Raw genomic sequence first — 56,313 nt, 5'->3', positions numbered from 1 at the left:
GAAGCTTGCGACCATGAGCGTCGCCATCGGCATTCGGCCAGTCGACGAGATCGAAGCTGCCCTGGTTGAGCAGGTCGCGCAGACGTACCTTGGCGGCAAATCCCTTCTGCCGCTCCAGATCGCAGCGGGCGTTTTCCGTCTTCGGCGCCACCACATCGGCGAGACGGATTTCCTGCTTGTGGAACCAGAAGACACCGCCGCTTGCCACGCAGTTGTCGAGACCGGATGTGCCGCAGAAGTAGAAGGTATTGCGATAGCCCTGCCCCACGAGCCCGTCATCTGCGGGTTTAACGGCGGCTACTTTTTCCGGCGGCAGATTCGCCTGCCTCGCCAGCACCTCTTCCACGGTTGTGGCTTCCTGCCCCTGGCCAATGCCACGCGGCGGCACCGGCGTCTTTACCTGAGGACGTACCGGCGATGCCTCCGGAGCAGCATGCGTGGCGGATGCCTGCCTGGATGCCGGTTGCGTGCTGGTCCCGCCTGAAAAATTGCGCGCCACAAACCGGCTTACCGTGGCGAAATTGTCGTGAACGACAATCCCGCCCAGAACCACGACGAGCGCTGCGCTCCAGAACGACAGGCGCGCGCCTGTCTTCTTGCTTGTCCTGCGCCGGCCCCGTCGCCCACTGGATGCTGCTTTTGCCATATCTGTCCCATCCTGATGCGGCCATCATCATCATGGGTGGTTTCCAAAGAGTTTTCATGACGGCGTTAAGATGAAATTTACGGCACGGTCGCCTGCCGCGCGCATCGTCGGGCAAGAGGCCGCGCCTGCCCATGGAACCGCAGCCGGTGCTGCATGGTTGGAGAGGCATGTGAACGAGCCCCCATGGGAGGAAGACATGGAACGCACACATTGGCAGCAGCCCGTCACTATCGGCCGCGACGTGATCGCCGGGCCGCATGAGGCGATCCGGTTCATGGATCGGCACTGGCCGCCGATCAAGGGCATGTGCTTTGCACGCGCCCATCTCTCCTGCCTTGCGGCCCTCGACGGCCGTGAGACGGCCGAGGACGCGCGGCTGCGCTTTGAAGCCGCCGTGAGCGAGGCAAAGCTGCACTGAAGAATGCCTCGCCGATACATGCCGCACTCCAGTTGCGGCATGTATCGCTGTGGAACAAGCCCGCCATGCCTGCGTTAGGCCCTGCGAAACCTTACGTCAGGCGGCCCCATGTCATCGGTTCCATCCTCCCTCACCAAGCCCATCCCTGTCAAAAATGCGCCCCGCATCTATTATGTGCATCCCCTTGAACTGAAGGGTTTCGAGGCCTGGCAGGCACTCTTCGCCCACGCCCGCAGCCTCGGCTTCGACACGGTGCTGAGTGCGCCGCTGTTTCGCCGGGCAGAGGCTGCAAGCCTCTTCGTCTCGGCCGATTTTGAGCACCTCGACCCGGATCTCGGGTTGGGCGATGATGTGGCGGAAGGCCTTGCACGCCTGGTGGAAAGCGCGCGCGGCGAAGACCTTTCCCTGATGTTCGATCTCGTGATCGATCGCGAGGTGATCCCAAAGGACGCAGAGCGGTCGGCCCTTGCCGATCCGCGCATCCACCCCCTGGTCGCCCATAGCCGGCCGCTGCACCTCAACGCCCCGCAGGCGCTGGACGCGCATCTTTCCCTCTGGAATGAGCGCCTCGCCCTTATGCTGAAAGCCGGCGTCTCCGGCTTCCGATGCCTTGGCATCGACCGGCTGCCGGCTGACCTCTGGTCGCGCCTGATTGCGACGACCCGAACGGAAAACCCGGAGGCGCTTTTCCTCGCCTGGACGCCCGGCACCGGTTTCGACGTGCGCCGACAGCTGGCGGATCTGGATGCAGACAACGGATTCGATGGCTGTTTTTCGTCGCTTGCCTGGTGGGATCTTGAAGAACGCTGGTTCCTTGAGGAATACGATATCCAGCGGCGCTTTGCCTACCAGATCACCTTTCCGGAAGCCCCGTTTGCAAAGCGCCTCGCCCATGGCATGGACAGTGCCGAGATCCGCAGCCGGCGCGCGCGCCAGGCTCTGCAACTGGCCGGTGCGCTCGGCCAGGGGCTGATGATGCCGATGGGTTTCGAGTATGGCGCAACGGCACCGCTCGATCCGACCTATGGCACAGGCGGCGGACTTCGCGCTTTGGCCGATGGCGGTCTATACGATCTTTCGCCCGACATCCGGGCCGTCAACGCGCAGAAGAGCACGGCCCGCGGATCGACCGGCAGCCGGCCGCTGCGGCTCATCGCGGCCTCGCAGACGCCGGCGATCGGTCTCATCATGCCGGATGCGGAAGATCTGCGCAGTGCCCGGGACCTGCGTCTCGTGGTGGTCAATCGCGACCTTCGACGCGCAGCCCCTGCTCCGCTCAATGCGGTGCGCGAAGCGGCGTCCGGCTTCCTGCCGATTCGGGATGCAGACAGCCAGTCGCCGGTCACGCTCACCGGCCCCTTGCGACTGCAGCCCGGCGAGTTGCGCCTGTTCCAGGGCACGGCGTCTCCGGCCATTGTGAATGCCGTCGCGGTGCCGGACGTGGCCGAGGCCGCCGCCTCGCCCCGCCTTGCCATCGAAAAGGTCAGCCCCAGCGTCGATGACGGCCGGTTCCCGGTCAAGCGCGTGGTGGGCTCGACCGTCGAGGTGGAAGCCGACGTGTTCGGCGACGGGCATGATCCGATTTCGGCAAGCCTGTTTTATCGCGCAGCCGACGAAGCGGACTGGACGGAAGTGCCGATGCGCATGGTCGTCAACGATCGCTGGCGGGGGGAATTTCCGCTGCGGCGGCTCGGGCGCTACGAATTTGCCGTGGAGGCCTGGCGCAACCCGTTTGCCATCTTCCGCTACGAGCTTTCCAAGAAGCACGAGGCGCGCCTCGATCTGACGCTTGAAACCATCGAAGGCATTACCCTGGTCGAAGGGGCGAAGGCCAGCGCTTCGGGCGATGTGGCAACGCGGCTGTCAGCGCTTCACGACCGGCTGCAGGCGCTGGGCGCTGCGGAGAAGGTCGAGGTGCTCCTTTCCGCCGACACCTTCCGGCTGATGGCCGAGGCAGACCAGCGACCGCATCGCGTCCGCTCCGCTGCCATGCCCCTCGATGCGGAGCGCCGCGAGGCAGCCTTCGCCAGCTGGTTCCAGATCTTTCCACGCTCGCAGAGCGGCGATGCGAACCGTCACGGAACCTTCGATGACGTGATTGCCCGCCTGCCCGCCATTCGCGACATGGGCTTCGACGTCCTCTATTTCCCGCCGATCCACCCGATCGGTTCGACAAACCGCAAGGGCCGCAACAACAGCCTGACCGCCGGGCCGAACGATCCCGGCAGCCCCTATGGCATCGGTTCGCCGGATGGCGGTCATGATGCCATCCATCCGCAGCTTGGCACATTCGAGGATTTTCGCAGGCTGGTTACCGCCGCCGCAGAACATGGGCTGGAAATCGCCCTTGATCTTGCCATCCAGGCCTCGCCGGATCATCCCTGGCTGAAGGACCATCCGGGCTGGTTCGACTGGCGTCCGGATGGCACCGTGCGCTACGCCGAAAATCCGCCGAAGAAATACGAAGACATCGTCAACGTCGATTTTTACGCCAAGGATGCCGTGCCGTCGCTGTGGACCGAGCTTCGCGACGTCGTGCAGCTCTGGGTCGACAATGGCGTCAAACTGTTTCGGGTCGACAATCCGCACACCAAGCCGTTTCCGTTCTGGGAGTGGCTGATTGCCGATATCCGCGGGCGCCATCCCGACGTGGTCTTCCTGTCGGAAGCCTTTACCCGCCCGAAGGTGATGTATCGCCTCGCCAAGGTCGGCTTCTCGCAGTCCTACACCTACTTCACGTGGCGGAACACCAAGGCGGAGCTCGAAACCTATATGCGGGAGCTGACGACGGAAGAGCCGCGCGAATTCTTCCGCCCGCACTTCTTCGTCAACACGCATGACATCAACCCGGACTTCCTGCAGAACGCATCGCGCCCGGCCTATCTCATCCGCGCGGCACTCGCGGCCACGCTGTCCGGCCTCTGGGGCGTCTACAACGGCTTCGAGCTCTGCGAAGGCCGCCCGGACGCCAAGCGCAAGGAATATGCGGATTCGGAGAAATACGAGATCCGCGTGTGGGATCATGACCGGCCGGGGCATATCAAGAACGAGATTGCCATGCTGAACCGCATTCGGCGCGATAATCCCGCACTGCACTCGCATCTCGGCCTGCGCCAGCTCATCGCCTTCAACGACAATGTGATGTTTTACGAGAAGGCGAGCCCCGGCCGCGAAAACGTGCTCCTGATCGGCGTCAGCCTCGATCCGCACCAGCCGCAGGAGGCAGATGTAGAGATACCTCTCTGGTCATGGAACCTCCCGGACCATGGCGCACTTAACATGGAAGACCTGATCAGTGGTCAAAAATTCACGCTGACGGGGAAATGGCAGCGGTTGCGGCTCGAGCCCGGCCTGCCGTTTTCCGTCTGGCGCGTCCGTTAAGGGAGGATATTCATGGATATGATGCAGAACCAGCAGGCCGAGCAGGACCTGCTGTGGTACAAGGACTCCATCATCTACCAGCTGCACGTAAAATCCTTCTTCGATTCAAACGGAGACGGGATCGGCGATTTCGCGGGGCTGACCGAAAAGATCGACCATATCGCCTCGCTCGGGGCGACTGCCATCTGGCTTCTTCCCTTCTTCCCATCGCCCCGTCGCGATGACGGCTATGACATTGCCGATTACGGTGCGGTCAGTCCCGATTACGGCACGATGGATGATTTCCGTGCCTTCGTGGATGCCGCCCATCAGCGCGGCATCCGCGTCATCATCGAGCTTGTCATCAACCACACCTCCGACCAGCACCCCTGGTTCCAGCGGGCTCGCAATGCACCGGCCGGCTCGCCGGAGCGGGATTTTTATGTGTGGTCCGACACCGACCAAAAATTTCCGGAAACCCGCATCATCTTCCTCGACACGGAAAAATCCAACTGGACCTGGGATCCGGTGGCCGGCGCCTATTACTGGCACCGTTTCTATTCCCACCAGCCGGATCTGAATTTCGACAATCCGCAGGTGATGGACGAGCTCTTGAACGTCATGCGCTTCTGGCTGGAAACCGGCATCGACGGCTTCCGCCTTGACGCAATCCCCTACCTCATCGAACGCGAGGGCACCAACAACGAGAACCTGCCGGAAACCCATGAAATCCTGAAGAAGATCCGCGCGGCCCTTGACGCCACCCATCCCGGCAAGGTGCTTTTGGCCGAAGCCAACCAGTGGCCTGAGGACACGTCCGAATATTTTGGCAATGGCGACGAATGCAACATGGCATTCCACTTCCCGCTGATGCCGCGCATGTACATGGCCATCGCCAAGGAAGACCGCTTTCCCATCACCGACATCATGCGCCAGACGCCGGAAATCCCGGAAAACTGCCAGTGGGCGATCTTCCTGCGCAACCATGACGAATTGACGCTCGAAATGGTGACGGACGAGGAGCGCGACTATCTCTGGAGCATCTATGCCTCGGATCGTCGCGCGCGCATCAACCTCGGCATCCGCCGCCGCCTGGCGCCGCTGATGGAACGCGACCGCCGCCGCGTCGAGCTGATGAACGGCCTGCTCCTCTCCATGCCCGGCACGCCCGTTCTCTACTACGGCGATGAAATCGGCATGGGCGACAATATCTATCTCGGCGACCGCGACGGGGTGCGAACCCCGATGCAGTGGTCGAATGACCGCAATGGCGGCTTTTCGCGCGCCGATCCTGCCCGGCTTGTGCTGCCGCCGGTGATGGACCCGCTCTATGGCTATGAGGCACTGAATGTCGAGGCACAGAGCGTCGACAACCATTCGCTTCTCAACTGGACGCGCCGGATGCTGGCGCTGCGCGGCAAGCACCCGGCCTTCGGGCGCGGATCGCTGCGCTTCCTCACCCCCGGCAACCGCAAGATCTTGGCTTACCTGCGTGAATATCAGGGCGAGACGGTGCTCTGCGTGGCAAATCTCTCGCGCCTGCCGCAGGCGGTGGAACTTGATCTTTCCGAGTTCAAGGGACGCGTGCCGATCGAGCTCACCGGCATGTCGCCCTTCCCGCCGATTGGCGAACTGACCTATCTGCTGACGCTGCCGCCGTTTTCCTTCTACTGGTTCCAGCTGGTGGCAGAGGCCGATGGCCCTGCCTGGCGCACCGAGCCGCCGTCGCAACTGGCCGACCTCAACACGCTGGTGGTGCGGCGCGATCTGACCGAACTCATCGATCAGCCGAAGCTTGCAGAAACCCTTTCGCGCGACATCCTGCCGGCCTATCTCGACAAGCGCCGCTGGTTCGGCTCCAAGGGCGAAGCGATGAAGAAGGCAACGCTGGTTGCCGCAACCCCGATGGGGATTACGCACAACATCCTGCTCGGCGAGCTTGCCGTAGAGCTTGAAGACCATACCGAAACCTATCTCCTGCCGCTGACGGCGGCCTGGGACGATACGCAGCCACCGGCGCTTGCCCAGCAGCTGGCGCTGGCACGCATCCGGCAGGGACGCCGCGTCGGCTTCCTCACGGACGGTTTTGCGCTGGAAGCGATGGCGCGTGGGGTGATCCGTGGTCTCTGCGAACGCTCCGTCCTTTCCGGCCGCGGCGGCACGCTGGAATTTTTAGGCTCCGACCAGCTCGACTGCATGAGCATTGCCGATGACATGCCGGTGCGCTGGCTGTCGGCCGAGCAGTCCAACAGCTCGCTGATCATTGCCGACATGGCTATGGTCAAGCTCATCCGCCACATCTTCCCGGGCATCCATCCGGAAGTGGAAATGACTCGCTACCTGACGGAGGTGGGCTACCAGAACACCGCACCGCTTCTCGGCGAAGTGGTGCGCACGGCGCCGGAGGGCGAGCGCTACACGCTGATGATCGTGCAGGGGGCCGTCCGCAACCAGGGAGACGCCTGGAACTGGATGCTCTCCAACCTGCGCCGCGTTCTCGACGATGTCGGGCTATCCGACGCCGACCCGGCCACCATCAGCGACCTGATGCGGCCATTGGTCAACTTTGCCGGCACGATCGGCACGCGGCTGGGCGAACTGCATGTGGCGCTTGCGGCAGAGACCGACAACGATGACTTCAGGCCGCTTCCGGCCCTGCCGGAAAACGTCGAACTGTGGCGCAAGGCAGCGGTGGACCAGATCGAAAAGACGCTGTCCATCCTGTCGGAGGCAAACAGTGATCTCGACACCGAGACGGCCGCCATGGTGGAACCGCTTCTGTCACGCCGGGAGGATCTGCTTTCCATTGCCGCGGATCTCGCCCGATCCGCAGAAGGCGCCCTGATGATCCGCAACCACGGCGACTTTCACCTCGGCCAAATCCTGGTGGCCGAAACCGATGCCTACATCATCGACTTCGAGGGCGAGCCGGCAAAGACGCTGGCCGAACGCCGGGCAAAAACCATTCCGCTGCGGGATGTGGCCGGTCTTCTGCGCTCGTTGAGCTATCTCGCCGCCACGGCGGAACTGGATACGGAAGCGGTGGCGGAAACGGAAAATCCGCAGCGCACCGCGATGATCCGCACCTTTGCCGAGCAGGCGGAGACGGCCTTCCTCGACGCCTATTTCGCCATCACCGATCAATCCGATGCATTGCGCGTCAATCCTGACGATCGCCAGCGCATGCTCGACCTCTACCTCCTGCAGAAAGCAGCCTACGAGATCGGCTACGAGGCCCGCAACAGGCCGAAGTGGCTGCCGATCCCGCTCTCAGGCTTTTCTGCCATTGTTCAAAGGCTCTCGGAGAAAAAGACATGAACATCGAACGCTCCGAACTCATGACCGGCATCTCCGATGAGGCGCTTGCCGCACTCGTGGATGGCCGTCACGGCGACCCGTTCTCCATCCTCGGGCCGCATCCCTCGCACGGCGTCAGCATCATCCGCGCCTTCCTGCCCGGCGCCGAAGGTGTCGAGATCATCGAGGCTGGCAGCAGCGCGGTGATCGCAAAGATGCACCGGGTGCATGCGAGCGGCGTCTTTGCCGCCGCCGTCGAAAGTGGCGGACGCTACCGTTACCGGATCGCCTGGCCGGAAGCCGTGCAGGAAACCGAAGACCCCTATTCCTTCGGCCTGCTGCTCGGCGAGCTTGACCTGCACCTCATTGGCCAAGGCACCCATTACGACCTTGGCCGTACGCTCGGCGCGCGCGCCATGGAGGTGGAGGGCGTATCAGGCGTGCGTTTTGCCGTCTGGGCACCCAACGCACGGCGCGTCTCCGTCGTGGGTGATTTCAACGCCTGGGACGGACGCCGCCATCCGATGCGGCTTCGGGCGCAGGCCGGAATCTGGGAAATTTTCGTACCCCGTCTCGGCCCCGGCGATCGTTACAAGTTCGAAATCGTCGATCGCAACGGCACGGTGCTGGCCCAGAAGGCCGATCCCGTCGCGCGCGCCAGCGAAGCAGCGCCCGCCACTGCCTCCATCGTTGCCTCCAGCACGCCCTTTCGCTGGACCGACGATGCCTGGATGCGCAAAGGGGCGGACATCCGCTCCGGCGAAACCGCGCTCTCGGTCTACGAGGTGCATCTCGGTTCGTGGCTGCGCATCGCCGAGGAAAACAACCGGTCGCTCGACTGGGTGGAACTCAGCCAGCGCCTTGTGCCCTATGCGGCAAAGCTCGGGTTTACCCATATCGAGCTGATGCCGATCATGGAGCATCCGTTTGGCGGGTCGTGGGGCTACCAGCCGCTCGGGCTGTTTGCGCCGACAGGCCGCTATGGCACGCCGGAAGATTTTGCCTATTTCATCGACCGCTGCCATGCCGCCGGCATCGGCGTCATTCTCGACTGGGTGCCGGCGCATTTTCCTACCGATGTCTGGGGTCTGGCGCGCTTCGATGGCACGGCCCTCTACGAACATGAAGATCCGCGTGAAGGCTTCCACAAGGACTGGAACACGCTGATCTACAATCTCGGCCGCAACGAGGTGAAGGGTTTCCTCCTTGCGTCAGCGCTGGAGTGGCTCGAGCATTTCCATATCGATGCGCTGCGCGTCGATGCGGTCGCCTCCATGCTCTACCGCGACTACTCGCGCAATGCCGGCGAGTGGATCCCCAACAAGTATGGCGGGCGGGAAAATCTCGAATCGGTTGAATTCTTCAAGCACCTGAACAGCATCGTCCACCAGCGCTGCCCGCACGCCTTCACGGTGGCAGAAGAATCGACCGCCTGGCCGGGGGTGACGCAGGACGTCAACGAGGGCGGCCTCGGGTTCGACTTCAAGTGGAACATGGGCTGGATGAACGACACGCTCCACTACATGGAAGAGGAGCCGATCTACCGGAAATATCATCACGGCATGATGACCTTCGGCATGGTCTACGCCTATACCGAGCGCTTCATGCTGCCGCTCAGCCATGACGAAGTGGTGCACGGCAAGGGCTCGCTGCTTGGCAAGATGCCGGGCGACCATTGGCAGAAAATGGCGAACCTGCGCGCCTATTTCGGCTTCATGTGGGCGCATCCCGGCAAGAAGCTGCTGTTCATGGGAGCCGAACTTGCGCAAGCCACCGAATGGAACCACGACGCGTCGCTGATGTGGGACCTGCTCGACCGGCCGGATCATGCGGGCGTACAGCGGCTGATCGGCGATCTCAACCGGATCTATGCGGTCGAACCTGCCCTGCAATACGGCGATGTTCACCCGGAAGGATTTGAGTGGGTAATCGGTGACGACGCGGAAAATTCCGTCTTCGGCATGCTGCGCAAGTCTCAAGATGGCCGTGGGGCCGTGTTGTCGATCTCCAACATGACGCCGGTGCCGCGGGAAGGATATCGTGTGGGCGTGCCGCTGGCCGGACGGTGGCGCGAGATCCTGAACACCGACGCGGCCGTCTATGGCGGCTCCAACCTCGGCAATGTCGAAGTGTGGAGCGAAGAGCAGCCGGCCCATGGCCATGCACAGTCACTCATGCTCACGCTCCCGCCGCTTGCCACCATCTACCTGCGCTTCGAGCACTGAAACGCAGCTGACCCCTATGGTCAATGGGAGGAGGCGGAAACGCCTCCTCCCATTGAGCCGTGGTCATGATCTCAGCCGTCCTTTTCCAGCCATTCGGCCATGAAAGACAGACTGCTCACGAAGACCGGCCGCCCGGTCTCATCCCGCACATTGAGAAAGATGGACATCTGCCGGCTGCCGCGCATTTCGTCCCGCGCCATGTCGGCCAGGATCCGTCCGGCTTCGCGCACCACATCCTCCCGCGAGGAGAGCTCCATCGGAACCGGCTCATGATCGAGACCGTCATTGTGGATGTCAAAGAGATAGCGGGTCATCGTCATCACCATGCCTTACCGGGACACAATCAGCCATCGCAAAGAATGTTCCCCCCAAAAGGGCACAAACAGCGCCCGAGCCCGTTGAACATCTACCCGGACTGACCTGACTTCGGAGACAGACCTTGATAGAGCCCTTGCTGCTGAACCTTGAGCACAGAGATACGCTTGATGAGCGCGAGAAAGCGCGGCTGCGCGCGATTCTGACCCGCGAGCGGCGGGTTGCGACCCATGAGGATATCGTCAAGGAAGGCGAGCAGCCGACGACCAGCTGCCTGCTGCTCGACGGTTTTGCCGCACGCTACACCATCACCGGGGATGGCCAGAGGCAATTGACCTCGCTGCATGTGCCCGGCGAATTCGTCGACCTGCACGCCTTCCTGGTCAAGACCATGGATCACGGCCTCGTGGCTCTGTCCCCCTGCCGCATAGCCGTGGCCGAGCATTCGGCACTGCGCGAGCTTTCCGAAACCGAACCGCACCTGACGCGCCTCCTGTGGCTCGATACGCTGATCCAGAGTGCCATCAGCCGCCAATGGCTGGTGGCGATGGGACGACGGGCGCGGGCCGCACATTTGGCCCACATCATCTGCGAGCTTTACCTGCGCCTGCGCATCGTCAACCGGGTGGAGGACAACAGCTTTCACTTTCCCCTTTCCCAGATGCAGATGGCCGACGTGATGGGCCTCTCGCTTGTCCATATGAACCGGGTAATCCAGGAACTGCGCAGCGAGCAGTGCATGACCTGGTCGAAGGAGCGCATCACTGTCACCGACTGGAACCGCCTGCAGCGGTTTGCCGGTTTCGATCCGGTCTATCTCAGCTTGCAGCGTCAACCGCGCTGATTCAGCATCCGACTGATTCGGCAAGCTTTTTAACGATGATGACGGTTAAAAAAATACTAAGCATTCGTCAGGTATCCACCTTGCCCGACGAGAGGAGCGAGACTAGTTACGCCTGCTGAAACAGGTGAAGACATGAATATTGAGTCTCTTCTCGAATGGCAGGAGCGCGGGTCCAAGGCCCGCATGCTGGGTGCGACCGCGCAGGAAAACCCGTTCCTGCGCCCGATGGTCCATGATGGGCTTGGCCGCGAAGATGTGCAGCTGATGTGCGATGCCTGGGCCTTCGGCTGGGCCATCGAGCATGCCATGCGCCGCATCGATACCGGATTTTACAGCGCCTTCCTGGAAGAGCGCTCCTTGGACCATAGCCGCGTCGCCTGAATGCGGTAAAGACACCCCGCCGGCAGCAACGGCCGGCGGTCACTCGCCGCTCTTTCAAGCGGACCAGAGTGGCAGAATTTCGCCTTGCGCAGCGCCGGTAATCCTTCACGCTCGCCCCTTCTGCCAAGCCCTCCTAAAACATAAGTCCAGCTCTGGAAGCACGGTCAAGCGGGCCGGTGACGCCTGATCGTCGAAGCCCGATTCGGGGCTGCTGTATCACTGCACCGACAGCGGTTGCGACCGCAATCCGATCCTGACCCGTCGCAGGTCGGCGACACGCCCCTGACTGCCGCCTTGCCAGCCAGCCACGCTCCTCACCGCCAGTCGCCTCTCTGACCTTAGCCACGCACGAAAAGACCCCCGGCGGTGACGCCGGAGGTCTTTCTGCAAGCAAATGGCCTATTGAGCCGGGAGACGCTTATTCAGCGTCGCCTTCGGCAGCCTTCTTCTTCGAAGCGGCCTTCTTCTTCGGAGCCGGAGCTTCTTCGCCCTCGGCAGCCTCGGCTTCAGCCTTGGCAGCCTTCTTCTTCGGAGCGGCCTTCTTGGCTTCGGTCTTTTCTTCGCCTTCGTTTTCGTCTTCGGCGAGAAGCTCTTCCTTCGTCACGGTCTTGTCCGTCACGTCGATTTCCGAGAGCAGCTTGTCGACGACCTTTTCTTCAAAGATCGGAGCGCGCAGCGATGCGGAGGCGCCGGGCGTGTTGCGGAAGAAATCGAGGATTTCCTTCTGCTGGCCGGGGAACTGCTGCAGCTGGGCATAGAGCGCGCGCTGCATTTCTTCCTCGGTTACTTCGACGCCGGCCTTTTCGCCGATTTCGGAGAGAACCAGGCCGAGACGGACGCGGCGTTCAGCCAGCTTGCGATACTCGGCGCGGGCTTCTTCTTCCGTGGTGTCCTCATCGGCAAAGGTCTTGCCGGACTGGGCGAGATCGGTGTTGATCTGGCGCCAGATGTTGTCGAATTCGGCGTTGACGAGGCTTTCCGGCGTGTCGAACTTATACATCTCGTCCAGCTGGTCGAGAATCTGACGCTTGACCTTCTGGCGGGTGACGTTGCCGTACTGGCCTTCGATCTGGCCACGCACGATTTCCTTCAGCTTGTCGAGCGATTCGACGCCGAGCGTGGTGGCCAGTTCGTCGTTCAGTTCGAGGTTGGCCGGTGCTGCCACTTCCTTGACGGTGATGTCGAAGGTGGCTTCCTTGCCGGCAAGGTTTGCGGCCGGATATTCCGACGGGAAAGTGACGGTGATGACCTTGTCTTCGCCGGCCTTGACGCCGACCAGCTGGTCTTCAAAGCCCGGGATGAAGCGGTTGGAGCCGATGACGAGTTCGGCATCTTCGGCGGCGCCGCCATCGAAGGCCACGCCGTCAACCTTGCCGAGATAGTTCATCGTCACGCGGTCGCCGGTTTCTGCAGCAGCATCCTTGGCTTCGAAGGTGCGCGCGCTTTCGGCGATCTTGAGGATCTGCTCGGTGACTTCTTCTTCCGGAACATCAACCACTTCGCGCACGACCTTGATGCCGGCGGTCGGCTTCAGTTCGATGGCCGGGATGACTTCGTAGGAGAGCGTGAATTCGAAATCGACTTCGGCGTTCAGGATCTTGTCCGCTTCGGCTTCGTCCTCGGTCATCGCAACGGTCGGCTGGGTCGCCGACTTTTCACCGCGCTCGGACAGGATGGCGCTCGGGCGATCGCGGACGATCTCGTTGACGAGTTCGGCCATGATCGACTTGCCGTACATCTTCTTCAGATGGCCGACCGGAACCTTGCCGGGACGGAAACCATTGATGCGCACCTTGTCCTTGGCTTCCGCCAGGCGCTCGTTCATGCGCTGTTCCATGTCCTTGGCCGGGATAACGACCTTGATTTCGCGCTTCAGCCCTTCAGCGAGCGTTTCGATAACCTGCATTGTCATACCTTCATATCATGCGGCGGTGCTCAGACAGCCGTGGTTTCGGTGAGCACGACGCCGGAACCTGTCGCCGGTCGTGGCTTCGATGCAATCTCGTGCGCGCTGGGGCTCTGGGCCACCAGCTGGATCAGGCCTGCGGCAGAAGCTGCCGCGGAACTGGTGCGGGTAGAGAGACTTGAACTCCCACGCCTTGCGGCACCAGAACCTAAATCTGGCGTGTCTACCAATTTCACCATACCCGCGCCCCAAAACCGCGTGGAAATTCCTCGCGCAGAGGCCTTCCGGAGCGCGCGTCTCTATAACAACCGTTTTTTCCGCACGCAAAGGAAAAATGACAGTTGCCGCGGCAGCAGACAGGAAACTCTTTATGCTCGGGTTTGGGGGCGAAGCGCTCCGTTGTTTACCAAGCTCTAATATTTGCACACTACATTAAAAAAGCGCGTGTCAAGGCATGCGCCAGACGAATGGCTCACCCTCAGATATTGCAGTGCACAATGAAGCCTGCTCGGATATAGTCATTTCATCAGCAGGGTCGGCCCTGCAGCGACATGGCTGTCGGCGGTCAATCCGCAAAACGCCTCGGGATGATCCCGGAACGAGATTCGGCGGTTCGCACTCCTCCTCCCAGCGAACCTCGATAGACTGGCGACCCTCCTCCTCCCATTCGCCGGTCACTTTGCACGGCGCCCACCGGTCCTCCCCCGGTGGGCGTTTTTGCTTCAGGGCCTCCTTCACCGCCACGATGAAACTGCCCGGTTCGGGAGTGCCGCTCATGTTTTCGCCACAGACTTTAACAGATCTTCACCAGCAATGCAGCCGGTGCATAGGTGGCATACGGCATCGGCGCTTTTGCTTATACGCAGTGCAGCATATAACCCCATTCAATCGATTTGAGAGGCGCCCGACCCAAGCGGGGCCTCGGCAGGAACCAAAGAAGGACATGACCATGAACATCGCTCGCTCGCTCACCAACTGGCGCAAGTATCGTCAGACCGTTTCGGAACTCGGCCGCATGTCGGACCGCGAACTGAACGACCTCGGCATCGGCCGCGCCGAAATCCGTCGCGTTGCGCGCACGGCTGTTGGCATCTAACGAATAGCATCTGCTGCAGCAGGCCTCGTCCTGCTTCTCAAAACGCCTCCCGCCTGCGGGGGGCGTTTTTTTATGCGCATTTTTCCTTCGTTAGGCCGCCGACTGTGGCGCTCATTTTTTACCCAAAGACGCAAATTTGTTCAGCACATTGCACAAACGCATGGCAGTCGCCTGGTTTTTGCACTGCACATTCTAATTATGCGGATGTATAAGACCGTCATCGCCGCTGACGAACCCGTCGACGGACCAACACATTCGAGGAAGATCCCCATGAACCCGATTCGTCTCGCCAAGAGCTGGATCAGCTACCGCCGTACCATGAACGAACTGGGCAACCTGTCCACCCAGGCGCTCAGCGACATCGGCCTGACCCGCTACGACATCCGTTCGATCGCATCGCGCTCTTTCCGTTAATCGGAAACAGCATGCTCCATTCCAGGCAGGCCGCATGAGGCGGCCGCGGAGCGAGCATAGGAAGATCGGCAGAATGATGGCCCCCAGCCCACGGCTTCGGGGGCTTTTTGCTGTCCTGCGGACCGATGCGGGTAAGGCTACAACCCGGAGCACGGACACGAAAAACCCGCCAGGACGGCGGGCGCTTGCACTCTTTCCTCTCAGAAGGAGCGTGCAAGGGCAGCAGACTGCCCTTGCCAAAATATCAGCCGTCCGACAGGACGGTGCGCGACACAAGCGTCAGCGTGTGGTCCGGCTTCACACGGTACAGTTCGCTGTATCGCTCGCCGTTCTCCACAGACACCTGCTGCACGGTGCTTCCGATCGCACCAATGCTGAGGCGACCTTCGCTGGCGTGATGCAGGTCCTCTGCAAAGGCAAGCGTGCCAGCGCCCAGAAGGGCAATGGTGCAGGTAACGAGAATGCGCTTCATGGCTCAAATCCTTTTACGGCGCGTCCAGCACCGGAGTGCCGGACGCCTGTCCACGTCCATATTCGGTGACGCAGGAACAACATGGGCGCGGATTGCTAAGGCTTCAACCGCCCGATCGGTTGCAGCTCCGTCATCAATTCGTGAACGGCGAGGCCGGCAAGGCGCGATGCATTAAAAGATCATATGTACCAAAGACTTGGCATGTTCTGGATTGCTCGATCTGGCCGAAGCCGGCGCTTTCACAAGCGATTGATCGCCCCTTGAGCCCGGGCGAGGAACGGATCGGCCCGCGCATCCAGCATGGCGCAGGCGTATTCGCGCGCCAGCCGATCGCAGAGGTCGGCCGTCGCCGGCACGTCATCGATGCCCGAAACACCCTGCCCGGCCGACCAGACCGTTTTCCAGGCCTTTGCTTCGCTGCCCAGATCCATCGGTCCGTGGGAGACCAGATTGGCCGGGTCGAGGCCGGCGGCCACGATGCTCTTCTTGAGGAAATTGGCGTTTACGCCGGAAATGGCATCGGTGTAGACGATATCACCCGCCCGCGCTTCAAGCGTCATGCGCTTCTGGGCCTCGCTCACCATGGATTCGCGGGTCACCAGGAAGCGGGTGCCGAGATAGGCAAGGTCTGCGCCCATCAGCCGGGCGGCCGCAATCTGCGCGCCGTTGCTGATTGCGCCCGACAGCACAAGCGTTCCACCGAAAAAGGAGCGGATTTCAGGCAGAAGCGCAAAGGGGCTGAGCGTTCCCGCATGGCCGCCAGCGCCGGCACAGACGGCAATGATACCGTCGACGCCCGCTTCTGCCGCCTTTTCCGCATGACGCCGGCTGATCACATCATGAAACACCAGGCCGCCATAGGACTGTACTGCTTTCACGACCTCCGGGACGGCGCCGAGCGACGTGATGACGAGCGGCACACGGTGCGCAACGACCGCCGCCAGATCCGCCTCCAGCCGCGGGTTCGAGCGATGGACGATGAGGTTAACCCCGAAGGGGGCCGCCTCCGGATGCGGTTGCAGCCGCGCGCGGATCTCATCCATCCAGTCGACAAAGCCCTGCGTGCTGCGCTGGTTGAGCGCCGGAAACGTGCCCAGAATGCCGCCTCTGCAAGTCTCGACCACCAGATCCGGCCCCGAGGCCAGAAACATCGGGGCAGCAATGGCCGGCAGACGCAAGGTTTTAAGAGTTTTCGGCAATGGCATGATGTCCTCCCCAGGATGCTGTTGGCGAATGAGCGCGCGGTGCAGTTGCGGCCGCCGATGCGCGACATCGGACGGCTCACGATCTCCCACGCTATTTTTACTACGTTCCAATGCGGCGCCTTTGTCGATATAAAATGCAGTTTACGTAAACGTCAAGCGCAAGCGGGCGGCAACAAGTGCCAAGGGAACTCTGCTGCCTGCTACGCACCTCGACCGAGTTTCAGGCAAAGCTCGTCACGGGCCGGAAGCGTCTGGCTGTCGGGGCGACCTCTGCGCATGAAAAAGGCGCGGCCTTGCGGTCCGCGCCTTGTCTGTGGTGGTAGCCGTCTTCCCCAATCTTCAGGAGGACAGCGGCGGTGTCTCAATGATGTCCGCGTGCGGCTGCCACCATGTCGCGCAGCAGGTCTTCCCGGCGCACGCCCTGACGATAGAGTTCCATGGTGATGGCTGCGAGCCGGTTTGTCTCTTCCTGATCATCATCCGGGCAGAGTTCGCTGCGCAACCGTTCGAACACCTGCTGGCATCGCGCCAGATCCTCGGAGTTCAACGGGTCGTCGCTTGGCCTCTTCTCACTTCTGATCATGGGTACTCCTCATCATCGGCATGTTGCGAATCATCGCTGGCGCCCAGGGGCGAGCAGCCTTACGCCTCAACAACACGGCGATAGTCTGTCTGCTTGCGTGGAAAGATGAACAAGGGCTGTCGTGCCGAGCCGCTTGTTCCTGACGGTCGCACGGAGGCTAAAGCGCCGTGCCGCGGAAAAGGGTTCTACGGGATCGGCCCTGAAGCGCAGGACAACAGCTGCCGCTTTCCCGTCGGTTTAAAACACTCTTGATGGCTGGCACGCGCATGACCCTACTCCCGTCGGCCCTCATAACGCCGGGGCCGGCTTCCGGTTCCCAACGTCGGTGCGAATATCTGAGCGCCGGTCACATCCGGTCAGAGATGGAAAACTCCCGATGCCACCTTCACAGCCTGCCCGCCAATGCGCGCGCGCGCAATTGAACTTTCCTTCACATCGATGTGCAGATGAATGAAGGAGGGTCGCCCCATCTCGACGCCCTGCTCGATCAGCACCGGATGGTGGCCGTCCGGAAGTGCATCGAAGTGGTGGATTGCGCCCGAGAGCGCTGCCGCCGCAGCCCCGGTTGCCGGATCCTCGGAAATTCCCATATCGGGGGAAAACATGCGGGTGTGAAAGCGCGCCGCATGGTGCACGCCGCCGCGGCAATAGGCATAGACGGAGGCAAGCCGGCCCTCCACCAGCGGCGCCGCGCGCTCCCACAGCATGCCATCGAACTCGATGCCTTCGACGGCGGCCAGATTATGCAGCGGCACCATCAGGAACGGCACGCCGGCGCTCCACACCGATGGCACATGGTTTTCAAAGCCGAGATCGCCGGGTTTCACTCCCAGCGCATCGGCAAGCCCCTGCCGGTCGAGACCCAGCTGGATGCGCTGCGGCATGCGCGGCAGATCGAATTCGGCAAAGCTTGCCTCGCCGGAGGCCAGCCGCACGGCGCAGCGCACCGGCCCGACATTTTCCTCCAGAACACAGACGAGATCGAGGTCCGGGCGCTCATCCGCATGCGTCCGCTCGGCAATCGCGATCGCTGCTCCGACCGTCGGATGGCCGGCAAACGGCAATTCCCGTGTCGGCGTGAAGATGCGCAGCTTTGCCGCATGGGCCGGATTGGCCGAGGTCTGGACGAAGACGGTTTCCGACAGGTTGGTCTCGCGCGCCAGCGCCTGCATGGCCTCATCCGTCATCGCATCGGCGCCGAAGACAACCGCCAGAGGGTTTCCGGCAAGCCGGGTATCGGTGAAGACGTCATAGACGGCATAAGTGAGAGCCATGAAAACCTCCTGTCCTTCGCAAGCCGATGCGGCACACCGGGACGATGGACGACAAACTGCCCGAGACGGTAAGCACCATCAACCGTTGAATTTTACCGTCCAGAGAAAATCGGGAAAAACCTCAAACAGAGATTTAAGCACCGTCACAGCCGCCAGCCGCTGCGCAGCACCACCCGCAGGGCGTCCCCTACCCTGACGGAACGACGGCTGAAGGCGCGCAGCGCCCGTCCGTCACTCAGCAGAAGCTGAAGCGCATGCCGCTCGCCTTCGAACACGCAGGCGCTGACCACCGCGTCCAGCCCCTCATCGGAGATCACCACATCCTGCGGACGCACCAGAATATCGGCCTGCGGGCTTCCGGGCTGCGGATGGAAGCAGGCCTGGAGGGCCGGCCAGTCCAGCCGGCGCGGCATCGGCTCGCGCCACGGCAAGGAGAGGATCGCGCCCTGCCCGATCAGTCGGCCGACCAGCCGCCCCTGAGGGCGCGCATAGATTTCGTCGGGGGCAGCCATCTGGAGCAGCCTGCCTTCCGACATCACGGCAACCTCAGTCGCCAGCGCCATGGCTTCCGCCTGGTCATGCGTGACATAGATCATCGTGGCGCGCGAACGGGCGTGAAACTCGCGAAACGTCTCTTCCATCTCCTGGCGCAGGTGCCGGTCGAGATTGGCAAGCGGCTCGTCCAGCAACACCACATCCGGTTCCGTCACCAGGCAACGGGCAAGCGCCACGCGCTGGCGCTGGCCGCCGGACAGATCGGCCGGACGCCGGTCCGTATAGGCTTCGAGACGCACCGCGGCCAGGGCCTCGCGGATCTTGGCTGTGCGACGTTCGCCGGTGATACCGCGCACTTTGAGCGGATAGCCGACATTCTCCGCCACGCTCATATGCGGCCAGAGCGCATAGGATTGAAACACCATCGCCATGTTGCGCCGCTCCGGCGGCACCATGGCGGAGGCATCGGCAAGCACCCGCTCACCAAGCAGGATCGCGCCGTCCGTCGGCTGCTCGAAACCGGCAATCATGCGCAGCACCGTCGTCTTTCCGCAGCCGGAGGGGCCGAGCAGCGCCAGGAACCCGCCATCGCCAATGGTCAGCGACACATCGTCAACGGCCAGTCGCCCGGTTCCGAAATCCTTCGACAGACGGTTGAGGATCAGCTTCGCCATGGCACCACTCCCTTGGGCAGATGTTTGGCCAGCAGTTCCAGCAGCAGCATCATGACCACCACCAGGGCAACCACCAGAACCGAAAGGGCCGAGGCCAGATTGAAACTGCCGCTGTCATCGAGATTGTAGATGGCGACCCCGAGCGTCTGGGTGCCGGCAGACCAGAGGAGCGCCGAGACGGTGAGTTCGTTGCAGGCAATGAGGAACACGAGAATCACGGCAGCACCGGCAGCAGGCGCCACGAGCGGCACCAGAATATCGCGCAGACGGCGGTAGAAACCCGCCCCCGACAGGCGCGCGGCCTCTTCCAGCGCCGGATCGAGCTGGCGAAAGGCGCTGGCAATGGGGCGCAGGCTGACGGCAAGAAAGCTGGAGAGATAGGCGAAGAACAGGATCCAGATCGTGCCATAGATCGACACGCCGAAAAAGGGCAGCGGCGCTGCAAACAAGAGAATGCAGGCAACGGCCAGCACGATGCCCGGCAGCGCGTAGGGAATATCGGCAAGCGCAGCGACCAGCGCTGCAACCCGACGGCTGGAGCGGGCCACGAAATAGCCCATCACCACCGTGACCAGAAGAAGACCGAGCGCTGTCGCAAGCGAGAGCACGATGGAGTTCTGGAAGGCGGTGCGGGTGATCGACTGGCGCAGCAGCACTTCCTCATAGGCATAGAAGGTCGCTGTCTTGAAGGTGAGCGGCACGCCATAGGCCGGGGCAAGCGAGCTTGCGAGCAAGGCGGCAAAGGGCAGGATGAGGATGACGACCAGCACGAGGCCAAGCAGAGTCTCGCAGGGCAGCCGCCAGCCTTTCAACGCAAAGACGGCCGTGCGGCCCGACAGACCGATGATCCGGTAATCCCGGCCCTTCAGCACGCGTTCCTCGACCAGCAGGCCGGCAACCGACAACAGCGCGATGAAGCCCGAGAGGATCGAAATATCGCCAAAGGTGCTCGGCCCGAAACTGGCAAATTTTGCATAGATCAAGGTGGGCAGCGTATAGATCGAGGCTGGAATTCCAAGGATGGCGGGAATGCCGAAATTGCCGACGCCGGAGACAAATGCCATGGCGGCGCCGGCGGCAAAGCCCGGCAGCGCCAGCGGCAGGATGATGTCCCTCATCACCTGAAAGGCCGAGGCGCCGGCAAGCCGTGCGGCCTCCATGCCATCGCGCGGTAATGCCAGCAGCCCGGCCCGCAGCGCCAGATAGACCAGCGGCGCATTCTGGACGCCAAGCAGCAGGGCAATGCCGCCGATTGAATAGAGCGGCTGCGGCGTGCCGAGCGGCGGTGCAAGTCCCACCGCCTTCAACAGCGTGCTCGAGGGTCCGGTCAGCCCCACCCAGGAGAGCGCCGTCACCTGCGGCGGGATCATCATCGGCAGCATGAAGAGGAAGCCGAAGAGCGTGCGGCCGCGGATATCGAACAGCGTGAGAAGCAGCGCAAAGCCGCCGCCGAGGAACACCGCGACCACCATGCCGAGGAAGGAGGTGGTGAGCGTATTCCAGACCGCCTGCCAGAGCGCCGGATCAGACAGCAGTCCATCGCCGCCACCCCTTGCGAGCGACAGCGCGCCCGTCAAGGCAAGCCGGCCGAGCGGCAGAACGCTCAGCAGGCAAAGGGCGGCAAAGACGAAGACAAACAGCCAGCGGGGCTGGCCGTTTGCCTTGGTTCGTGAGGCACGCATTGCGATCCTGGAAATCAGCCGTTACCGCCGAAGATGCCGGAGAAGGTCTTCAGATCCTTATCGGTGTTCTTCAGCGCGTCGGAGGCTTTGAGCGACATCACCTTGATCGTGTCGCGGGCCGGAAAGCCGGCCGGAAGCGCCATGCCGTTGCGGGCCGGGATATAGCCGAGCTTCAGAAAACCCTCCTGACCCTTTTCCGACAAGACGTAATCGACGAATTTCTTGGCCGCGTCGGCATGCTTGGTGGCGCTCAAGATGGCGACCGGCTCGGTGACGGCAGAGACGCCTTCCGAGGGGAAGACGAACTCGACCGGTGCGCCCTTGGCCTTTTCGCGGATCGGCATGTAATCCACCACGACGCCATAGGCCTTTTCGCCGCTCGCAACCGATTTCAGCACCGCACCGTTGCCGCCGGCGGCAATGGCGCCGTTATCTTTGAGCGCGCGATAGTAATCCCAGCCCAATGCCTGATTTTCGACAAGCGTCTGGGCATGGATGAGGGCGGCGCCCGAGGTGAGCGGGCTCGGCATGGCGACAAGGCCCTTGGCGTCCGGCTTTGCCAGGTCCTTCCAGCTTGTCGGCTTCATCGAGGCCTGCGTGTTGTACATGATGCCGGTGGTGATGAGCTTCGTCGAATAGTAGTAGCCATCGGCATCGTAGAGCGAGGCATCATAGGCCTTTGCTTCCGGCGATGTGTAGGCCATCAGGCGCTTGTCCTGCTTCAGGCGCTCGAGCGTCACCGTATCGGCAATCAGAAGGACGTCGGCCACGGGATTGCCGGCCTCGATCTCCGACATCAGCTTTGCCATGATCTTGGTGGTTCCGTCGCGGACCCACTGCACATCGACGCCCGGATTGGCCGCCTTGAAACCATCGACGGTTGCCTGCGCATCCTCGTTCGGCTGGCTGGTATAGATGACAAGATCGGCAGCGTTGGCCGACACGGCAAGCGCGCCTAAGGCGACGAGGGCGGAAACGGCAGAGACAAACATCTTCATGGCAGCAATCCTTCTCTATGACGATTGCTGCCGCTAGATCATGGATGTCTAACAGAGGTGTGACAAAGTCGAATTTCGCGCACTGGAATTGCGCGCACTGGAATTATGCGGACGGCACGCGAGGATTTGCGCCGCAAGACCATCACAGGCGGGCGAGAAGCTCGGTCTTCTTGGCGGAAAATTCGGCGTCGGTCAGGATGCCTGCCTCGCGAAGGCTCGCGAGCTTTTCAATGAGACCGATGATCTCGGCGGCATCCTTGGGAGCGGTGGCGCCGGCGGGTGCAGGCGCCGGCGGCGTTTGCCCTGCGGCCTGGCCAGACGGTGCAGGCGCAACGATAGCCGCGGGCTGCTGCTGGAGCGGCTGGACTTTCGGGGCAGCGGACGGCTGCACATCCGAAAGCGCCGGCGCCCACGCCTCCTGCGGCCGCACAGGCTCCTCCGGTTCGTCGGCGCGCCGCAGGCTCGATACCGAAAACGAGCCATACTGGCTGGAGAAGGTCAGCCCGCTATTGCTGCCCTGCTGCTGGCCGACGCCGGAAATGAAGTGATCGCCGGTATCATAGAGCGTCACGCCGCCCGCATCCTTGATGGCGAGCCGCCGATGGGCTGGGAAAACCGCATAGGCGCTGTCGTTCTGGGCGCCGGCGCTGGACGGCGAACCGAGGTGCTGCGGCCACCAGACGCTGGCGCCGCCGGCCTCTGCTGGAAAAACGATGCGCCCCGCGGCAAGCGCCTGCGACAGGGCATTGCAGAGACTGTCGACGGTGTTCTTCAGGCCATAGTTGAACATGTCGCCGACCATGGTCATGCCACCCAGCATCCACTGGCCGCTGCCGCCGAGTTCACCGATGTTGAACTGCGCCATGGTGCCCTGCCCGCGCTGAACCGCCATCAGCATGGCAAGAACCGCATCCTCGCTGAGGCCGTACTGGCGGGCGAGATCCGCAATCACCCGGTGCGTTTCCTCTGTCAGGCCCTGCATGCGATCCCATCTCCCAAGAGTGCCCGCAGCCGATCCGGCGATGCGTCCAGCTGTCATGACACAGCCACGCCGCGAAAGCGATGACAATTGGGAAATCGCTGCGCGCGCGCAGCAAAAAGCGCCGGCCCCTCCGCGGAGACGCCGGCGCATTTTTTGAAGCCGTATATGTGCAGTGGCTGCAGCCTAAATCAGGCGGCCTTTGCTTCGGCGTTGCGGATGAGGCGGCCGAGGCGCTGGATGCCCTCCTCGATCATCGTCTCGTTGGCGCAGGAGAAGGAGAGCCGCAGCGTGTTGGCGCCTGAGCGATCGGCAAAGAAAGCCTGCCCCGGGACGAAAGCCACCTTTTCCGTCTCGATGGAGCGCGCCAGAAGCTCCGCGCCATCCAGCCCCGCCGGCAGCGTCACCCAGACGAACATGCCGCCTTCCGGCTTCGTCCAGCTGGTGCTGGCCGGCATGTAGCGCGACAGGGCCGAGAGCATGGCATCGCGGCGGGCGCTGTAGGCCGCACCGATCTTGGCGACCTGGCTGTCGAATATGCGCTCGGCGACATGGGCGATGGCGATCTGGTTGATCGTCGAGGAATGCAGGTCGGCCGCCTGCTTCATCAGAACCAGCTTGCGGATGACCGACATGTTTGCGACGACGAAACCGACGCGCAAGCCCGGCGCCAGCGTCTTCGAAAAGCTGCCGGAATAGATGGTGCGGGTGTTTTCGATGCCGCCCTTCGCCGCAATTTCGAGCGCCAGGATCGGCGGGATCGGATCGCCGTTATAACGCAGCGACTGGTAGGCACCGTCTTCGATGACGGCAATATCCAACTCGTCGGCGAGTTCCAGCACCTTCTTGCGGCCGTCCAGATCCACTGTCTCGCCGGTCGGATTGGAGAAATCCGCCGACAGATAGGCAAATTTCACCGCGCCGCCATTGGCGGCTGCCGTTTCGCGGTAGGCCGCCGGCGTGCGATTGCCGCCGGGCGTCAACTGGTCGTAGTTCGGCTCATAGGCGTTGAAGGCCTGCAGCGCACCGAGATAGGTCGGCCAGGTGACGAGCGCCGTATCCTTCGGCGACAGGAACAGTTTTCCGAGATAATCTAGCGCCTGTTGCGAACCCGACGTGATGAAGACGTTATCGACGGTGCAATCGATGCCGATCTTGGCCATCTCGCCGACCAGCCATTCGCGCAGCGGCTTGTAGCCTTCGCTGACGGAATACTGCAGAGCGGCGTTGACCTGCGGGCTCGAAAAGATTTCCGCATAGGCATCCTTGAACGCCACGTCCGGAAACAGCGCCGGGTCCGGAATGCCGCCGGCGAAGGAGATGATGTCGGGCCGCTCCAGAAGTTTCAGCAGTTCCCGGATTTCGGATGCGCGCATGCGCGAGGAGCGCGTGGCGAAGATATGATCCCAATCGAGCACGAATGTTTCCTCTTATTTCAATTCTTCTGGCTTCTGCATTACACAAGTTCCGATAGGTCAGCAATACTGACTTATCGATTTTTGGTACGGCAGAGGCATTTTCATCGCGAAGAGTCCCGCGGTGAGATGTAGCGCGCCCTTGGTGAGGCGGCAAAGCAAAACTCCCCCGGACTTTTAAATCCGGGGGAGCGAAATGAGGTGATAAGTGTGGGTCCACCCATGCGCGATCAGAAGCGCAGGTTGAATCCTGCCTTGACGCCATGCACATCGCCTCAGTCAAAGATACTACAGCATGTAAGGCCGAAGACGCCGAGGGGCCGGACGCTTTTCGACGTCCGGCCCCTCATCAGTCAGGATATGCGGCCTGCGTCCCGCCCGAAGGCAGGGCGCGGCATCCAGTGCTTAGTTGACGGCCCTGTCGACCAGCTTGTTCTTGCCGATCCAGGGCATCATGGCGCGCAGCTTGGTGCCGACTTCCTCGATCTGGTGGCTGTCGTTGAGGCGGCGGATGCCCTTGAAGCGGGCGCCGCCGGCGCGGTATTCCTGCATCCAGTCGGACGTGAACTTGCCGGTCTGGATGTCGGTGAGAACGCGCTTCATTTCGGCCTTCGTTTCTGCCGTGATGATGCGCGGGCCGGTGACGTATTCGCCCCATTCCGCCGTGTTGGAGATCGAGTAGTTCATGTTGGCGATGCCGCCTTCATAGATCAGGTCGACGATAAGCTTTACTTCGTGCAGGCACTCGAAATAGGCCATTTCCGGCGCATAACCGCCTTCGACCAGCGTTTCGAAGCCGGCGCGGATCAGCTCGACGAGACCGCCGCAGAGAACGACCTGCTCACCGAAGAGGTCGGTTTCGCACTCTTCCTTGAACGAGGTTTCGATGATGCCCGAACGGCCGCCGCCGACGCCGCAGGCGTAGGAGAGCGCCAGTTCCAGCGCATTGCCCGAACCGTTCTGGTGGACGGCCACGAGGCAGGGCACGCCGCCGCCCTTCTGGTATTCGCCGCGCACCGTGTGGCCGGGGCCCTTCGGCGCGATCATGACGACGTCGACCGATGCCTTCGGCTCGATGAGGCCGAAGTGAACGTTGAGGCCGTGGGCGAATGCGATGGCTGCGCCGTCGCGGATATTGCCGGCGATTTCGGCCTTGTAGATGTCGGCCTGCAGCTCGTCCGGGGTTGCCATCATCAGAAGGTCTGCCCAGGCGGCCGCTTCGGCAACGGTCATGACCTTGAAGCCATCGGCTTCGGCCTTCTTGATGGTCGGCGAACCGGCCTTCAGCGCGATGACGACGTTGTTTGCGCCGGAATCCTTCAGGTTCAGCGCGTGGGCGCGACCCTGGCTGCCATAGCCGACGATGACGACGTTCTTGGACTTGATGAGGTTGAGATCAGCATCCCGATCGTAATAGACGCGCATTGTAGTGTCCTTCCCTATGCGGTGTTGTTTGTGCGGTTAAGTCATCATCCGAAAGCGCCGGTCAGACGTTTTCGGTATCCGGTCCCACGCCGTAAAGCTGCAGGAAGGCATCCACCGCCTTTGCCGCCTGGCGTGCATTGTCCTTGAGGCCCGGTTCGCCCAGAAGCATGCGCACATGCAGATCCGAGACGACGAGGCCGTAAAGCGTGTGATAGGCGCCGTCGGCATCGGCAAATCGCAGGAGCCCTGCCCGACGGCCGGCCTCCATGAGGCCGATGGCGCGCCGGTCGATCTGGCGTCGGCCATGTTCGATGAGGAGGCGGCCGAGCTTGGATCCCTCGCGGCTTGCCTGGCCGATGGCCAGCCGGTTGAGCGCCAGCGACACATCCCCCGACAGAACCTCCAGAAGATCGCGCCCGAAGATTTCCAGGTGTTCGCGCAGCAGATCGGCCGTCAGACGCCCGGCGCCGCGCTCGAAGGTGCGCACCTTGGCCGCCTGAAAAGCAATCATCGCCGCCAGCAATCCGTCGCGATCGCCGAACCACTTGTAGAGGCTTTCCTTGGAACAGTTGGCGGCGCGCGCCAGGCCCGAAGTGGTCAGTGCCTTTTCGCCGCCATCCACCAGAAGCTTCAGCGCCTGTTCCAGAACAGCGTTCTGGCGGGGCGAAAACTCCGGAATTTCTGGCAGTTCAGCAGACACGATCAAGCCCTCCACAAGTACCGTACGGTACGGTTCGTGATCTACCCGCAGTTTTTTGCGCGGTCAAGAGGGCAAGACGCGGACGCTTGAAATTTTAAAAGATCCGGAAAAGACGGATCAGCGCGCGAGATCGGACCCGTCGAAGGCCAGACGGGCAGCCTTGACCTGCTCATGATTGTCCTGCGCCCACTGCAGCACCTTCGAGAGCGGCGCAAACAGCGAATGGCCAAGCGGCGTCATGCTGTATTCCACGCTCGGCGGCTTGGTGGGGTAGACCGTGCGGGCAATATAGCCGTCGCGTTGCAGGTCCCGCAGGGTCTGCGTCAGCATGCGCTGCGAAATGTCGGGCACGAGCCGGCGCAGTTCCCCGAAGCGATAGGGACGGTCGGAGAGCGCATGCAACAGCAGCGTCGACCACTTGCCGGCAATCTGGCTGATGACATCACGCACCGGGCAGTTGTCGCTGTCCCAGCCGTCGACCTGCGCCATAACGGCAGAGAAGCTGGTGACTTCGGCACGCTGATTCATGGTGGTTCCTTCAAGGTAACGATCTCCCGCAAAACTGCCTCCTTTACAGGGGCGGGTCAATTCCTATTGTAGTGCAACTCTCAAAATGAGAGCATCGCAGCAGACCTTGCAAAGGGACTTTTCAATGACACGGATACTCGTCACAGGCGCTTCGGGCCAACTCGGTCGCGGCGTTCTTGCCCATCTCCTGGCAGAGGCCAAGATCCCGGCAGACCAGATCGTCGCCGCCAGCCGCGATCCGGCAAAACTTGCCGAATGGGCAGCAAAGGGCATCGAGACGCGCGCAGCCGATTTCAACGACCCCGCTGGCCTTGAAGCCGCCTTTGCCGGCATCGACCGCCTGCTGCTGATCTCGACCGACGAACTGGCCGTCCCCGGCAAGCGTCTGGAGCAGCACAAGGCGACCGTCGCCGCCGCCGCCAAGGCCGGCGTCAAGCATATCCTCTACACCTCGATGCCGAACCCGGACAAATCGCTGGTTTCGTTTGCGCCGGATCATCTGGGCACCGAGGAGGCGATCAAGGCCAGCGGCCTTTCCTACACGATCCTGCGCAATTCCTGGTATCTCGACAATTACCTCGGCAGCATGGCGCGCAACCTTGCATCCGGCCAGTGGTTCACCGCGATCGGCGCCGGCCGCCAGCCCAATATCTCGCGCGACGATTGCGCCGCGGCTGCGGCAGCTGCCCTTGCCAATCCGCCGGCCGGCAATGTCATCCTGACGCTGACGGGCTTGGAACTTCTCGGAGCAGACGATGTGGCGGCCATCGTGTCCAAGGCCGCCGGAAAGCCGCTGGCGGTTGTACCCGTCAACGACGAGCAGCTTGCCGCCGGTGCCGCGAGCGCCGGCCTGCCGCCCTTCGTCGTCGAACTCATTGTCTCGGCCGATGCCAATACCCGTGCCGGCAATTTCGAGATCCTGACCGACGCCTTCGAACGGCTGACTGGACGCAAGCCGCAATCCGCCGCCGCGTTTTTCGAGGCACACAAGGCAGCCCTCGGCTGAGCAATCAGCGCCCCTTCTACCTATCGGACTTTCAACGCCGGCGAAGCTTCGCCGGCGTTTTTGCGTGAAGCGCGCAAATTTACTTGACTCCGTCAACAAATTTCCCGCTAAATGCTCGAAAGAGGTTCAGCCCATGATCGATCTCCTCGACAGCATCCGCGATTTCAACCGCTTCTATACGCAGCAGCTCGGCATTCTCGGCCGCAACTATCTCGGCGCCGGCTATACGCTGGCTGAAGCGCGTGTCCTGCATGATATCGGCGCTACTCCCGGCGTTGCGGCCAATATCCTCGCGCGCAGCCTGTCGCTCGATCCGGCCTATCTCAGCCGCATCCTCAAGACTTTTCGCGCCCGCGGGCTGGTGGTGGCAGAAGAGGACCCGAGGGACAGGCGCAGCCAGACGCTGGTGCTGACGCCGCAAGGCGAGGACGAGCGGGCGCGGCTTGCCGACCTGTCACGCCAGCAGATCGCGGCAGCGCTCGAAAGACTGCCCGTCGAGGGCCGCCAGCCGCTTGCGCAAGCCATCGCCGTCATGCGCGACAGCTTTGGCGGCGGCGAAGCATCGGCACCAGTCGTGTTCAGAGATCATCGGCCCGGAGACATGGGCTGGGTCATTGCCGCTCAGGCCGAATTCTACACACGCACATTCGGCTGGAACGACCAGTTCGAGGCGCTCGTGGCCGACGTCGCCGGCCGCTTTTTGAAAAACTTCAATCCGGCGCGCGAAAAAGCATGGATTGCCGAGCGCGGTGGAAACCGCCTCGGCTCGATCTTCATCATGGACGGCGGATCGGACGTGGCAAAGCTGCGCCTTCTTTACGTGGATCCCGCCGCACGCGGACTGGGTCTGGGCAAGGCCCTGGTCGAAGACGCCATCGGGTTTTCAAGGCGCAGCGGTTACCGCTCGCTCAGCCTCTGGACCAATGACAATCTTGCGGCAGCGCTCGCCCTCTATCAGAAGGCCGGGTTCCGGCTGGTATCGGAGGAACGGCATAGCATGTTCGGCCCTGAGCTCAACGGCCAGACATGGGTGCTCGATCTCTGAGCGCCGGTGTTCAGACCTTTTCGCCGCAGGCACGGCGAAAGCGCCGCACGGTCTCGGCCATGCCGTATTCCAGCGCATCCGCCGTCAGACCATGGCCGATGGATACCTCGGCAAGATCGGGAATGCGCGCGGCAAGAGCGGGAAGATTGGCCACCGTCAAATCGTGGCCGGCATTCACTCCAAGCCCTTCGACCTCGGCCGCATCGGCGGTGCGCCCCAGAAGCTCGAGCATTTCGCGCGCCTTTTCCGGCTGATCATAGCACCCGCCGTATGGCCCGGTATAAAGCTCGATGCGGTCGGCGCCGGTCGCCTTGGCAAGCTTCACTGCCTCGACATCGCCGTCACCATCGGCAAACAGCGACACCCGCATGCCGGCTGACTTCAGGCGCGCAACGATCGGCTTCAGCATCTGGCCCTGGCGGCGGAAATCGAACCCGTGGTCGGAGGTTGCCTGGGCGGGGTCGTCGGGCACAAGCGTCACCTGCTCCGGCTGCGTCTTCTCGCACAGCGCCAGAAAATCCTCCGAAGGATAGCCTTCGATGTTGAACTCGGCCTTCGGAAACACATCGTCGATCAGCGCCCGCAGCACCGGCAGATCGGAAAAGCGGATATGGCGCTGGTCGGGTCGCGGATGCACCGTCAGCCCGTAGGCGCCGGCTTCAAGCGCCACGCGACCGAGATGCTCGACGCTTGGCCACGGCAGATCGCGACGATTGCGCAGCATGGCAACGGCATTCAGATTGACGGAAAGCTTCGCGGGCATCGCACGGGTCCTTGAGCAGGCAGTGGCCGCATGTCTAAAGCAAAGGCTGGCGCATCGGCAATGGAATTATCCGCCCGTTTCCACGCAAATTGCTGAAGGATCTATCAATTCTTGTGGCCATAGAATCGCAGTTTCGCATCCGGAATAAACTGTTAACTTTAGAATTGCTTAAAATAGGTGCAGCCTCCGCCGCACCTTGCACTTTCAGCAGGCAGACGGGCTGGCGGAGCCTGCCTGTGCTGCATGAGGAGGAGACAGTCATGCGGGTACACACATCGAGTGAAACCATGGGGCGCCCAGCCCCTGCCTTCCTGCCTCGGATTGGGCCGGACCTCAGCGGTGACGGTCAGCCCATCGGCATTTCAGACATGGCCGAACTCTTCGGCGTCACCCACCGCACCCTGCATTTCTACGAGGAAAAGGGCCTGATCAGCGCGGAACGGCTGGGCATGATGCGGGTCTATGACCACCGCATGATCCGCAAGATGGCGGTGATCAACGCCTGTCGCGAAATCGGCATGCCGCTTTCCGCCATCCAGGACCTGATGCAGGACCTGAGCGAAGCGGCAAGCCAGCTGGAGGCAGATGCGATTTTCTGCCGGGTGCTCGACAGCCGCAAGCGCGAACTGACCTCCGACATTTCCTCGATCCACCGGCAGATCCAGCAGATCCGCACGCTGGTGAACGAGATCGACATCACACCGACGGTGACGGCGGGTGTCCATGTCGAACCCCTCACCTTCTGCGAGCGCGACCGGCGATGCCTCGTGCTGATGACGGAAGGTTTCAAGGGCGCCGACCTTGCCCGGCAGCTCAACATGACGGACGAGGAACTGGCAACACTTGAGGAAAGCCTGATCGTGCGGCTTGGCGTATCCAACCGTTTCCAGGCGGCCGCCAAGGCGATCGTGCTTGGTCTTCTGCCGCACTGATCCAGCAGATTACCGGACGATGGTGATGGTTTCGGCGGCCCGGGTGATCGCCGTATAGAGCCAGCGCTCGCGGCTGTCGCGAAAGGCCCAGCTTTCGTCGAACAAGACGACATTGTTCCACTGCGAACCCTGCGCCTTGTGGACGGTCAGCGCGTAGCCGAAGTCGAACTCGTCATAGCGCTTGCGGGTGGTCCAGGGGATCTCCCCCTCCTCCTCAAAGGCCTGTTTCAACAGCTTGATCTTGGCCGCACCGCGGTTCATGTCGTCGTCTTCCGGGCGGATCATCAGATTGATGCCGGGCTTGACGGTTTCGCGCGACGAGCTCATCACCTGCCACAGCGAGCCGTTGAGCAGGCCTTTGGCCGGATCGTTGCGCAGGCAGACCAGCTTGTCGCCGGATTGCGGATGCGGCAGGCTGAAACCCTTGAGCTCCCGCAGCCGCTGGTTATAGCGCCGGCGCGTCTTGTTGGTGCCGACAAGCACCTGATCGGCCTCCAGAACCAGCGCCTGGTTGACATCATTGCGCGAGATCACCTGGGCGGTTCCGTAATCGCCATGCATGATCTCGCGGCCTTCGCGCACCTGCATAGCAAGCTGGATGATCGGGTTGTCGCGGGCCTGCCGATGAATCTCGGTCAAAAGATAGTCCGGCTCCTGCTCGGTGAAGAAACCGCCGCCGGAAACGGGCGGCAGCTGGCCGGGATCGCCGAGCACCAGGATCGGTGTGCCAAAGCTCATCAGGTCCTTGCCAAGCTGCTCGTCCACCATCGAGCATTCGTCGATGACGATGAGGGCGGCCTTGGCAAGCGGGCTCTGGCGATTGATGGAAAACATCGGCGAGACCGATGTCTTGCCGGTTTCCTCGTCTTCCACCGCCTCCTCGCCGCGCGGGCGGTAGATCAGCGAGTGGATGGTGCGGGCATTGGTGGCGCCGCGCGAGCGCAGCACCTGTGCCGCCTTGCCGGTAAAGGCGGCAAACAGCACCTCGCCATCGACATTTTCGGCAAAATGCTTCGCAAGCGTCGTCTTGCCGGTTCCGGCATAGCCGAACAGGCGGAAGACCTGGCTACGGCCATCCTTCAGCCATTTCGAAACGGCCTTCAGGGCCTCATCCTGTTGCGGTGCGAACTGCATGACCCTTCATTCAAGGATTCGGAACAGAATAGCAACCTGAAACACCGCGCTGATCGCTACTTCACCTCGAATGTGGCAGGCTTGGACTCCAGCCCGGCATCGCCCGGATTGATGACGGTGACTTGAAGCGTCGCGGGTCCCTGCAGCACATCAGCCGGCAACGCGATCTTCAGGCGTCCATCACCATCGGCCGCCGCGTCGCAGGCCGTGCCATTGACCTTGACGATGGCCTTGGGATCGAAATAGCGGCCAATGACGACGACCTCTGCCTTCGTGGCGCCTGTCTGCGTCTCGGCCGGATCGAGCTTGTCGATCACCGGCGTTTTGGCATCCATCGCATCCTGCACTTTCGGCGCCTTGAGGATCGTGTCGAACAACTCGTCGAGCTTGGCGATGCCTTTGCGGGCGAACATGCCGGTCAGCCCGGCAATAGCGGCAAGGGCTGCCGGATTAAGCGGAGCCGAGGCCTGTTCGCCCGCCTGTGGTGCAAGCGTCAGCAGCCCCGCCTGCAATAGCAGCCCCATCAGCAGGCCCAGCACCATGCCAAAGACGGGATGCATCACATACCACCAGATCCAGTTCTGATTGAACTGGCCGAGCCCTTTGTGAATGGCGAATTTGTAGGCGGAGTTAAGCGCCCCACCCAGCGCGCCGGAGACGGCAACAAGAAGCAGGACGATCACTTCGCTGCTTCTCACCCCAAGGAGATTGGTAACACCGGTCGGCTTTGCGGCGGCAGGCGCAAGCGGCCCAAAAAACATCTGCCAGGCGGGCTTTGGTTCAGAAATTGCAATCGGCCAGGCAACGACCAGCAGCCCGGTAAAAAGAAGTGGGGCCAGGATCAGATAGCCCCCAAGGATATAATCAGAATGTCCCGGCTCTTCTGTATTCGCGCTCACCTTGTCCCCCAGGTGCGAATAAACCGAACGTACCCTTTTTATCTACATCAACATTCAATCAACGAGAAGTCTATTTGAAATTACAGGATGCAACTCTTCCCGACCACATCCAGCAGGACAAAATACCGGATATTTACACGCCGCCCCGCCATCCCGCGTCGGGCAAATGCTGCGGATCATTGCTGAGCACGATCGGACTGCCATGCGGCGTTGCCTCTGCTGCGCGTTGCCAGCTGTGCTGCAGGGCGAGCACCTGCCCCTCCTCGGCCACCCCCTTCTCGGCCAAGAGGTGGGACAGCGCCGCCACCCAGGCGTCGAAATAATCCGCGCCGTCGGCGGCCCGCTCCGGCCGCTTTACCTCGCGCGACAGATGCTCTGCCCATTCCGCCCAGGAGAAGACGCCGCGCTCGTGAAGAAGGACGGTCAGCGCAAAGGCCTTGGCCTGCCATGGCTCGGCAAACACCGGTGCGCCCTCAGGCGAGACGGGAAGGCCCGGAGAGCCGGCCAGCGGCGACACGATTTCACACGGGCTCAAGATAGCTCTCCCAGGCATCGATGGAGACGGTGAGCGTCGGGTCGCTTCCATCGCCCCAGATCTCGCGACCGTCGAACACCACGGTATAGACCCATTGCGGGTTTTCGCCGCGGCCATGGGCATTGTCGTCGGGGTAGACGAAAAATCCCTGCACCGCCTCGATGACCCCGGTCTTTGCGCGGGCATAGCGCGGCAGACGGGTATGGCCGAGGGTGTGGATATTGCGCGTGCGCACGCGCTGGCCGACGACGAAGACAGGCGCACTCTCTGCAGGCCGGTCGCAGGGTCCACCCTTCGCCAGCACGGACGGCACCATTGCGGCCTCCAGCACCCGGCGGGGTGTGGCGCCGGGGCCAAGGCTGTGGCCCGCCGCAAGCTCCGCCTCCGTCACGAAGCGGTGACGCTTGAGCAGCACTTCCAGCGCGCGGATCCAGATTTCGTAATAGCTTGCCGACAGGTACGCCGCGGGCGCAATATTTTCCCGTGCGTGCCGACTCTCATCGATGGTCCAGGCGCCAAAAGCCCCGCAGGCGAGCGTGACGCCCAAGGCGCGCTTTTCCCAGTCGCCGTGAAAATAGGGCTCGTCCGTTTCCGGTCGCACCGGGCCGTGGCCCATCTGGCCACCCAGATCATGCGGGCCGTTCATGCCGCCACCTCGCCGGCGCCGCGGGCAAGACCGGTGCCAATCATACTGTCGCGGGTGACAAGTTCCGCCAGCCGTTCTTCGCTCCAGCCTTCCGTCCCTTCGGGGCGCTGAGGCACCACGAGATAGCGGAGCTCGGCGGTGGAATCCCACACGCGGACCTTCTTGTCCTGCGGCAAGGCGACGCCGAAGTCGAAGAGCACGCCACGCGGATCCATGACCGCCTTGGCGCGGTAGGCCGGCGCCTTGTACCACACCGGCGGAAGCCCAAGCACGGACCAGGGATAGCAGGAGCACAGCGTACAGACGACGAGATTGTGCGTCTCTTCCGTGTTGAAGACAGCGCGCATATGTTCGCCCTGGCGACCGGTATAGCCAAGGCTTGCAATGGCGGACGTCGCATCGGTGGCGAGCCATTCGGAAAAGGCCTGGTCGGCCCAGGCTTTGGCCACCACCTTCGCGCCGTTGCGCGGACCGATCTTCGTCTCGTAGGTATCGACGATCGCATCAAGCGCCAACGGGTCGATCAGCCCCTTTTCCGTCAGAACCGTTTCCAGCGCCAGAACCCGCGCCTGCATGTCGCTGTAGTGATTGTCGTGATCATGGTCATGATCGTGGTGATCGTGGTCGCTGTGCATCGTCGTGGTCCTTGCATCCGCCTGCCGGTGACCATGGAACAGATTGTGTGCCACGTTCAAGTGCGCGTTTGCATCCGGCAACGAAGAGGCAGGTGATACCTCCCGATCGATGGAGCCGATCTCTGCGATGTGCCTGGCGCATTCCCTCATCCACAACCGTACCAGCACTCCGGAATACAACCTAAAAAATAAAAAAATCGTCAGTTGAAAACCTAGAATTGTACTCGCAATTTTGCCTCCAGACACAACCTGGAGGTGCAAATGTCACACAATCAGAATTTGATACCGCTCCCTGCCACCGCCTCTGGCATGCCCGCGCCCATCCCATTGGGCCGCACCCTGTCTGACATACCTCGCGCCTGCTCCTGCGAAAGCGGCCTGATGCTTGCCTTTGATTTCCACCGCACCAACAGGCTCCGACCGCGCGAGGAGATGGCGCACGGAACTGCCTATCACGGCGAAGCCTTCCTGCTTCTCGACGAGCATCTCGCCGACGGGCGCTATCGGCGCAGTCAGGAGAAGGCAGAAGTCGACGATATGGATGCCGTCATCGTCTCGGTCCTGGTCCAAGGGCGCGCGGCGCTTTGGCAGGACAGGTGGATGCGGCTGCGCCCGAGGGATATGATCGTCCTCGACCTTGCCCTGGCGACGGATCTCTGCACGGTGGGCGCGCACATGATCCACATGATCGTGCCGCGCTGCCATCTGCCATCGCTTGACGGCGGCTGGGGAACCCCACGCATCTATCCGGCTCAAGTCACGGCTGCAAAACTTACCGGCAACCTCCTGAAAACGCTGGCAGACACCATGGCCGGCGCCGGACGGCATGAGATCCATCCCATAAGCTCCGCGCTGCTGCGGCTCATCGAAGCCACGCTTGGCCCACCGGCTGTCTCTGCGGTCCGGGAGGCGACGCTTGCCCGGCGGATACGCCGCTACATCGAGGACAACCTGCGGAGCGATACCCTTACCCCCGCCGGCCTGGCGCGGCAGTTCGCCATTTCCCGCAGCCAGCTCTACCGGATCTTTGCGCGCGCCGGCGGCGTGGAAACCTATATCCGCAACCGTCGTCTGCGTCGGTGCATGATTGCGCTCACAGATCCGGCCGAGCAGCACCGGCGCATCGGCGAAATCGCCTATGCGCTCGGCTTTTCGGACGAGGCCCATTTCAGCCGGCTGTTCCGCGCCACCTATGGCCGCTCGCCCCGCGCAATACGGCAGGCAGCCCGTGCCGGCACGCTGGAAAGCCTGCAGCCGTCGCGGCCTCCCTCCGAAGGAATAGCCTTGCTCGCCGCCTGGCTCTCCGAAATCTGCTCCCGAGTCAATACATCCCATGATTGAAGTTGAGCTGACACGCAAATACAACTTTTGCGAACGTTAAGACAATGACAACCGTGAAAGTTGCATCTATATCTTGTTGCAACAGAGAGATGGAGGAGCCGGCGACGACCAGAGCGCTGCACCTCCCGAACGAGAGGAGGCCCGCCATGAACGATCAGAGAGCCACCGGCCCACGTGCTTCCGGAGAGGCCCAGGCTATGCCGTTCCCTGCCCCGCGGGCCTCCTCGGCGCAAGCGCTCTGCACACCAAAGGGAAGCCCGCCGCGGCACCTCTGACCCGACGCGCCGCTGGCTTGCCCGGCGGTCCATCCAGATCCCTCTCCGCTGGTTTTTCCGCCCACACCAGACGGAAGGGATGGAGCCGGTGCCTGCCGCACCCCATGGGCACCGGCTCCTCCATCACTTCGAGGCGAACACACAAGAACCGGAAGGTACGTTCATGACCATCTATTCTCTCACTTGCGTCAACAATTCGCAGATCTCCGGCAGCTTTGCCGTCTTCCAGAAGGCGCCGCCGTCCACCATGCCCGGCAATGTCTTTTCGCTGGCCTGGTTTGCACGCCCCACGGCGCCCAGTACCCGCGTCACCTTTTCCTGGGACCTCGCCTACAGCTTCACCTGGTCTGAAACCGGCATCCTGAAGCCCGGCATCAACTTCGACGCCTCGCAGGTCGTGCCGGCCGATCCGAATGCCCAGAACCTGATCCAGCTGAAGCAGGACGCCTATGGCGCAACCACCTTTGCCAACCCGAGTTCGGCCGGCGCCCTCGGCTCGCTGACCATCCAGCAGCTGTCCAACGTGGTGCCCAACCAGACCTCGGTCGGCATCGGCATGGCAGGCTCCGGCACCTTTGCAGTCCAGGCTCAGCCGAACATGACGGCCGTCTTCACGCCGCACCCGAATTACTGGGTGATCTTCGGCAATTTCGAAACCGGCGACGTGATCGACATCGAGGATGTGACGGGCGCCATCGAGGTGACGTATGGCGGGGCGCTTACCTCGCGCACCGCCGTCCTCGGCCTTGACAACATCATCACCGTTTCCTGATCCTTCCCCGTCGGCGGGCGCCTTGGCGCCCGTCTTCCAGCAGATCCGCGAGGTTGCCATGACCGACTACCGCCTGACCTGTACCAACATGTCCAAACTGCATGGCAACTTCGCCATCTATCAGGTGCCGCCTCAGAGTGAGGGCAGCCAGCATGTGATCAGCCTTGCCTGGATGGCACGGCCTGCCGCACCTGGGACCAGGCTTGCTTTTTCCTGGGACACCGAGATGAGTTTCATCTGGGGCGAAAGGGGCATCTATCGCAACCGCTCCTACTTCAATGCCTGCCAGCAGGTGGCGGCTAATCCGGACCGGGAAAACCTGATCGACCTGACCTCCGACATCTACGGGGCTCCGACCTTCCAGAACCTTCGCACCGGCGGGCCGCAGGGGACGATGACGATCCGCCAGCTCTCCGCCATCTTCGACTACCCCGTGCATCTCGGCGTCGCGATCGGCGGTGCGCCGGTCTATACGGTCAATTTCAACGCCAATATCACCACCACCTTCATCCCGCACCAGAACCGCTACTGGGTGATGTTCGGTGGATACATGGCCGGCGAAACAATCGATTCGGCAAGCGTTACCAACAGCCTGATGGTCGAGTTCAGCCCAACCAGCCCAAGCCTGGGCGTCGTCATGGGGCCGGACAATATCCTGCGAGCGGCTCCGGCAGCATTGCTGCCCTGACACTCAGCGACGCTTCAACCCTTCTATCAAGAACTGACATCCCGTCGGCGAGAGCCGACGCATGCCCGCACATCGCAATTTTGCCTTCACCATTTCCCCCAAAGGACACTCCGATGCCGACGATCACTTTCAATCTCGCCAATATCTCCGACAGCCAGAACCAGGTCTGGACCGGCGCGCAGCAGACCAATGGACAGGTCGTTGCCCAGCTGATGGTGCCGCTTGCGGGCGGTGCCGCGATCTCGTTCCCGTGGGACATCCCCAGCATGACGGTGATTTTCCCGCTCACCCTCTCCGTCCCAGGCACCAACATCCTTCACCAGACGACGCTGATGTATAACGGCAGCAACTGGGTACTCACCGATGAGGTGGCGGGGCTGACCCTGATGGGGCTGCTGCTGTCGAACGGGAACTACATCATTCTCCTGGAAGCCGCGCAGCTGGCCTGACGCAGTTCCAAGCCTTCCTGCGGCGCTTCTTGCCACCTCTATGGCGGCAGCATCCGCGACAGCCGCGGGCGACGCGCGCAAGCCTTTCCTGCAATCCGGTGCAATCCGCATCGCGAGCACTGGGCACTGGGCACTGATCACTCACCATCAACAAGCACGGAGATTCCGCCGGCAGACGGAATTCCCATGACTTCACTCCTCCCCGTCCAACCTTCATTCAACGAAGAAAGAATCGTCATGATCAACGACCTCACGGATTTGCGGACGCTCGGCCGCTACCTTGCCTTGAAATTTTTCCAGCGGTTTTCGATGCCGGTCTTTGCGACCGCCATCATCGCGTCATTGGGTGCCATGACACCCTATCCTGCAGCGGCTGAATATATCTATCGCGGCCTTCTGACGGACAATCAGGGTGCACTGGATCTTCGCACGGCGCGCATGGCATTTAACCCGACGCTATCGTTCAACAAGACCCTTCAGGCAATCTTCAACGCACCCCAGCAGTTCAAGTGCGCACTTCGCATGGACACACAAGGTCCGATTCCGAATTTAGGAGACACATCGCTCCTGGCCGGTTTCGCCAACTTCCAGGCGACCTATGACGCTCATCCGCCGGCCATTCCCGTAGGTCATGTCAGCGTTGAGCCGGCGCCGGGCATCGTCATGCCGAACCCTGCCCAGGAATTTTCCAATGAGCTGCGGAATGAGGCGCTGCAGCATCCGGCCTTGTTCAATGACCGTCACATCGTTGGGGTGCCCGGCCGCGAAGATGACGAAGACTGCCGCGATCGGCCAAAATCATTCAACTGATCCGAACCCACAGCGCCGCCATCGCCCCTTGCCAGCCGGAGGGGGCGACCGGCGCTGCAGCACACCGGACCGACTAGTTTCGATGGATGTGGTTGACCGGCCTCCTCAAGTGCCTATCTGCTGATGGCGTACTGTGCCAATGTCAGGCGCTATGCCGTCGGGAACAAAGAGAGCCGCCACAGGAGATTGCCATGCACGCCGAAATGCCGACCGTCACCCTGAAAGGCGGCGCCACCGTGCCGGCGCTTGGCATCGGCACATGGATGATGGGCGAGGACCGACGCAAGCGCGCATCCGAGATCAAAAGCCTGCAGACCGCAATCGACCGCGGCATGACACTCATCGATACGGCGGAAATGTATGGCGACGGCGCCTCCGAAGAGCTTGTCGGCGAGGCGATCGCCGGGCGCCGTGAGGAGGTATTTCTCGTCAGCAAGGTCTATCCGCACCATGCCAGCCGTGAGGGCGTGATCGAGGCCTGCACCCGCAGCCTTAAGCGGCTCGCAACCGACAGGCTCGACCTTTACCTCCTTCATTGGCGGGGCCAGCATCCGCTGGCAGACACCGTCGCCGGCCTTCAGGCCTTGCAGGCGGATGGTCGCATCGGCGCCTGGGGCGTCTCCAATTTCGACGTGGACGACATGGAGGAACTGATGGCGGTGCCGGGCGGACAAGACTGCGCGGCAAACCAGGTGCTCTACAACCTCTCCCGGCGCGGCATCGAATACGATCTCCTGCCCTGGTGCCAGGAGCGCGGCGTGGCCGTGATGGCCTATTCCCCCATCGAACAGGGCCGCCTGCTCACGCATCCCGAGCTGATCCGGATTGCCAAGGCCTATCAGGCGACACCGGCGCAGGTGGCGCTCGCCTTCGTGCTGGAGCGCGAGCAGATGATCGCCATTCCGAAAACCGGCACGCCGTCCCGTGTCGAGGAAAATCTCAGCGCCATCGATCTCGATATCAGCGACGAGGATTGGGCCGTGCTGGACCGCGCCTTTGCGCCGCCTGCAAAAAAGCAGCCGCTCGACATGCTCTGACGGCTTGAATCACCGTCTGAAGTTCCGGACTCTCCTTGCCCGGAAACCCGCGTAACGCCTTGAATCTAAAAGGTCTCCGATAGAAAATCGGAGACCTGTTCTTCAACGGAAATCACATGCCCTGCGGGCCGCGGTTCATCGCGGCAATGCCGGTGCGGCACACCTCGATGAGGCCGAGCGGCTTCATGATCGCCACGAACTGGTCGATCTTGGAAGACTTTCCGGTGATCTCGAAGATGAAATGCGACACCGTCGCATCGACCACCTTGGCGTGGAAGGCATCGGCCAGACGCAGCGTCTCGGCACGGTCCTCGCCGGTGCCGGCGATCTTGACCAGCGCCACTTCCCGCTCGATCGGGCGCTCCTGACCCAGCTGGCCGGCGCGTACCGTCAAGTCCACAACACGGTGGACGGGTACGATACGCTCCAGCTGCGCCTTGATCTGCTCCAGCACGCCGGGCGTACCATTGGTGACGATGGTGATGCGCGACAGATGCGCCTCATGCTCCGTCTCCGACACCGTCAGGCTTTCGATATTGTAGCCGCGGCCTGAGAACAGGCCGATGACGCGGGCCAAGACGCCCGGCTCGTTGGTGACGAGCACGGACAGCGTGTGGCGCTCCTGAAGCGAGGTCTCCGGCGCGATGAAGTAAGCCGAGCCGGTGGGTTGTAGGTGTGCGTTCATGGATGTGATCCTTCTTGTCCCTCTGGCGGCTGATCAGACGAGCTGACGGCCCTTGGCATCGATGGCGGTGGCGACGGCTTCGTCCGTCGCCTCGTCCGGCAGCAACATTTCGTTATGGGCCTTACCCGAGGGGATCATCGGGAAGCAGTTGGCGAGATTGGCAACGCGGCAATCGAAGATCACCGGGCCGTCCACGGCGATCATCTGGGCAATCTTATCGTCCAGTTCCTTCGGATCGTCGCAATAGATGCCGGTGGCGCCATAGGCTTCGGCCAGCTTGACGAAGTCAGGCATGGCTTCCGTATAGGAATTGGACAGACGGTTGCCGTGCAGCAGCTGCTGCCACTGGCGCACCATGCCCATGTACTGGTTGTTCAGGATGAAGATCTTGACCGGCAGGTTATGCTGGATGGCGCAGGACATTTCCTGGATGCACATCTGGATGGAGGCATCGCCGGCGATGTCGATGACCAATGCTTCCGGATGCGCCACCTGCGCGCCGATCGCCGCCGGCAGGCCGTAGCCCATCGTGCCGAGACCGCCCGAGGTCAGCCAGTGGTTGGGTGCCTCGAAGCCGAAGAACTGCGCTGCCCACATCTGGTGCTGGCCGACTTCCGTGGTGATGTAAGTATCGCGCCCCTTCGACGCCTCGTAGAGACGCTGGATGGCATATTGCGGCATGATGACATCGCTGGAATTGGTGTAGGCGAAGGAATTGCGGGCCCGCCAAGCCTTGATGCTGGCACGCCATTCGGCCGTCTGCTCCGGCGCCGGCTTCGTCGGCAGCGCCCGCCACAGACGAACCATGTTTTCCAGAACGCGGCCGACATCGCCGACGATCGGGATATCGACGCGGACGTTCTTGTTGATCGAGGACGGGTCGATGTCGATATGGACCTTGCGCGAATTCGGCGAGAACGCGTTGAGGCGGCCCGTGATGCGGTCGTCGAAGCGTGCGCCGATGCAGACCATGACGTCGCAATCATGCATGGCCATATTGGCCTCGTAGGAGCCGTGCATGCCGAGCATGCCGAGCCAATGTTCACCTGACGCCGGATAGGCGCCGAGCCCCATCAGCGTCGAGGTGATCGGGAAGCCCGACAGCTCGACCAGTTCGCGCAGCAGGCGCGACGCTTCCGGACCGGAATTGATGACGCCACCGCCGGTATAAAGAACCGGGCGACGGGCGGATGCCATCAGTTCGACGGCGGCGCGAACGGCATTGAGGTCGGCATCGACATGCGGCCGATAGCTCTTCTGCGGCACATGGTTCGTCTTCGGCGTATAGGTGCCGGTGGCAAACTGCACGTCCTTCGGAATATCGACGACAACCGGGCCGGGACGGCCGGTCTGGGCGATGCGGAAGGCTTCATGAATGGTAGCTGCCAGTTCGTTGACGTCCTTGACCAGCCAGTTGTGCTTGGTGCAGGGGCGCGTGATGCCGACGGTGTCGCATTCCTGGAAGGCGTCGGAGCCGATCAGCGTGGTCGGAACCTGGCCGGTGAGGCAGACGAGCGGAATGCTGTCCATCAGGGCATCCTGCAGCGGCGTCACCGCATTGGTGGCACCCGGACCGGAGGTGACGAGCATGACGCCGACCTTGCCGGTGGCACGGGCATAACCTTCGGCGGCATGGCCGGCGCCCTGTTCGTGACGCACGAGGATGTGCTTGATCTCGTCCTGCTGGAAGATTTCGTCATAGATCGGCAGAACGGCGCCGCCCGGATAGCCGAACAGATGCTCCACGCCGTTATCCTTCAGGGCTTTCAGAACGATTTCCGCCCCTGTCATCCGATTGTCTGCTGTACCCGTCATGTCCTGGTCCGTTATCTCTTGTGTGTGAAACGAGGCCTTGGGGCCTGATTGAAGGCATAAAAAAAGGCCCCCTGGAGGAGCCTTCGGTAGCGCATGGGTGGCTATCGCCGGATGGTTACACCATCCTGCCCATGCGCCTTCCCACCACGATAAGTGCGTTCGATACGATCATGGGCTGAACTGTTAGCCATAAAATTGCCGCCCGTCAACGCAGATGCGCAAGAAAACATCGGCCTTGACCGGCATCCGCTCGCAAAACCGGCAGGAAACGGGATGGCGGCGCAACCTCCTGTTAAAGCCCCGGCCCCTATCCTGCGCCCGGGAAGGGCCGGACTGCCGCCTCGCGGCCTCCACCTTTCTCCTTCGCCACGATATGCCCAGGAAGGCTCGCATCCTTGCGCCATGACGATCACCAGAGCCCGCAGGGCGTCAGCCACGCAGACCGCCGTGACGGCCTGACGCCCGGAAACCGGTTTCTCGGACGGGTGGTTGCCTGCACGGGCGCCCATGCCACCATTGCCGCCATGGAGGATGCCGGTTCGACGGAGCTCACCGAGCTCTGGTCGGTCGGGCGCCTGATCTCTATCAGCGTCGGACGCAACCGCGTGGTGGCACTCACCTATTCGATGGCAACGGGTGCCGGCGGATGGGGCGAAAACCGCCGCAACGAATTCCGTGTCGAGGTGGAGCTTCTGGGCGAAGTGCGCGTGGATGATGATGGCGCGGAGCGCTTTTCCACCGGCATTTCCCGCTACCCGCATCTTGGCGCCATTGCCCACCGCATTCGCGCCAATGATCTGAAGCGCATTTATGATGCCGGAGAGGCTGGCAGCTGCGTGATCGGCACGCTGACGCAGGACGAGGCCATCGACGCCACAATCCATATTCCCTCGATGCTGTCCAAGCACTTTGCCATCGTCGGCTCGACCGGCGTCGGCAAGTCGACCGCCGTCTCGCTTCTCCTCCACAAGGCAATCGAGGCAGACCCGAAGCTTCGGGTGCTGATCCTTGATCCGCACAACGAATTTGCCGCCGCCTTCCCCGACAAGGCCGTGGTCATCGACACCGATACGCTGGACCTGCCTTTCTGGCTGATGCGGCTTGAAGAGTTTGCCGAAGTGGTGTTTCGCGGCCGCCCGCCGGTGCCGGAAGAGCTGGATGTCCTGCGTGATCTCATCCCGGAAGCCAAGCGCGCCTTTCGCGGCAGCCAGACGGGCTCTGCAAGGCGCGCCATCGACAAGGGCACGCTCACCTGCGACACGCCGGTGCCCTACCGCATGGCCGATCTGCTGGCTCTGATCGACGAGCGGATGGGCCGGCTCGACGGGCGCGGGGAAAAGCCGGCGCTGCGGGCCCTCAAGGTGCGCCTTCTGTCGGCCATCGGCGATCCGCGCTATCGCTTTCTCTTTTCCACCAACACGATCAACGACACCATCCTCAAGACCATCGCGCATGTGTTCCGCATTCCGGGCGATGGCCGGCCGATTTCCACCTTCCAACTGGCCGGCATTCCCGCCGAAGTGGTGAATTCGGTTGCCTCCATCCTTTGCCGCATGGCGTTCGAACTGGCGCTCTGGGGGATGGCGGCATTCATATGCTGGTGGTGTGCGAGGAAGCCCATCGCTATGTGCCCGCCGACCGCGAACTGGGTTTCCTGCCGACGCGCCAGGCCATTGCCCGCATTGCCAAGGAGGGCCGCAAATACGGCGTCTCGCTCGGCATCATCACGCAGCGCCCCGGCGAACTCGACCAGACAATCCTGTCGCAGTGTTCCACCGTCTTTGCCATGCGGCTGGCCAATGAACGGGACCAGGAGATCATCCGCTCGGCGCTTCCCGATTCGGCCACGTCAACGACAAGCTTTCTCTCGGCCATCGGCAATGGCGAGGCGATTGCCTTCGGCGAGGCGATCAGCGTGCCGATGCGGATGAAATTTGCCCGGGTGCCCGACCACATCCTGCCGCAGGCCCGCGCGACGGCCGACAGCCACAGCGACAGGACACCCGATACCGTGGACCTTCGCGGCGTCATTGCCCGCATGCGCGCAACAGAATCCGCAACGGATATCGCAGACTTCCAGTCCAGCGTTCTGCAGCGGGAGGAAGAAGACCGCCGGCAGGATAAAGCCGCAGGCTTTGCCCGCATGCCGGAGGGTTCACCGGACCGCCCGCTCGAACCTTATCATCCGGACATGCTGCCCGGTGCTCGCCCTTCAGCCTCCGCCGCTGATACCCGCCTCGTTCGCCGTGGCCTGCCGGGCTATTACAGCAACGACTGACCCCGCCGCGACGACCGGGACGGAAACAGCCGGTCCTCGCGCGGATCGAGGCGGCCTTACGCCAGAGGGTCGAACCTTAGCCAGCTGTCGTCCATCTGGTTGCGAAACCAGGTCATCTGGCGCTTGGCATATTGGCGCGTGAGCGCCGAGCCGCGCTCGATGACCTGTTCGCGGGTCATGGTGCCGGCGATGAGCCCCGCGATCTCGGCCACGCCGATCGCCTTCAGAACCGGCGCATCGACCGGCGGCTGAAGAGCCAGAAGCGCGCGGACTTCATCGACGGCGCCGGTTTCCAGCATGATCTCGAAACGCTGGTTGATGCGCCGGTGCAATGCGCTTCGATCCGGCAGAACAACGATCTTTTCGGCGCGACCGGGATCGATGATGACGGGACCCTTGCGCTCCTGAAAGACCGCAATCGACTGGCCTGTTGCGGTCACCACCTCCAGGGCGCGCACGATGCGCTGACCATCGCTGGCGGAAAGCCGCGCGGCCATGGCCGGATCGGACCGCTGAAGCTCGCCATGCAACAGCTCCGGCCCCTCCTCCACGAGACGCGCACGCAGGCGGTCGCGGATCTCGCCCGGAATGTCCGGCATGTCGGAAAGGCCGCCGGTCAGCGCCTTGAAATAAAGCCCGGTGCCGCCGACGAACACCGGCAGGCGCCCGTCCTTACGCAAGGTGACAAGGAGTGTAGACACATCGCGCAGCCATTCGCCGGTGGAATAGGCGGCGGTTGCCGGCACATGGCCGTAGAGCAGATGCGGCAGGTCCGCCGTTTCCGCAGCAGACGGGCGTGCGGTCAGCACCTGCAGGGTATCGTAGACCTGCATGCTGTCGGCATTGATCACCACCCCGCCATGCCGTGTCGCCAGATCAAGCGCCAGGGCCGACTTGCCGCCCGCCGTCGGCCCGGTTATCAGGATAGCCTCGCAATTGTCCCGAAGGTTTTTCATCATGGCTCTCGTTGCCACGCTCATCGCCCATCCGTCAAATCCCGTTCTCGACGGAGTGCTGGGAGAAAGGGCTGCCGAAGCCGTCAACGCCGCCGGCCTCTACTGGCTGGCGGATGGAATTGCCTGCGATGTCGCGCTGCGCAACGAGGCGGAAGCCCGCGACAGCGAGGCGCGCCTTCGCGCCGCCATCGGCACGCTGCCGGTCGATGTGGTCGTGCAGGATGTCGAAACACGCCGCAAGAAACTGCTGATCGCCGACATGGATTCCACCATGATCGGCCAGGAATGCATCGACGAACTGGCCGATGTCGTGGGCCTGAAGGAGAAGGTTTCGGCGATCACCGCGCGCGCCATGAACGGCGAGATCGCCTTCGAACCGGCCCTTCGCGAACGGGTCGCCCTGTTGAAGGGTCTGCCGATCGGCGTGGTGGACGAGGTGATCGAAAAGCGCATCACGCTCACCTCCGGCGGCCCGGCACTGATTGCCACCATGCGCGCCAAGGGATTTTACACCGCGCTCGTCTCCGGCGGCTTCACCGTCTTCACCAGCCGCATTGCAAAGACGCTGGGCTTTGATGAGAACCGCGCCAATATTCTCATCGAGAAGGACGGCGTGCTGACCGGCGAAGTGGCCGAGCCGATTCTCGGCAAGCAGGCCAAGGTGGATGCTCTTCAGGATATCTGCACGACGCTTCAGATCTCGACGGCTGAGGCGATGGCCGTCGGCGACGGCGCAAACGATCTCGGCATGATCGGCCTTGCAGGCTCCGGCGTTGCCCTCCACGCCAAGCCGGCGGTGGCAGCAGAGGCAAAGATCCGCATCGACCATTCGGATCTTTCCGCCCTCCTCTACATCCAGGGCTACCGCAAACACGAATTCGTCACACCATGACCGACGCGCAGGAGACCATCGTCATTCTGGAGACGCCGCGGCTTCGCTTGCGCAACTGGCTGGAGGCTGACCGCGACCTGTTTCGCGAGATCAATTCAGACCCCAAGGTAATGGAATTCTTTCCTTTTCGCCGCAGCCACGCGGAAGCGGATCTGCTGTTTGACCGCGTCAATGCCATGATCCGGGAGGACGGACTGGGCTTTTACGCCGTGGAACTGAAGGAAACCGGCGAGGCCATGGGCTTTTGCGGCCTGGCGCCGGCCAACATGGCCGGCATCTTCCCGATCGAAACCATCGAGATCGGCTGGCGGCTTGCCACGCGCTTCTGGGGCAATGGCTACATCACCGAGGCGGCAAGGGCCCTCCTTGATTACGGGCTGAACATCAGGGGGCTCGAGACCATCATTTCCTTTGCGGTTGCCGACAATCACCGCTCGACGGCCGTCATGCGGCGTATCGGCATGACGCCTTGCCCTGAGCTCGACTTCGACAGCCCGCGCGTGCCCGACACCTACCCGCATCTGAAGCGACATGTCACCTATGCGGTCACAAAGGAGACGGCAGGGCGCTGATCCCTGCCGTTGCTGTCATTCAGCCGCCACTCACTCCAGCGGCAGCGCCACGAAGCGCAGTTCGCCACTGGCACCGGCCACCATCATATGGGCATTGCGCCGCCCCTCGCCCTTCAACTCCTCGATGCGAGACGTGACATCGCCGGGCGTGGCGACAAAATCCTGGCCGACTTCGACAATCACCTCGCCGGCCTTCAGTCCCTTTTCGGCAGCCACCGAGCCGGCGGCGACATCGGTGATGACGACGCCTTCGACACTGTCGGCAATGCCGAAATTCTTGTGGCGCACCTCGTCCAGCATGGTGAGCGTCATGCCGAGCACTTCGGCCGGATCCTCAGGCCGTGCCTGGTCCTGGGTTTCGCCGCCCTTGCCTTGTGCAACAGCCGGCTTGTCATCGTCGGCATCCGCTTCGGGGCTGTCTTCCAGCCGCCCGAGCGTCACCTTCACCGTCTGCTCCTTGCCGTCGCGCAGAACCTGCACGTCGACTTCCTTGCCGACAGGACTTTCGGCGACCGCCAGCGGCAGGTCGCGCATTTCCTTCACCGGCTTGCCGTCGAAGGTCAGGATCACGTCGCCCGCCTTCAGCACGCCCTTGTCGACCGGGCCATCCTTGATGACGCCGGAAATCAGTGCGCCGCGCGCCGTATCCAGGCCAAGGCTTTCCGCGATATCGTCGGTCACCGGCTGGATGCGCACGCCAAGCCAGCCGCGGCGGGTTTCGCCGAAGTCGATCAACTGCTGCACGATGTTCTGGGCAAGCTCCGTCGGCACGGCAAAGCCGATGCCGATCGAACCGCCGCTCGGCGAGATAATGGCCGTGTTGATGCCGATCACCTCGCCCTTCATGTTGAACAGCGGCCCGCCGGAATTGCCCTTGTTGATCGCCGCGTCCGTCTGGATGAAGTTGTCGTAGGGCCCGGCATTGATGTTGCGGCCGCGCGCCGAAATGATGCCGACGGTGACCGACCCGCCGAGCCCGAAGGGATTGCCGATCGCCATGACCCAGTCGCCGATGCGCATCGTCTTGGAATCGCCGAAGCGGACGAATTTGAGTGGCGCCTTCGGCTCCACCTTCAGAACCGACAGGTCAGTCTTGGTGTCGGTGCCGACAAGCCGTGCCTTGAGCTTGCTGCCGTTCGGGAAAATCACCTCGATATCATCGGCGCCCTCGATGACGTGGTTGTTGGTCACCACATAGCCCGAGGCATCGATGACGAAGCCGGAGCCCAGCGAATTGACCTTGCGGTTGCCGTCCTTCTTGTCCTTGCCGTCGAAGAAATCGTTGAAGAATTCCTGGAAAGGCGAGCCTTCCGGAATGACCGGCTGCGGGCCGGCACCTGCACCGTCTCCCTTGACGCTCTGCGAGGTGGATATGTTGACCACCGCATCGAGGAGACCTTCGGCAAGATCCGCCACCGACGCAGGACCGCCCTGCGCCTTGGCGGAAGGCCCCGCCGCGATCGTTGCCTGCGCCATGGCCGGCGCAGCGAAAGAGGGTCCGATGAGCGTCAGCGCCATCACGGCCGCCAGGGATTGTCGCAGCGACGATCGAAGGGAGTTCACCATCAGGCATCCTTGAGGGTTTAAAGGGTGGCACTTCGCCAAAACCATACGGCGGAAAGAGGGCGGTGGGAATTGCCTTTTACGTGAGACTTCCCGCAGAGGTGGATGCAATCGATTGCTCCACGGAAAAGGGGCGGCCGCAGCCACCCCTTATCAACGTCAGGGACGTAGCGGCCCGATACCGGGCCTGCCACCTCAATTGGCCGGTGCCGCAGGCGTGGCGGGTGTGGCCGGAGCACCTGCAGCCGGGGCTGCGGGAACCGCCGGACCTGCGGTCGGCCCGGGTCCACCCGCCTGCGCGCTGCTCTGGTTGAAATAGCGGAAGAACTGCGTGTTGGGGCTCAGCACCATGGTCGTGCTCTTGTCGCCAAGGGCAGACACATAGGCCCGCATCGAGCGATAGAACTCGAAGAAGCCCGGATCGCGCGAGAAGGCTTCAGCAAAGATGCGGTTGCGTTCGGCATCGCCTTCACCGCGCAGGATTTCCGAATCGCGTTCCGCTTCCGACACCAGTTCGACGACCTGACGATCGGCGATGGCGCGGCGACGCTGGCCCTGCTCGTTACCCCGGGCACGGATCAGTTCGGCTTCGGCGAGACGCTCAGCCTTCATGCGCTGATAGGTCTGCTGCGACACTTCCCGCGTCAGGTCGGTGCGGCGGATGCGCACGTCGCTGACATTGAGACCGAGCGATTCGGCTGCATTCTGCAGGTCGGCACGCACTTCCTGCATCATCGACGAGCGCTCGTCGGAAAGAGCCGAGGAGAAGTTCCTCAGACCATAGACCCGGCGAAGGGCTGCATCGAGACGGGTGCGCAGGCGCGATTCGGCCGATTCGCGATCCCCCGAGACGGTTTCGCGGAAACGGCGGGCATCGGTGATCTTGTAGACCACGAAGGCGTCCACTTCGTAGAAGGCACCGCCGCGCACCTGCACGCGGATATTGTCGAGGTCGAAGCGCAACGCCCGGTCCTCGATATACTGGACGCGGTCGGCATCCATGAAGGCGAGCGGCAGCTTGAAGTAGATGCCGGGCTGCGTCTTTACGTCCTGGATCTGGCCGAAGCGCACGACAATCGCCTGCTGGCGCTCGTTGACGACGAAGACCGAGGAATAGACGAGAAACAGGATGACGCCGAGGCCGATGATGAAGATTGGGAGACGGTTCGAACTCATGGGTTGCCTCCCTGGGCCGGCGTGGCGGCATTGTTCTGGCGCATCAGTTCGGTCAGCGGCAGATAGGGCACGACACCCTGCTTTTCCTCCACGATGATCTTGTTGGCGTTCTTCAGAACGTTCTCCATCGTTTCCAGGAAGATGCGCTCGCGCGTCACTTCCGGGGCGTTCACATACTGGTTGTAGATCGAGATGAAGCGCTGCGCCTCACCGGTCGCCTCGTTGACGACGCGATCCTTGTAGGCGGAGGCTTCTTCGCGCACCTGGGCTGCCTGACCGCGTGCCTGACCAAGCTTCTGGTTGGCATACTGGTTGGCTTCCTCGACGAAACGGTCCTCATCCTGCTCGGCGCGCTGCACTTCTTCGAACGCATCGGCCACTTCGCGCGGCGGTGCGGCATCCTCGATCGGAACCGCGTTGATGGCGATGCCGGAGCCGTAGGTATCCATGGTGCCCTGGATGATGTCGCGCACCTGGGTGGAGATTTCCTCGCGGTTATCGCGGAAAATATCCTGGGCGGGACGACGGCCGACCACTTCGCGCATGGCGCTTTCGGCCACCTGCTGAAGCGTTGCCGCCGGGCTTTCAAGATTGAACAGATAGGCGCGCGGATCGTTGACGGTAAAGAGCACCGAGAACTGCACGTTGACGATGTTCTGATCGCCCGACAGCATCAGGCCTTCGGTGGAATTGGCAAGGCCGCGTCCCCCGATATTCTGCTGCTGCTCGGTGACCTTGACGATCTCGACGGTTTCGACCGGCCAGAAATGGAAATGCAGGCCGGGACCGGAGATTTCTTCCTTCGGCTTGCCGAAGCGCAGTTCAACGCCGCGCTCGTCCGGCTGCACCGTATAGATCGACTGGATGCCGACAAAGGCGAGAATGATCAGAAAAACGATCAGAAAGGCGCCGCCGTTGAAGCCGCCGGGGATGAGGCCACGCAGGCGATCCTGGCTGCGGCGGATGATGTCCTCCAGATCCGGCGGGCCGCCATTTCCGCCACCGCCATTGCCGCCGCGCGGTCGGTTCGGACCTTGACCCCAGGGCCCTTGATTATTGCCGCCGCCGCCCCCCCAGGGACCGCCGCCATTCTGATTGCTCCAGGGCATCAAAACCTCTTTGTTCGTGTCACTCCCGCCCCGCTTGAAAACCGCGTCAAAAATGCGGCAGTCGGGTTATGACCCGTTATAGGGATGCGATGGGTCGCTTTCAACGCACGGCGGGCTCACATCCGGGTGTTAGGTAACGAAATGTTTCAGTTTGCCGCAGTTCGACGATGATAGATGGCAAATCGGGTGGGGAAACTGTCCTTCTCGCCGGCCGGCACGACGGTTTCCTCCACCTTGTCGAAAGACTGCGGGTCGATCACTGGAAAGAAGGTGTCGCCGTCTGCGATCACCGTTTCGACATGGGTGATATAGAGGCGGTCGGCCTGGTCAATCGCCTGCGCATAGATTTCGCCACCGCCGATCACGCCGATTTCTTCGGCACCGCTTGCCGCAGCGATCGCTCTTGCCTTCTGAAGCCCCGCATCCAGGGAGGTGACCACATCGGCGCCATCGACGATGAACGACGGATTGCGTGTCACCACCACATGCGGGCGCCCCGGCAGGGGCTTTCCGCCGAAACTTTCCAGCGTCTTGCGCCCCAGCACCATCGGCTTGCCGAGCGTCATCGCCTTGAAGCGCTTGAGATCCGTCGACAGTTTCCACGGCATGTCGCCATCGCGCCCGATGACATTGTTTTGAGAGACCGCTGCAAAGATCGCGACCGGGATTTTCCGTTCCGTCATGATGACACCTGAAGTTTGATCCGGGCGCCGCCATCCGTGTTCGGCGCGGTGACAGGAGGGGTTTTGCCGGTGGAAAAGATCTTGCGTTACGCGGGCAAACGCCGCTGCTACGGCACGAAGCGCGGACGTCGCGCGCTTCAAATTCAGCCTGAGATATGGCGACCCCTGCAGGAATGCGACTAATCCCATTTTCCACAGGAAAATCAACAAAAATAGCGTGAGGTGTGGGGATTTTTGCGTCAGTTGAATTCGTTATGCAATTTTTGTCCGCCCCCTCACCACACATAAGATTGTCTGCCATAGCCAGTGCGAAACAGCATTAGCAACTTGACGGCCGATGGCAAGGCTGGCAACTCGGATGCAGCTCGATTGCGGCGGGCTAATCCACCCTCAGACCGAATGCGGCCGGTCTCCGAAAGGAGTACCCATGCCCAAGGCCTATGACCTTCCAGGCGGTCGCCGCTTCGTGCCGATCGAGTGGCAGAACCCTACCCTGAATACCATCCCACGCCACAACATGGCTGTCATCGAGTGTCTTGCGTGCGGGGCGATAGTGGACTTCGAGCGCGATGGTATCCCTGAAACCCTCCACCACAGTTCGATCAGGGATATAGAAGGAAGGATGAAGTGCAAGACATGCGCAGCAAAGCAGGCGCGTCTCATGTTTGGCTACCTGGTCCGCAGTCCGGTTGGAACTTAGGAAAGTGTTATTGCCAAACATCCGGCAATCGTCAGTATGGCAAGCATCCGCATGCCCCCATATCGTTTGCCATATCAGCACATAGTTCATAACGGAGAAGCGGCAGGAATGTGCAATCTCTATAATGTCTCAACCAATCAGGACGCTATTCGGGCCTTGACGAAGGCGCTGGACCGGATTGGGAACCTGCCGCCGTCTCTCGATCTCTACCCGGATTATCTGGCTCCGATCGTCAGGAACAATAATGGCGCGCGCGAGCTGGCCATGGTGCGTTGGGGCATGCCCTCTTCTCAAAAGGCACTCTTCAGTGCCGCGGCGGTGCGCGCTGGAAAGCTGCGGGCCAAAGGCAAGGAGGTTGATTTCGATCACCTCCTGAAAATGGAACCAGACGGCGGCACAACGAATATCCGCAATACTGACAGCCGGCATTGGAAGCGATGGTTGGGGGTCGAAAGCCGGTGCCTCGTGCCCCTCACCCGGTTTGCAGAACCGGATCCGGCGAGCAAGGTTGACGGCAGCCGGACGCCGAATGCCTGGTTTGCCGGCGGGCCGGATCAGCCGCTGATGTTCTTCGCCGGCTTTTGGACGCCGCAATGGGAAAGTGTTCGGAAGGTCAAGGAGGGGCTGATCAAGGCAGACCTGTTCGCATTTCTGACGACAGAGCCGAACGGCGTCGTCGCGCCGATCCACCAGAAAGCCATGCCGGTGATCCTGAGAGACGCCGAAGAGATCGAAACCTGGCTCACCGCGCCATGGCAGGAAGCCAAAGCACTCCAGCGCCCTCTTCCGGACGATCAGCTGATCCTGCTAAACTAACACGGCGACACGGTCACGGCGTCCCCCGGCGCTGCGCCGCTTCCATCCGCTGCAGGATTTCCTTCACTACCTGGATGTCGGCCGCCTGCTTGTTCTGCCCGGCCTGCAGATCCTTGATCGAGGAGGTGATGGAGACGGCTGATTGTTCGGCGACGGTGACACGATAGGTGAGGTTGTCGAGCTTACGGTCAAAGTCGTTATCCCTGACTTCCCCGGCCTTCAGGCGTTCGTTGAAGCTCGCCTCGATGCCCTTCACCTCAGCCAGGCGTTCCTTGTGCAATGCCTCGTGACCGTCACGCCATGCGGCCAGATCTGCGACATCCCGGTTATTGTTGATCCAGAGCGTCAACCCGCCGACGCACATGCTCCCGAGCGTGATGAGAGAGATGGCCGTATTCAAATCCCATTCGAGTTTGGCAGCACGTTTCGGCAGTTGCATCTCATCGTCTCCGGCCATTGGCTCCACTTTCTAAGGCATTGCAAAATATGGCAGGCGGGAAATCCGCAAGCTAAAGCATAACAAAAATGGGGGATTGCGACGTCTCGCCCGGCGTTAACCCTTGCATCAACTCGCCGGCATAAAGCCTTGGAGGATTGCGATCGCGCACATAAATTGAGCGAGCCCGTCAGCTGTTGGAGCAGCCGGCGGGCTCTAACCAGCCCAACACAAGGAACGTGTCAGATGGCTTATGCAGATGTATCGAGCAATCGTTACGTCATCAACAACGATGGCAGAAATTCCCATGCCGGCCCACCGGTCACATTCGGCCAGGCGGCCCAAAGCTACCTCGCAAGCGGTGGCGAGGCGCGCTATCTTGCGCCGATCCTCACTTACTTCGAAGGGAGGCCACTGGCCTCAATCTATCCCTTCGACATCAGGGCCATGGCGGAGGCCGTCTATCCGGCTCACAGCAACGCCACCCGCAATCGCCAGGCCATCACGCCGGCTCGCGCGGTGCTGATGCATGGCTATGAACGCGGCTGGTGCCCGCTTATCCGCGTCAAGCGTTTCCGGGCCGAGCGACCCAATCGGCCGAAGCCCGCCTCGCCTGTCTGGCTGCACACATTCGCGCGCCAGGCCGACAAGGACGAGCTGCAGCACCTGTCGGCCATCGTGCTGTTCATGGCGCAGACCGGCGCCCGCATCAGCGAGGCTGTCGCCCTTTGCTGGTCAGAGGTAGACCTGACGGCACGCACCGCCCTACTCCTCAAAACCAAGACATCCACCAACTCGATGCGATACCTGACCGATGAACTCGCCGGCCGCCTGCGCGACCTCAGAGGCGCCGCCAAGGCGCAAGACAGGGTTTTCCGCTATACCAGCCGCCACAGCGTCAACGAACGCATCAGGGCGGTCTGCGAGCGCGCCGGCATCCCGCATAAACCACCGCACACCTGCGGCCGGCATACCTTTGCGACGAGAGCAATTGAGCTGGGAATGGATGTGCGCACCGCGATGGCGGCCGGCGATTGGCGCAGCTCGTCTGTCTTTCTGGAAACCTATGTCCACCCGCGCGCCAATGCCGGCCGCATCGTGGCCGATCGCTTCGCGCTGGACGCATTCTGCGAGATCTGACCACAGCGCCGGCAGTAGTCTTCCCATCGCTGCCGGCGTTAAAATGATACTCCTAATCAGTATTAGCCAAAAGAAGGCAATAATTAATCACAATAATTCTGTAAGCTTCGGTTAAGCTTGCTATTGCAATATCGTATTTGTGATGTGATGTAGGCGCCAGTTCGGGGTGGGCTGGGTTGAAAATTGCGCTACTTTCATTATCTTCGGCAGGTGCTGCGCTTAGCTTGGAACGCGCTCCTTTGGTTTCTGTTGCTATGCGGCACAATTGCCGGAATCGTGGAGATGCCAGAGGCATCGTCAGATCCGATGTTGCGCGGGGCTCATGGCTTTCTCGGCTTGGCCTTGGGCTACTTACTGTTCCTGCTGCGCGCGCACTGGCCGTTTATAGTCATAATGATGCTGCTTATTGCTGCCATCATGTACTATCACGATACAGTTGTGCGCAGGAGCCGCGCACGCTTTGAGAAACAAAAAGAAAAATTGATCGTTAAGGGAGTGAGGCGTAGACCCGCCCACAAATGGAAGCGAGGTAGAAAATGAGTTCGGCTTACGTGGTAATGCTGACGGCGACCTTCTTCGTAATCGCATATTTTTACGTGAAGATCCGCCTTGTGGCTGTGCTTGAGCCGTCACGGCTGGAACTCCTGGTGCGAGCCAAAGACCTTCTTGGTCGCGCAGACCTCATCGAAGCCGACAGGCGCCTGGTTAATTTTGCGATCAATCACTCCTACAGCACGCGTGTAGGGTGGATCTTAGCAGCGGCTGTCTTCCCTTTTTCGGTCAGAAATTTCGCAACAGGTAAAAAATCCCCTTCGTTGCCAGGCGCGCGCGCAAATGAAAAGGACATTCACGCTTTTGTTCGCCTTTTCACATTGTGCGTGGTCTGCTCAAGCCCTCTTGCTGCCGCTCTATTTGGCATCTCGCTGGTAGCCGCGTTGATAGTACGGGTTCCAGTGCAGAGCGTTCAGCGCGGCGTCGAGATAGTTCTATTCAGGCAATCGAATGATACCGGCCACAGGAAAAACTTCGCTCACTGATTGATGCTGTACGTGCCGACAGGCGGCAAACTCCGCCTGCCGGCACGTACAGATGATGATGGGGCGTGAGGTTACCAGACGTTGGCGGTGAGGGTGGCGATCGGCGGCTGCACGAGGTAGCCGGCGCCGGTTGTATTGGGGTGCAGCGTGTCAATG

The 56,313-nt window shown here is 62.0% G+C and carries 52 protein-coding genes, 1 tRNA gene and 1 pseudogene (1 of these 54 only partly in view); 24 read left to right on the top strand and 30 right to left on the bottom strand.

Annotated elements, in window-relative coordinates:
• On the bottom strand, nt 1–646 hold the 5' portion of the coding sequence (locus ACEXP3_RS13935; RefSeq protein WP_377297837.1) for a thermonuclease family protein. 95 nt of this gene lie to the left of the window's left edge; only the first 646 of its 741 coding nucleotides appear in the window; its start codon is at nt 644–646; its stop codon lies beyond the left edge, outside the window.
• A gap of 196 nt (nt 647–842) precedes the next feature.
• On the opposite strand from ACEXP3_RS13935, the gene ACEXP3_RS13930 reads away from it, so the two are divergent.
• The 4 genes from ACEXP3_RS13930 (at nt 843) to glgB (ending at nt 9,946) form a co-directional block, all read left to right on the top strand.
• Nucleotides 843–1,064 carry a DUF982 domain-containing protein gene (locus ACEXP3_RS13930; protein ID WP_377297836.1) on the top strand — a complete coding sequence of 74 codons (222 nt, stop codon included), beginning with the start codon at nt 843–845 and terminating at the stop codon, nt 1,062–1,064.
• 108 nt (nt 1,065–1,172) lie between these two features.
• Nucleotides 1,173–4,445 (top strand): maltotransferase domain-containing protein, encoded by a 3,273-nt coding sequence (locus ACEXP3_RS13925; RefSeq protein WP_377297835.1) that lies wholly within the window; start codon nt 1,173–1,175, stop codon nt 4,443–4,445.
• A gap of 12 nt (nt 4,446–4,457) precedes the next feature.
• Entirely contained in the window at nt 4,458–7,742 is a 3,285-nt protein-coding gene (treS, locus tag ACEXP3_RS13920; RefSeq protein ID WP_377297834.1) for a maltose alpha-D-glucosyltransferase, read from the top strand.
• A complete protein-coding gene (gene glgB, locus ACEXP3_RS13915) occupies nt 7,739–9,946 on the top strand; it encodes a 1,4-alpha-glucan branching protein GlgB (protein WP_377297833.1) in 2,208 nt (735 codons plus the stop codon). The genes treS and glgB overlap by 4 nt, the downstream gene beginning before the upstream one ends.
• 71 nt (nt 9,947–10,017) lie before the next feature.
• On the opposite strand, the gene ACEXP3_RS13910 is transcribed toward glgB, so the two are convergent.
• On the bottom strand, nt 10,018–10,260 hold the full coding sequence (locus tag ACEXP3_RS13910; protein ID WP_377297832.1) for a DUF6894 family protein: 243 nt from the start codon (nt 10,258–10,260) through the stop codon (nt 10,018–10,020).
• A 125-nt stretch (nt 10,261–10,385) separates the two neighbouring features.
• Between ACEXP3_RS13910 and ACEXP3_RS13905 the strand changes: the two genes are divergently transcribed.
• Together ACEXP3_RS13905 and ACEXP3_RS13900 are read left to right on the top strand one after the other, a co-directional pair.
• A complete protein-coding gene (locus ACEXP3_RS13905; RefSeq protein WP_210104771.1) occupies nt 10,386–11,105 on the top strand; it encodes a Crp/Fnr family transcriptional regulator in 720 nt (239 codons plus the stop codon).
• A gap of 132 nt (nt 11,106–11,237) precedes the next feature.
• Nucleotides 11,238–11,486: a CrpP-related protein gene (locus ACEXP3_RS13900; protein ID WP_210104770.1), complete on the top strand. Its 249-nt coding sequence runs from the start codon at nt 11,238–11,240 to the stop codon at nt 11,484–11,486.
• Between the two features lie 418 nt (nt 11,487–11,904).
• Here ACEXP3_RS13900 and tig read toward each other — a convergent pair whose 3' ends face one another.
• Both tig and ACEXP3_RS13890 read right to left on the bottom strand, forming a co-directional pair.
• Nucleotides 11,905–13,392, bottom strand: a complete 1,488-nt coding sequence (gene tig / locus ACEXP3_RS13895; RefSeq protein WP_210104769.1) for a trigger factor — start codon at nt 13,390–13,392, stop codon at nt 11,905–11,907.
• 160 nt (nt 13,393–13,552) lie between these two features.
• Nucleotides 13,553–13,637: transfer RNA gene (locus ACEXP3_RS13890), tRNA-Leu, on the bottom strand.
• Nucleotides 13,638–14,341: 704 nt separating this feature from the next.
• On the opposite strand from ACEXP3_RS13890, the gene ACEXP3_RS13885 reads away from it, so the two are divergent.
• Complete coding sequence (locus ACEXP3_RS13885; protein WP_210104768.1) at nt 14,342–14,488, top strand: DUF1127 domain-containing protein; 147 nt, start codon at nt 14,342–14,344, stop codon at nt 14,486–14,488.
• 270 nt (nt 14,489–14,758) lie between these two features.
• On the top strand, nt 14,759–14,902 hold the full coding sequence (locus ACEXP3_RS13880) for a DUF1127 domain-containing protein (RefSeq protein WP_210104767.1): 144 nt from the start codon (nt 14,759–14,761) through the stop codon (nt 14,900–14,902).
• A 244-nt stretch (nt 14,903–15,146) separates the two neighbouring features.
• Here ACEXP3_RS13880 and ACEXP3_RS13875 read toward each other — a convergent pair whose 3' ends face one another.
• The 12 genes from ACEXP3_RS13875 to ACEXP3_RS13820 all read right to left on the bottom strand — a co-directional run bounded on the left by ACEXP3_RS13875 (nt 15,147) and on the right by ACEXP3_RS13820 (nt 27,332).
• Complete coding sequence (locus ACEXP3_RS13875) at nt 15,147–15,374, bottom strand: hypothetical protein (protein ID WP_377297831.1); 228 nt, start codon at nt 15,372–15,374, stop codon at nt 15,147–15,149.
• Nucleotides 15,375–15,613: 239 nt separating this feature from the next.
• Entirely contained in the window at nt 15,614–16,579 is a 966-nt protein-coding gene (locus ACEXP3_RS13870; RefSeq protein ID WP_377297830.1) for an NAD(P)H-dependent flavin oxidoreductase, read from the bottom strand.
• Nucleotides 16,580–16,940: 361 nt separating this feature from the next.
• Nucleotides 16,941–17,162 (bottom strand): hypothetical protein, encoded by a 222-nt coding sequence (locus tag ACEXP3_RS13865; protein ID WP_210104764.1) that lies wholly within the window; start codon nt 17,160–17,162, stop codon nt 16,941–16,943.
• 356 nt (nt 17,163–17,518) lie between these two features.
• Nucleotides 17,519–18,436: a PhzF family phenazine biosynthesis protein gene (locus ACEXP3_RS13860; protein WP_210104763.1), complete on the bottom strand. Its 918-nt coding sequence runs from the start codon at nt 18,434–18,436 to the stop codon at nt 17,519–17,521.
• A gap of 143 nt (nt 18,437–18,579) precedes the next feature.
• Nucleotides 18,580–19,605 (bottom strand): ABC transporter ATP-binding protein, encoded by a 1,026-nt coding sequence (locus ACEXP3_RS13855; RefSeq protein WP_377297829.1) that lies wholly within the window; start codon nt 19,603–19,605, stop codon nt 18,580–18,582.
• Nucleotides 19,593–21,287 carry an ABC transporter permease gene (locus ACEXP3_RS13850; RefSeq protein ID WP_377297828.1) on the bottom strand — a complete coding sequence of 565 codons (1,695 nt, stop codon included), beginning with the start codon at nt 21,285–21,287 and terminating at the stop codon, nt 19,593–19,595. The genes ACEXP3_RS13855 and ACEXP3_RS13850 overlap by 13 nt, the downstream gene beginning before the upstream one ends.
• A 14-nt stretch (nt 21,288–21,301) precedes the next feature.
• Nucleotides 21,302–22,285: an ABC transporter substrate-binding protein gene (locus ACEXP3_RS13845; protein WP_377297827.1), complete on the bottom strand. Its 984-nt coding sequence runs from the start codon at nt 22,283–22,285 to the stop codon at nt 21,302–21,304.
• Nucleotides 22,286–22,427: 142 nt separating this feature from the next.
• On the bottom strand, nt 22,428–23,267 hold the full coding sequence (locus ACEXP3_RS13840) for an SHOCT domain-containing protein (RefSeq protein ID WP_377297826.1): 840 nt from the start codon (nt 23,265–23,267) through the stop codon (nt 22,428–22,430).
• A 188-nt stretch (nt 23,268–23,455) separates the two neighbouring features.
• The gene (locus tag ACEXP3_RS13835) at nt 23,456–24,682 is read right to left on the bottom strand and encodes an aminotransferase-like domain-containing protein (protein ID WP_377297825.1); all 1,227 of its coding nucleotides are present in this window, start codon (nt 24,680–24,682) and stop codon (nt 23,456–23,458) included.
• 402 nt (nt 24,683–25,084) lie between these two features.
• A complete protein-coding gene (gene ilvC, locus ACEXP3_RS13830; RefSeq protein ID WP_377297824.1) occupies nt 25,085–26,104 on the bottom strand; it encodes a ketol-acid reductoisomerase in 1,020 nt (339 codons plus the stop codon).
• Between the two features lie 61 nt (nt 26,105–26,165).
• On the bottom strand, nt 26,166–26,804 hold the full coding sequence (locus tag ACEXP3_RS13825; protein WP_377297823.1) for a TetR/AcrR family transcriptional regulator C-terminal domain-containing protein: 639 nt from the start codon (nt 26,802–26,804) through the stop codon (nt 26,166–26,168).
• A gap of 117 nt (nt 26,805–26,921) precedes the next feature.
• Nucleotides 26,922–27,332, bottom strand: coding sequence for a winged helix-turn-helix transcriptional regulator (locus ACEXP3_RS13820; protein WP_210104754.1), 411 nt, complete (start codon nt 27,330–27,332; stop codon nt 26,922–26,924).
• 124 nt (nt 27,333–27,456) lie between these two features.
• Here ACEXP3_RS13820 and ACEXP3_RS13815 point away from each other — a divergent pair, with 124 nt between their 5' ends.
• Nucleotides 27,457–28,338, top strand: coding sequence for an NAD(P)H-binding protein (locus tag ACEXP3_RS13815; RefSeq protein WP_377297822.1), 882 nt, complete (start codon nt 27,457–27,459; stop codon nt 28,336–28,338).
• A 133-nt stretch (nt 28,339–28,471) separates the two neighbouring features.
• Nucleotides 28,472–29,383, top strand: a complete 912-nt coding sequence (locus ACEXP3_RS13810; protein ID WP_377297821.1) for a bifunctional helix-turn-helix transcriptional regulator/GNAT family N-acetyltransferase — start codon at nt 28,472–28,474, stop codon at nt 29,381–29,383.
• 10 nt (nt 29,384–29,393) lie between these two features.
• Here the strand turns inward: ACEXP3_RS13810 and ACEXP3_RS13805 are convergent, their stop codons facing one another.
• Nucleotides 29,394–30,146 carry a pyridoxine 5'-phosphate synthase gene (locus tag ACEXP3_RS13805; protein WP_377297820.1) on the bottom strand — a complete coding sequence of 251 codons (753 nt, stop codon included), beginning with the start codon at nt 30,144–30,146 and terminating at the stop codon, nt 29,394–29,396.
• A 260-nt stretch (nt 30,147–30,406) separates the two neighbouring features.
• Here ACEXP3_RS13805 and ACEXP3_RS13800 point away from each other — a divergent pair, with 260 nt between their 5' ends.
• Nucleotides 30,407–31,078 (top strand): MerR family transcriptional regulator, encoded by a 672-nt coding sequence (locus ACEXP3_RS13800; protein WP_377297819.1) that lies wholly within the window; start codon nt 30,407–30,409, stop codon nt 31,076–31,078.
• A gap of 9 nt (nt 31,079–31,087) precedes the next feature.
• On the opposite strand, the gene ACEXP3_RS13795 is transcribed toward ACEXP3_RS13800, so the two are convergent.
• The 5 genes from ACEXP3_RS13795 to nthA form a co-directional block, all read right to left on the bottom strand.
• Nucleotides 31,088–32,212, bottom strand: coding sequence for an ATP-dependent DNA helicase (locus ACEXP3_RS13795; RefSeq protein ID WP_377297818.1), 1,125 nt, complete (start codon nt 32,210–32,212; stop codon nt 31,088–31,090).
• 56 nt (nt 32,213–32,268) lie between these two features.
• Nucleotides 32,269–33,111: a choice-of-anchor Z repeating domain-containing protein gene (locus tag ACEXP3_RS13790; protein ID WP_377297817.1), complete on the bottom strand. Its 843-nt coding sequence runs from the start codon at nt 33,109–33,111 to the stop codon at nt 32,269–32,271.
• A gap of 133 nt (nt 33,112–33,244) precedes the next feature.
• Entirely contained in the window at nt 33,245–33,646 is a 402-nt protein-coding gene (locus ACEXP3_RS13785; protein WP_377297816.1) for a nitrile hydratase accessory protein, read from the bottom strand.
• Entirely contained in the window at nt 33,633–34,292 is a 660-nt protein-coding gene (gene nthB, locus ACEXP3_RS13780) for a nitrile hydratase subunit beta (protein WP_377297815.1), read from the bottom strand. The genes ACEXP3_RS13785 and nthB overlap by 14 nt, the downstream gene beginning before the upstream one ends.
• The gene (nthA, locus tag ACEXP3_RS13775; RefSeq protein WP_377297814.1) at nt 34,289–34,927 is read right to left on the bottom strand and encodes a nitrile hydratase subunit alpha; all 639 of its coding nucleotides are present in this window, start codon (nt 34,925–34,927) and stop codon (nt 34,289–34,291) included. The genes nthB and nthA overlap by 4 nt, the downstream gene beginning before the upstream one ends.
• Before the next feature lie 381 nt (nt 34,928–35,308).
• Between nthA and ACEXP3_RS13770 the strand changes: the two genes are divergently transcribed.
• The 6 genes from ACEXP3_RS13770 to ACEXP3_RS13745 all read left to right on the top strand — a co-directional run bounded on the left by ACEXP3_RS13770 (nt 35,309) and on the right by ACEXP3_RS13745 (nt 40,299).
• Nucleotides 35,309–36,268 (top strand): helix-turn-helix domain-containing protein, encoded by a 960-nt coding sequence (locus ACEXP3_RS13770; RefSeq protein WP_377297813.1) that lies wholly within the window; start codon nt 35,309–35,311, stop codon nt 36,266–36,268.
• Nucleotides 36,269–36,706: 438 nt separating this feature from the next.
• Complete coding sequence (locus ACEXP3_RS13765; RefSeq protein WP_377297812.1) at nt 36,707–37,315, top strand: RhiA family protein; 609 nt, start codon at nt 36,707–36,709, stop codon at nt 37,313–37,315.
• A 22-nt stretch (nt 37,316–37,337) separates the two neighbouring features.
• The gene (locus ACEXP3_RS13760) at nt 37,338–38,003 is read left to right on the top strand and encodes a RhiA family protein (RefSeq protein ID WP_210104742.1); all 666 of its coding nucleotides are present in this window, start codon (nt 37,338–37,340) and stop codon (nt 38,001–38,003) included.
• 113 nt (nt 38,004–38,116) lie between these two features.
• Nucleotides 38,117–38,452, top strand: coding sequence for a hypothetical protein (locus tag ACEXP3_RS13755; protein WP_210104741.1), 336 nt, complete (start codon nt 38,117–38,119; stop codon nt 38,450–38,452).
• A 237-nt stretch (nt 38,453–38,689) separates the two neighbouring features.
• Nucleotides 38,690–39,262, top strand: a complete 573-nt coding sequence (locus ACEXP3_RS13750) for a hypothetical protein (protein ID WP_377297811.1) — start codon at nt 38,690–38,692, stop codon at nt 39,260–39,262.
• Between the two features lie 191 nt (nt 39,263–39,453).
• Nucleotides 39,454–40,299 carry an aldo/keto reductase gene (locus tag ACEXP3_RS13745; RefSeq protein ID WP_377297810.1) on the top strand — a complete coding sequence of 282 codons (846 nt, stop codon included), beginning with the start codon at nt 39,454–39,456 and terminating at the stop codon, nt 40,297–40,299.
• Nucleotides 40,300–40,411: 112 nt separating this feature from the next.
• Here ACEXP3_RS13745 and ilvN read toward each other — a convergent pair whose 3' ends face one another.
• Nucleotides 40,412–40,984, bottom strand: a complete 573-nt coding sequence (gene ilvN, locus ACEXP3_RS13740; protein WP_377297808.1) for an acetolactate synthase small subunit — start codon at nt 40,982–40,984, stop codon at nt 40,412–40,414.
• 33 nt (nt 40,985–41,017) lie between these two features.
• Nucleotides 41,018–42,799 (bottom strand): acetolactate synthase 3 large subunit, encoded by a 1,782-nt coding sequence (locus tag ACEXP3_RS13735; protein ID WP_377297806.1) that lies wholly within the window; start codon nt 42,797–42,799, stop codon nt 41,018–41,020.
• A 395-nt stretch (nt 42,800–43,194) separates the two neighbouring features.
• Here ACEXP3_RS13735 and ACEXP3_RS13730 point away from each other — a divergent pair.
• Nucleotides 43,195–44,999 (top strand): annotated as a pseudogene (locus ACEXP3_RS13730) (ATP-binding protein); the annotation flags it as partial.
• Nucleotides 45,000–45,133: 134 nt separating this feature from the next.
• Here the strand turns inward: ACEXP3_RS13730 and miaA are convergent.
• Complete coding sequence (gene miaA, locus ACEXP3_RS13725) at nt 45,134–46,036, bottom strand: tRNA (adenosine(37)-N6)-dimethylallyltransferase MiaA (protein WP_377297993.1); 903 nt, start codon at nt 46,034–46,036, stop codon at nt 45,134–45,136.
• Between miaA and serB the strand changes: the two genes are divergently transcribed.
• A complete protein-coding gene (gene serB / locus ACEXP3_RS13720) occupies nt 46,035–46,925 on the top strand; it encodes a phosphoserine phosphatase SerB (protein WP_377297804.1) in 891 nt (296 codons plus the stop codon). The genes miaA and serB overlap by 2 nt on opposite strands.
• Before the next feature lie 17 nt (nt 46,926–46,942).
• Nucleotides 46,943–47,497: a GNAT family N-acetyltransferase gene (locus ACEXP3_RS13715; protein WP_377297992.1), complete on the top strand. Its 555-nt coding sequence runs from the start codon at nt 46,943–46,945 to the stop codon at nt 47,495–47,497.
• Between the two features lie 30 nt (nt 47,498–47,527).
• On the opposite strand, the gene ACEXP3_RS13710 is transcribed toward ACEXP3_RS13715, so the two are convergent.
• The 4 genes from ACEXP3_RS13710 to ACEXP3_RS13695 all read right to left on the bottom strand — a co-directional run bounded on the left by ACEXP3_RS13710 (nt 47,528) and on the right by ACEXP3_RS13695 (nt 52,028).
• Nucleotides 47,528–49,063 (bottom strand): DegQ family serine endoprotease, encoded by a 1,536-nt coding sequence (locus tag ACEXP3_RS13710; protein WP_377297802.1) that lies wholly within the window; start codon nt 49,061–49,063, stop codon nt 47,528–47,530.
• A 192-nt stretch (nt 49,064–49,255) separates the two neighbouring features.
• On the bottom strand, nt 49,256–50,236 hold the full coding sequence (hflC, locus tag ACEXP3_RS13705) for a protease modulator HflC (RefSeq protein WP_377297800.1): 981 nt from the start codon (nt 50,234–50,236) through the stop codon (nt 49,256–49,258).
• A complete protein-coding gene (gene hflK, locus ACEXP3_RS13700; protein ID WP_377297798.1) occupies nt 50,233–51,345 on the bottom strand; it encodes an FtsH protease activity modulator HflK in 1,113 nt (370 codons plus the stop codon). Before hflK ends, hflC begins: the two co-directional genes overlap by 4 nt.
• Before the next feature lie 146 nt (nt 51,346–51,491).
• A complete protein-coding gene (locus ACEXP3_RS13695; protein ID WP_377297796.1) occupies nt 51,492–52,028 on the bottom strand; it encodes a dihydrofolate reductase in 537 nt (178 codons plus the stop codon).
• Between the two features lie 808 nt (nt 52,029–52,836).
• Between ACEXP3_RS13695 and ACEXP3_RS13690 the strand changes: the two genes are divergently transcribed.
• Complete coding sequence (locus ACEXP3_RS13690) at nt 52,837–53,544, top strand: SOS response-associated peptidase (protein ID WP_377297794.1); 708 nt, start codon at nt 52,837–52,839, stop codon at nt 53,542–53,544.
• 13 nt (nt 53,545–53,557) lie between these two features.
• Here the strand turns inward: ACEXP3_RS13690 and ACEXP3_RS13685 are convergent, their stop codons facing one another.
• Nucleotides 53,558–53,983, bottom strand: coding sequence for a hypothetical protein (locus tag ACEXP3_RS13685; protein ID WP_377297792.1), 426 nt, complete (start codon nt 53,981–53,983; stop codon nt 53,558–53,560).
• 243 nt (nt 53,984–54,226) lie between these two features.
• Between ACEXP3_RS13685 and ACEXP3_RS13680 the strand changes: the two genes are divergently transcribed.
• The 3 genes from ACEXP3_RS13680 to ACEXP3_RS13670 all read left to right on the top strand — a co-directional run bounded on the left by ACEXP3_RS13680 (nt 54,227) and on the right by ACEXP3_RS13670 (nt 56,157).
• On the top strand, nt 54,227–55,120 hold the full coding sequence (locus ACEXP3_RS13680; RefSeq protein WP_377297791.1) for a tyrosine-type recombinase/integrase: 894 nt from the start codon (nt 54,227–54,229) through the stop codon (nt 55,118–55,120).
• A gap of 183 nt (nt 55,121–55,303) precedes the next feature.
• The gene (locus ACEXP3_RS13675) at nt 55,304–55,660 is read left to right on the top strand and encodes a hypothetical protein (protein ID WP_377297789.1); all 357 of its coding nucleotides are present in this window, start codon (nt 55,304–55,306) and stop codon (nt 55,658–55,660) included.
• A complete protein-coding gene (locus ACEXP3_RS13670) occupies nt 55,657–56,157 on the top strand; it encodes a hypothetical protein (RefSeq protein ID WP_377297787.1) in 501 nt (166 codons plus the stop codon). Before ACEXP3_RS13675 ends, ACEXP3_RS13670 begins: the two co-directional genes overlap by 4 nt.
• Nucleotides 56,158–56,313 lie beyond the last annotated feature (156 nt).

This window comes from Neorhizobium fuzhouense, from assembly GCF_042611105.1.
GTDB lineage: Bacteria > Pseudomonadota > Alphaproteobacteria > Rhizobiales > Rhizobiaceae > Neorhizobium > Neorhizobium galegae_A.
Note: the sequence above shows the minus strand (reverse complement) of the source record. Positions and strands in the feature narration are given on the sequence as shown.

What these genes read in the sequence shown, in the direction of transcription:
- ACEXP3_RS13930 (WP_377297836.1), top strand. Translation starts at nt 843, where the DNA reads ATGGAACGCACACATTGGCAGCAGCCCGTCACTATCGGCCGCGACGTG.
- ACEXP3_RS13925 (WP_377297835.1), top strand. Translation starts at nt 1,173, where the DNA reads ATGTCATCGGTTCCATCCTCCCTCACCAAGCCCATCCCTGTCAAAAAT.
- treS (WP_377297834.1), top strand. Translation starts at nt 4,458, where the DNA reads ATGGATATGATGCAGAACCAGCAGGCCGAGCAGGACCTGCTGTGGTAC.
- glgB (WP_377297833.1), top strand. Translation starts at nt 7,739, where the DNA reads ATGAACATCGAACGCTCCGAACTCATGACCGGCATCTCCGATGAGGCG.
- ACEXP3_RS13910 (WP_377297832.1), bottom strand. Translation starts at nt 10,260, where the DNA reads ATGACCCGCTATCTCTTTGACATCCACAATGACGGTCTCGATCATGAG.
- ACEXP3_RS13900 (WP_210104770.1), top strand. Translation starts at nt 11,238, where the DNA reads ATGAATATTGAGTCTCTTCTCGAATGGCAGGAGCGCGGGTCCAAGGCC.
- tig (WP_210104769.1), bottom strand. Translation starts at nt 13,392, where the DNA reads ATGCAGGTTATCGAAACGCTCGCTGAAGGGCTGAAGCGCGAAATCAAG.
- ACEXP3_RS13885 (WP_210104768.1), top strand. Translation starts at nt 14,342, where the DNA reads ATGAACATCGCTCGCTCGCTCACCAACTGGCGCAAGTATCGTCAGACC.
- ACEXP3_RS13880 (WP_210104767.1), top strand. Translation starts at nt 14,759, where the DNA reads ATGAACCCGATTCGTCTCGCCAAGAGCTGGATCAGCTACCGCCGTACC.
- ACEXP3_RS13875 (WP_377297831.1), bottom strand. Translation starts at nt 15,374, where the DNA reads ATGAAGCGCATTCTCGTTACCTGCACCATTGCCCTTCTGGGCGCTGGC.
- ACEXP3_RS13870 (WP_377297830.1), bottom strand. Translation starts at nt 16,579, where the DNA reads ATGCCATTGCCGAAAACTCTTAAAACCTTGCGTCTGCCGGCCATTGCT.
- ACEXP3_RS13865 (WP_210104764.1), bottom strand. Translation starts at nt 17,162, where the DNA reads ATGATCAGAAGTGAGAAGAGGCCAAGCGACGACCCGTTGAACTCCGAG.
- ACEXP3_RS13860 (WP_210104763.1), bottom strand. Translation starts at nt 18,436, where the DNA reads ATGGCTCTCACTTATGCCGTCTATGACGTCTTCACCGATACCCGGCTT.
- ACEXP3_RS13855 (WP_377297829.1), bottom strand. Translation starts at nt 19,605, where the DNA reads ATGGCGAAGCTGATCCTCAACCGTCTGTCGAAGGATTTCGGAACCGGG.
- ACEXP3_RS13850 (WP_377297828.1), bottom strand. Translation starts at nt 21,287, where the DNA reads ATGCGTGCCTCACGAACCAAGGCAAACGGCCAGCCCCGCTGGCTGTTT.
- ACEXP3_RS13845 (WP_377297827.1), bottom strand. Translation starts at nt 22,285, where the DNA reads ATGAAGATGTTTGTCTCTGCCGTTTCCGCCCTCGTCGCCTTAGGCGCG.
- ACEXP3_RS13840 (WP_377297826.1), bottom strand. Translation starts at nt 23,267, where the DNA reads ATGCAGGGCCTGACAGAGGAAACGCACCGGGTGATTGCGGATCTCGCC.
- ilvC (WP_377297824.1), bottom strand. Translation starts at nt 26,104, where the DNA reads ATGCGCGTCTATTACGATCGGGATGCTGATCTCAACCTCATCAAGTCC.
- ACEXP3_RS13820 (WP_210104754.1), bottom strand. Translation starts at nt 27,332, where the DNA reads ATGAATCAGCGTGCCGAAGTCACCAGCTTCTCTGCCGTTATGGCGCAG.
- ACEXP3_RS13815 (WP_377297822.1), top strand. Translation starts at nt 27,457, where the DNA reads ATGACACGGATACTCGTCACAGGCGCTTCGGGCCAACTCGGTCGCGGC.
- ACEXP3_RS13810 (WP_377297821.1), top strand. Translation starts at nt 28,472, where the DNA reads ATGATCGATCTCCTCGACAGCATCCGCGATTTCAACCGCTTCTATACG.
- ACEXP3_RS13805 (WP_377297820.1), bottom strand. Translation starts at nt 30,146, where the DNA reads ATGCCCGCGAAGCTTTCCGTCAATCTGAATGCCGTTGCCATGCTGCGC.
- ACEXP3_RS13800 (WP_377297819.1), top strand. Translation starts at nt 30,407, where the DNA reads ATGCGGGTACACACATCGAGTGAAACCATGGGGCGCCCAGCCCCTGCC.
- ACEXP3_RS13795 (WP_377297818.1), bottom strand. Translation starts at nt 32,212, where the DNA reads ATGCAGTTCGCACCGCAACAGGATGAGGCCCTGAAGGCCGTTTCGAAA.
- nthB (WP_377297815.1), bottom strand. Translation starts at nt 34,292, where the DNA reads ATGAACGGCCCGCATGATCTGGGTGGCCAGATGGGCCACGGCCCGGTG.
- nthA (WP_377297814.1), bottom strand. Translation starts at nt 34,927, where the DNA reads ATGCACAGCGACCACGATCACCACGATCATGACCATGATCACGACAAT.
- ACEXP3_RS13770 (WP_377297813.1), top strand. Translation starts at nt 35,309, where the DNA reads ATGCTTGCCTTTGATTTCCACCGCACCAACAGGCTCCGACCGCGCGAG.
- ACEXP3_RS13765 (WP_377297812.1), top strand. Translation starts at nt 36,707, where the DNA reads ATGACCATCTATTCTCTCACTTGCGTCAACAATTCGCAGATCTCCGGC.
- ACEXP3_RS13755 (WP_210104741.1), top strand. Translation starts at nt 38,117, where the DNA reads ATGCCGACGATCACTTTCAATCTCGCCAATATCTCCGACAGCCAGAAC.
- ACEXP3_RS13750 (WP_377297811.1), top strand. Translation starts at nt 38,690, where the DNA reads ATGATCAACGACCTCACGGATTTGCGGACGCTCGGCCGCTACCTTGCC.
- ACEXP3_RS13745 (WP_377297810.1), top strand. Translation starts at nt 39,454, where the DNA reads ATGCACGCCGAAATGCCGACCGTCACCCTGAAAGGCGGCGCCACCGTG.
- ilvN (WP_377297808.1), bottom strand. Translation starts at nt 40,984, where the DNA reads ATGAACGCACACCTACAACCCACCGGCTCGGCTTACTTCATCGCGCCG.
- ACEXP3_RS13735 (WP_377297806.1), bottom strand. Translation starts at nt 42,799, where the DNA reads ATGACGGGTACAGCAGACAATCGGATGACAGGGGCGGAAATCGTTCTG.
- serB (WP_377297804.1), top strand. Translation starts at nt 46,035, where the DNA reads ATGGCTCTCGTTGCCACGCTCATCGCCCATCCGTCAAATCCCGTTCTC.
- miaA (WP_377297993.1), bottom strand. Translation starts at nt 46,036, where the DNA reads ATGATGAAAAACCTTCGGGACAATTGCGAGGCTATCCTGATAACCGGG.
- ACEXP3_RS13710 (WP_377297802.1), bottom strand. Translation starts at nt 49,063, where the DNA reads ATGGTGAACTCCCTTCGATCGTCGCTGCGACAATCCCTGGCGGCCGTG.
- hflC (WP_377297800.1), bottom strand. Translation starts at nt 50,236, where the DNA reads ATGAGTTCGAACCGTCTCCCAATCTTCATCATCGGCCTCGGCGTCATC.
- hflK (WP_377297798.1), bottom strand. Translation starts at nt 51,345, where the DNA reads ATGCCCTGGAGCAATCAGAATGGCGGCGGTCCCTGGGGGGGCGGCGGC.
- ACEXP3_RS13695 (WP_377297796.1), bottom strand. Translation starts at nt 52,028, where the DNA reads ATGACGGAACGGAAAATCCCGGTCGCGATCTTTGCAGCGGTCTCTCAA.
- ACEXP3_RS13690 (WP_377297794.1), top strand. Translation starts at nt 52,837, where the DNA reads ATGTGCAATCTCTATAATGTCTCAACCAATCAGGACGCTATTCGGGCC.
- ACEXP3_RS13685 (WP_377297792.1), bottom strand. Translation starts at nt 53,983, where the DNA reads ATGCAACTGCCGAAACGTGCTGCCAAACTCGAATGGGATTTGAATACG.
- ACEXP3_RS13680 (WP_377297791.1), top strand. Translation starts at nt 54,227, where the DNA reads ATGGCTTATGCAGATGTATCGAGCAATCGTTACGTCATCAACAACGAT.
- ACEXP3_RS13670 (WP_377297787.1), top strand. Translation starts at nt 55,657, where the DNA reads ATGAGTTCGGCTTACGTGGTAATGCTGACGGCGACCTTCTTCGTAATC.